At 60.2% G+C, this 57,489-nt stretch carries 52 protein-coding genes (1 of these 52 only partly in view); 17 read left to right on the top strand and 35 right to left on the bottom strand.

Annotated elements, in window-relative coordinates:
• The 15 genes from sctE to M5G20_RS00190 form a co-directional block, all read right to left on the bottom strand.
• A protein-coding gene (sctE, locus tag M5G20_RS00260) for a type III secretion system translocon subunit SctE (RefSeq protein WP_273917396.1) crosses the window boundary here: on the bottom strand, positions 1-688 show its 5' end (the start). 1,082 nt of this gene lie to the left of the window's left edge; only the first 688 of its 1,770 coding nucleotides appear in the window; the start codon lies at positions 686-688; its stop codon lies beyond the left edge, outside the window.
• A complete protein-coding gene (sicA, locus tag M5G20_RS00255; protein WP_273917395.1) occupies positions 681-1,172 on the bottom strand; it encodes a type III secretion system translocator chaperone SicA in 492 nt (163 codons plus the stop codon). Before sicA ends, sctE begins: the two co-directional genes overlap by 8 nt.
• 120 nt (positions 1,173-1,292) lie before the next feature.
• Complete coding sequence (locus M5G20_RS00250) at positions 1,293-2,327, bottom strand: EscU/YscU/HrcU family type III secretion system export apparatus switch protein (RefSeq protein ID WP_150733224.1); 1,035 nt, start codon at positions 2,325-2,327, stop codon at positions 1,293-1,295.
• Positions 2,302-3,108, bottom strand: coding sequence for a type III secretion system export apparatus subunit SctT (sctT, locus tag M5G20_RS00245; protein ID WP_273917394.1), 807 nt, complete (start codon positions 3,106-3,108; stop codon positions 2,302-2,304). The genes M5G20_RS00250 and sctT overlap by 26 nt, the downstream gene beginning before the upstream one ends.
• A gap of 4 nt (positions 3,109-3,112) precedes the next feature.
• Entirely contained in the window at positions 3,113-3,367 is a 255-nt protein-coding gene (locus tag M5G20_RS00240) for an EscS/YscS/HrcS family type III secretion system export apparatus protein (protein WP_020795892.1), read from the bottom strand.
• Between the two features lie 9 nt (positions 3,368-3,376).
• On the bottom strand, positions 3,377-4,036 hold the full coding sequence (locus M5G20_RS00235) for an EscR/YscR/HrcR family type III secretion system export apparatus protein (RefSeq protein ID WP_273917393.1): 660 nt from the start codon (positions 4,034-4,036) through the stop codon (positions 3,377-3,379).
• On the bottom strand, positions 4,033-4,965 hold the full coding sequence (locus M5G20_RS00230; RefSeq protein WP_273917392.1) for a FliM/FliN family flagellar motor switch protein: 933 nt from the start codon (positions 4,963-4,965) through the stop codon (positions 4,033-4,035). Before M5G20_RS00230 ends, M5G20_RS00235 begins: the two co-directional genes overlap by 4 nt.
• Complete coding sequence (locus M5G20_RS00225; protein ID WP_273917391.1) at positions 4,962-5,894, bottom strand: SpaN/EivJ family type III secretion system needle length determinant; 933 nt, start codon at positions 5,892-5,894, stop codon at positions 4,962-4,964. Before M5G20_RS00225 ends, M5G20_RS00230 begins: the two co-directional genes overlap by 4 nt.
• Positions 5,891-6,346 carry a type III secretion protein gene (locus M5G20_RS00220; protein WP_273917390.1) on the bottom strand — a complete coding sequence of 152 codons (456 nt, stop codon included), beginning with the start codon at positions 6,344-6,346 and terminating at the stop codon, positions 5,891-5,893. Before M5G20_RS00220 ends, M5G20_RS00225 begins: the two co-directional genes overlap by 4 nt.
• Positions 6,330-7,616 carry a type III secretion system ATPase SctN gene (gene sctN, locus M5G20_RS00215; protein WP_273917389.1) on the bottom strand — a complete coding sequence of 429 codons (1,287 nt, stop codon included), beginning with the start codon at positions 7,614-7,616 and terminating at the stop codon, positions 6,330-6,332. The genes M5G20_RS00220 and sctN overlap by 17 nt, the downstream gene beginning before the upstream one ends.
• Positions 7,613-8,020, bottom strand: a complete 408-nt coding sequence (locus M5G20_RS00210; protein WP_273917388.1) for an Invasion protein B family — start codon at positions 8,018-8,020, stop codon at positions 7,613-7,615. Before M5G20_RS00210 ends, sctN begins: the two co-directional genes overlap by 4 nt.
• A 13-nt stretch (positions 8,021-8,033) precedes the next feature.
• Complete coding sequence (locus tag M5G20_RS00205) at positions 8,034-10,085, bottom strand: EscV/YscV/HrcV family type III secretion system export apparatus protein (protein ID WP_273917387.1); 2,052 nt, start codon at positions 10,083-10,085, stop codon at positions 8,034-8,036.
• Positions 10,086-10,108: 23 nt separating this feature from the next.
• Positions 10,109-11,215, bottom strand: coding sequence for a type III secretion system gatekeeper subunit SctW (sctW, locus tag M5G20_RS00200; protein ID WP_273917386.1), 1,107 nt, complete (start codon positions 11,213-11,215; stop codon positions 10,109-10,111).
• Entirely contained in the window at positions 11,212-12,864 is a 1,653-nt protein-coding gene (sctC, locus tag M5G20_RS00195) for a type III secretion system outer membrane ring subunit SctC (RefSeq protein WP_273917385.1), read from the bottom strand. The genes sctW and sctC overlap by 4 nt, the downstream gene beginning before the upstream one ends.
• Before the next feature lie 4 nt (positions 12,865-12,868).
• A complete protein-coding gene (locus M5G20_RS00190) occupies positions 12,869-13,603 on the bottom strand; it encodes a helix-turn-helix domain-containing protein (protein WP_273917384.1) in 735 nt (244 codons plus the stop codon).
• A 223-nt stretch (positions 13,604-13,826) separates the two neighbouring features.
• Here M5G20_RS00190 and M5G20_RS00185 point away from each other — a divergent pair, with 223 nt between their 5' ends.
• The 5 genes from M5G20_RS00185 to cobA all read left to right on the top strand — a co-directional run bounded on the left by M5G20_RS00185 (position 13,827) and on the right by cobA (position 19,589).
• Positions 13,827-15,038, top strand: a complete 1,212-nt coding sequence (locus tag M5G20_RS00185; RefSeq protein ID WP_273917383.1) for a CmpA/NrtA family ABC transporter substrate-binding protein — start codon at positions 13,827-13,829, stop codon at positions 15,036-15,038.
• A gap of 15 nt (positions 15,039-15,053) precedes the next feature.
• Positions 15,054-15,629, top strand: coding sequence for an ANTAR domain-containing response regulator (locus M5G20_RS00180; protein WP_273917382.1), 576 nt, complete (start codon positions 15,054-15,056; stop codon positions 15,627-15,629).
• Positions 15,630-15,905: 276 nt separating this feature from the next.
• Positions 15,906-17,117, top strand: coding sequence for a nitrate/nitrite transporter (locus M5G20_RS00175; RefSeq protein WP_273917381.1), 1,212 nt, complete (start codon positions 15,906-15,908; stop codon positions 17,115-17,117).
• Between the two features lie 8 nt (positions 17,118-17,125).
• Positions 17,126-18,811, top strand: a complete 1,686-nt coding sequence (locus M5G20_RS00170; RefSeq protein ID WP_273917380.1) for a bifunctional protein-serine/threonine kinase/phosphatase — start codon at positions 17,126-17,128, stop codon at positions 18,809-18,811.
• Between the two features lie 10 nt (positions 18,812-18,821).
• Positions 18,822-19,589, top strand: coding sequence for a uroporphyrinogen-III C-methyltransferase (gene cobA, locus M5G20_RS00165; protein ID WP_273917379.1), 768 nt, complete (start codon positions 18,822-18,824; stop codon positions 19,587-19,589).
• Positions 19,590-19,705: 116 nt separating this feature from the next.
• Here the strand turns inward: cobA and M5G20_RS00160 are convergent, their stop codons facing one another.
• The 8 genes from M5G20_RS00160 to ppsA all read right to left on the bottom strand — a co-directional run bounded on the left by M5G20_RS00160 (position 19,706) and on the right by ppsA (position 27,867).
• Positions 19,706-20,737, bottom strand: coding sequence for an OmpA family protein (locus M5G20_RS00160; protein WP_273917378.1), 1,032 nt, complete (start codon positions 20,735-20,737; stop codon positions 19,706-19,708).
• Positions 20,738-20,844: 107 nt separating this feature from the next.
• Positions 20,845-21,435 (bottom strand): RNA polymerase sigma factor SigX, encoded by a 591-nt coding sequence (gene sigX, locus M5G20_RS00155; RefSeq protein WP_017337463.1) that lies wholly within the window; start codon positions 21,433-21,435, stop codon positions 20,845-20,847.
• 90 nt (positions 21,436-21,525) lie between these two features.
• The gene (locus M5G20_RS00150) at positions 21,526-22,350 is read right to left on the bottom strand and encodes a mechanosensitive ion channel family protein (RefSeq protein WP_034147984.1); all 825 of its coding nucleotides are present in this window, start codon (positions 22,348-22,350) and stop codon (positions 21,526-21,528) included.
• A gap of 2 nt (positions 22,351-22,352) precedes the next feature.
• Entirely contained in the window at positions 22,353-22,601 is a 249-nt protein-coding gene (locus M5G20_RS00145) for a hypothetical protein (RefSeq protein ID WP_020801096.1), read from the bottom strand.
• A 63-nt stretch (positions 22,602-22,664) separates the two neighbouring features.
• Positions 22,665-23,660 carry a zinc transporter ZntB gene (locus M5G20_RS00140; protein ID WP_150733206.1) on the bottom strand — a complete coding sequence of 332 codons (996 nt, stop codon included), beginning with the start codon at positions 23,658-23,660 and terminating at the stop codon, positions 22,665-22,667.
• Between the two features lie 27 nt (positions 23,661-23,687).
• Positions 23,688-24,179, bottom strand: a complete 492-nt coding sequence (gene rraA, locus M5G20_RS00135; protein WP_273917377.1) for a ribonuclease E activity regulator RraA — start codon at positions 24,177-24,179, stop codon at positions 23,688-23,690.
• A gap of 137 nt (positions 24,180-24,316) precedes the next feature.
• Complete coding sequence (locus tag M5G20_RS00130) at positions 24,317-25,306, bottom strand: alpha/beta fold hydrolase (protein ID WP_273917376.1); 990 nt, start codon at positions 25,304-25,306, stop codon at positions 24,317-24,319.
• Between the two features lie 185 nt (positions 25,307-25,491).
• Entirely contained in the window at positions 25,492-27,867 is a 2,376-nt protein-coding gene (gene ppsA, locus M5G20_RS00125) for a phosphoenolpyruvate synthase (protein WP_273917375.1), read from the bottom strand.
• A gap of 174 nt (positions 27,868-28,041) precedes the next feature.
• Here ppsA and ppsR point away from each other — a divergent pair, with 174 nt between their 5' ends.
• A complete protein-coding gene (ppsR, locus tag M5G20_RS00120; protein WP_075949118.1) occupies positions 28,042-28,860 on the top strand; it encodes a posphoenolpyruvate synthetase regulatory kinase/phosphorylase PpsR in 819 nt (272 codons plus the stop codon).
• Between the two features lie 62 nt (positions 28,861-28,922).
• Here ppsR and prpD read toward each other — a convergent pair whose 3' ends face one another.
• The 6 genes from prpD to M5G20_RS00090 form a co-directional block, all read right to left on the bottom strand.
• Positions 28,923-30,407: a 2-methylcitrate dehydratase gene (prpD, locus tag M5G20_RS00115; protein ID WP_273917374.1), complete on the bottom strand. Its 1,485-nt coding sequence runs from the start codon at positions 30,405-30,407 to the stop codon at positions 28,923-28,925.
• 198 nt (positions 30,408-30,605) lie between these two features.
• The gene (prpF, locus tag M5G20_RS00110) at positions 30,606-31,796 is read right to left on the bottom strand and encodes a 2-methylaconitate cis-trans isomerase PrpF (protein WP_273917373.1); all 1,191 of its coding nucleotides are present in this window, start codon (positions 31,794-31,796) and stop codon (positions 30,606-30,608) included.
• A 67-nt stretch (positions 31,797-31,863) separates the two neighbouring features.
• A complete protein-coding gene (acnD, locus tag M5G20_RS00105) occupies positions 31,864-34,458 on the bottom strand; it encodes a Fe/S-dependent 2-methylisocitrate dehydratase AcnD (protein ID WP_273917372.1) in 2,595 nt (864 codons plus the stop codon).
• Positions 34,459-34,661: 203 nt separating this feature from the next.
• Positions 34,662-35,789, bottom strand: a complete 1,128-nt coding sequence (prpC, locus tag M5G20_RS00100; protein WP_273917371.1) for a bifunctional 2-methylcitrate synthase/citrate synthase — start codon at positions 35,787-35,789, stop codon at positions 34,662-34,664.
• Between the two features lie 40 nt (positions 35,790-35,829).
• Positions 35,830-36,720: a methylisocitrate lyase gene (prpB, locus tag M5G20_RS00095; RefSeq protein ID WP_150733200.1), complete on the bottom strand. Its 891-nt coding sequence runs from the start codon at positions 36,718-36,720 to the stop codon at positions 35,830-35,832.
• Positions 36,717-37,436, bottom strand: a complete 720-nt coding sequence (locus M5G20_RS00090; RefSeq protein ID WP_075949112.1) for a GntR family transcriptional regulator — start codon at positions 37,434-37,436, stop codon at positions 36,717-36,719. The genes prpB and M5G20_RS00090 overlap by 4 nt, the downstream gene beginning before the upstream one ends.
• A 391-nt stretch (positions 37,437-37,827) precedes the next feature.
• Here M5G20_RS00090 and rloA point away from each other — a divergent pair, with 391 nt between their 5' ends.
• From rloA to pabB, 4 genes are all read left to right on the top strand, one after another.
• A complete protein-coding gene (gene rloA, locus M5G20_RS00085) occupies positions 37,828-38,364 on the top strand; it encodes a retropepsin-like aspartic peptidase RloA (RefSeq protein ID WP_273917370.1) in 537 nt (178 codons plus the stop codon).
• 5 nt (positions 38,365-38,369) lie between these two features.
• On the top strand, positions 38,370-39,905 hold the full coding sequence (rloB, locus tag M5G20_RS00080) for an osmotic stress tolerance membrane protein RloB (protein WP_273917369.1): 1,536 nt from the start codon (positions 38,370-38,372) through the stop codon (positions 39,903-39,905).
• Positions 39,905-40,891 (top strand): alpha-L-glutamate ligase-like protein, encoded by a 987-nt coding sequence (locus M5G20_RS00075; protein WP_273917368.1) that lies wholly within the window; start codon positions 39,905-39,907, stop codon positions 40,889-40,891. The genes rloB and M5G20_RS00075 overlap by 1 nt, the downstream gene beginning before the upstream one ends.
• A 200-nt stretch (positions 40,892-41,091) precedes the next feature.
• Complete coding sequence (gene pabB / locus M5G20_RS00070) at positions 41,092-42,429, top strand: aminodeoxychorismate synthase component I (protein WP_273917367.1); 1,338 nt, start codon at positions 41,092-41,094, stop codon at positions 42,427-42,429.
• A gap of 37 nt (positions 42,430-42,466) precedes the next feature.
• Here the strand turns inward: pabB and thrH are convergent, their stop codons facing one another.
• Positions 42,467-43,084 carry a bifunctional phosphoserine phosphatase/homoserine phosphotransferase ThrH gene (thrH, locus tag M5G20_RS00065; protein ID WP_150733196.1) on the bottom strand — a complete coding sequence of 206 codons (618 nt, stop codon included), beginning with the start codon at positions 43,082-43,084 and terminating at the stop codon, positions 42,467-42,469.
• 171 nt (positions 43,085-43,255) lie between these two features.
• On the opposite strand from thrH, the gene M5G20_RS00060 reads away from it, so the two are divergent.
• The 3 genes from M5G20_RS00060 (at position 43,256) to M5G20_RS00050 (ending at position 46,835) form a co-directional block, all read left to right on the top strand.
• Positions 43,256-43,996: a phosphoadenylyl-sulfate reductase gene (locus tag M5G20_RS00060; protein WP_273917366.1), complete on the top strand. Its 741-nt coding sequence runs from the start codon at positions 43,256-43,258 to the stop codon at positions 43,994-43,996.
• A gap of 509 nt (positions 43,997-44,505) precedes the next feature.
• Positions 44,506-46,047: an NCS1 family nucleobase:cation symporter-1 gene (locus M5G20_RS00055; protein ID WP_273917365.1), complete on the top strand. Its 1,542-nt coding sequence runs from the start codon at positions 44,506-44,508 to the stop codon at positions 46,045-46,047.
• A gap of 59 nt (positions 46,048-46,106) precedes the next feature.
• Positions 46,107-46,835 carry an aspartate/glutamate racemase family protein gene (locus tag M5G20_RS00050; protein ID WP_075949104.1) on the top strand — a complete coding sequence of 243 codons (729 nt, stop codon included), beginning with the start codon at positions 46,107-46,109 and terminating at the stop codon, positions 46,833-46,835.
• A gap of 130 nt (positions 46,836-46,965) precedes the next feature.
• Here the strand turns inward: M5G20_RS00050 and M5G20_RS00045 are convergent, their stop codons facing one another.
• The gene (locus M5G20_RS00045; protein ID WP_273917364.1) at positions 46,966-47,892 is read right to left on the bottom strand and encodes a LysR family transcriptional regulator; all 927 of its coding nucleotides are present in this window, start codon (positions 47,890-47,892) and stop codon (positions 46,966-46,968) included.
• A 126-nt stretch (positions 47,893-48,018) separates the two neighbouring features.
• Between M5G20_RS00045 and M5G20_RS00040 the strand changes: the two genes are divergently transcribed.
• On the top strand, positions 48,019-48,765 hold the full coding sequence (locus M5G20_RS00040; RefSeq protein WP_212625246.1) for a 3-oxoacyl-ACP reductase family protein: 747 nt from the start codon (positions 48,019-48,021) through the stop codon (positions 48,763-48,765).
• Positions 48,766-48,816: 51 nt separating this feature from the next.
• On the opposite strand, the gene M5G20_RS00035 is transcribed toward M5G20_RS00040, so the two are convergent.
• On the bottom strand, positions 48,817-49,992 hold the full coding sequence (locus tag M5G20_RS00035) for an MFS transporter (RefSeq protein WP_273917363.1): 1,176 nt from the start codon (positions 49,990-49,992) through the stop codon (positions 48,817-48,819).
• A gap of 210 nt (positions 49,993-50,202) precedes the next feature.
• On the opposite strand from M5G20_RS00035, the gene M5G20_RS00030 reads away from it, so the two are divergent.
• Positions 50,203-52,026: a glycoside hydrolase family 15 protein gene (locus tag M5G20_RS00030; protein ID WP_273917362.1), complete on the top strand. Its 1,824-nt coding sequence runs from the start codon at positions 50,203-50,205 to the stop codon at positions 52,024-52,026.
• Between the two features lie 137 nt (positions 52,027-52,163).
• Here M5G20_RS00030 and M5G20_RS00025 read toward each other — a convergent pair whose 3' ends face one another.
• Entirely contained in the window at positions 52,164-53,135 is a 972-nt protein-coding gene (locus tag M5G20_RS00025) for a GlxA family transcriptional regulator (RefSeq protein WP_273917361.1), read from the bottom strand.
• Positions 53,136-53,225: 90 nt separating this feature from the next.
• On the opposite strand from M5G20_RS00025, the gene inhA reads away from it, so the two are divergent.
• Positions 53,226-53,912, top strand: a complete 687-nt coding sequence (gene inhA / locus M5G20_RS00020) for an isonitrile hydratase (protein ID WP_273917360.1) — start codon at positions 53,226-53,228, stop codon at positions 53,910-53,912.
• A 357-nt stretch (positions 53,913-54,269) separates the two neighbouring features.
• On the opposite strand, the gene M5G20_RS00015 is transcribed toward inhA, so the two are convergent.
• Positions 54,270-54,758, bottom strand: coding sequence for an SRPBCC family protein (locus M5G20_RS00015; RefSeq protein ID WP_273917359.1), 489 nt, complete (start codon positions 54,756-54,758; stop codon positions 54,270-54,272).
• Positions 54,759-54,919: 161 nt separating this feature from the next.
• Between M5G20_RS00015 and M5G20_RS00010 the strand changes: the two genes are divergently transcribed.
• Complete coding sequence (locus tag M5G20_RS00010; RefSeq protein ID WP_273917358.1) at positions 54,920-55,327, top strand: lysozyme inhibitor LprI family protein; 408 nt, start codon at positions 54,920-54,922, stop codon at positions 55,325-55,327.
• Positions 55,328-55,403: 76 nt separating this feature from the next.
• On the opposite strand, the gene mrdA is transcribed toward M5G20_RS00010, so the two are convergent.
• The gene (mrdA, locus tag M5G20_RS00005; protein WP_273917356.1) at positions 55,404-57,296 is read right to left on the bottom strand and encodes a penicillin-binding protein 2; all 1,893 of its coding nucleotides are present in this window, start codon (positions 57,294-57,296) and stop codon (positions 55,404-55,406) included.
• Positions 57,297-57,489 lie beyond the last annotated feature (193 nt).

Below are 57,489 nucleotides of genomic sequence, written 5' to 3'. Positions count from 1 at the left end.
CCGCGGCCAGCGTTCTGGCGCAGGCGTTGGCGATCTCGATCAGTTTCAGGTGAGCCTCGGTGGCCTTTTGCAGCGTTTGGGTATGGCCGGCCAATTCACCTTTGAGCTTGTCGCGCAGTGCCAGTTCGCGAGCGTACTCCGGTGACTCAGGGTCCAGTTCCGCCAACCGTGCCTCGCTCTCATCCAGTAGACCCTGGACCTGGCGAACCCGCTCCTGCAACTGATCAAGATGCGCCTGGCTGCTCCCGACCTGACCTTCGGCAGCTTCCAGCGCTTCAACGGCAGCCGCATATTCCGCCGCCAGTTTTTCATGCCCCTGCTGCCTGGCACCGGCCATGCTTTGCAGCATCGCCAGGCGATTTTTCAGTTTGTTGGCGTCGACCTCACCGAGCAGCTCACAGATCATCGCCATCAGCAGCGTGAACAAATCACCGCTGGTTTCCTGTTTGTTGCCGTCGGCGCGCGGTGGTGGCGCATGCAGCGCGGGTCGGCCCGCACTGGCGACGCTTGGGCCAGGCTGGCCTTCGTAGCTCACCGACCTCAGGTCGGCCAACGCCTTTCGGCCGGCCTCCTGATAATCCGGCCTCGCGGTGGCCTGACTGGCCGCCTTGCCATATTTTTCAAAGGCCTCGGTTCGAGCTATCGGGCTCGTAACGGCCGGGGTAGAAGTACTTCTGATTTCACTCATGCTCAGTCTCCGAACATTCCTTTTCAATTTGACTCAAGGTGTCGAGATACACCTGGGCCTGTTCACGCAAATCGTCTTCCTTGGCTTGTTCAAGCACGTACTCGAAACACAACCGGGCCTTGCCGATCTTGCCCAGCGCCAGGTGGCACTGTCCGGTGTACAGCATCGGCCGGTAGTCGTTCTTGCCCTGGGCGAAGGCGATCGCATACAGGTCGATCGCTTTCTGGTGGTCGTCCTTGAGTTGGTGCACAGCGGCCAAACCCATCCAGTAATGGCTGTTGTTCAAGTCGTAGATGCACAGGAAGTGGAAGAACTTTTGTGCATCGTCCAGCCGCCCCTGTTCGTAGAACTGGAACGCGAAGGCATAGAGACTGTTCATGTGCTCGTCACTGATGCCTTGCACGTCTTTCAATGCCGCGCCACCGAGCACTGCTTCCACGACGTCGAGGGCCACTTGTTCATCGGGTTGTTTGTCGCGACTCATCAGCCACACTCCTGAAAAACGTCAGCGTTGCTGACGACTGCATTGAGCCAAAGCACCGGTGAGTACGCTGCCAAATTGCGCTCATGCCGGCGTTCGGTAGAAAAAGGGAAAGGTGGGAAATCAGGCGTTCTCGACTTGCTCGAGCCAGATCAACAGACGCAGGACTTCTTCGACTTCCTGGACCTGGAGGAAGCTGTAGCGCTGGTGAGTCTTGAAGATCCGCCGGGCCAGGGCGATGTCGTTGATCACCGGCACACCGACCTCCTTGGCATAGGCTCGAACGGCCAGGGCACGCTGATTGGTTTCCATCAGGGAGATAAACGGCAGCACGGTGATTTCCGGACGGAAATACACCCCGATGGCGATATGGGTCGGGTTGGCGATGATCATCCGTGAGCTGCGTACATCGGACTTGATCTGCTCCGACAGCAGCTCCCGATGCAAGTCACGACGGCGTCCCTTGATTTCCGGGTTGCCGTCCTGCTCCTTGTGTTCACGCTTGACCGCGTCCTTGTCCATCATCTGATCTTTCATGAACAGCCAGTATTCGCAGAGCGCATCCAGCACGACGATCAGCAGCACGCAGCCGAGGAATGCCAGCACCAACACCAGCAGCAAATGCCCCCAGATAGCGAACAGGTCCGGGGCCTGGGCGAACAACTGGGCAAACACCAGTTGACGCTGGGTGATCCAGACAATCCACAGCGCCAGGGCAAAACTGCCCAGGTACAGCAGCGCTTTCACGGTGTCCTTGACGGTGCGCATGCTGAACAGTTTTTTAAAGCCATTGATCGGATTCAACGCGCCGAGATTGAGCTTCAAGGCTTCGCTGGCCAGGGCGAAACCGCTTTGCAACAGCGCAGGCAATGCGCTGGTCAACACGCACACCAGCAGCAACGGCAACAAGGCCTTGAGCCCAACCAGCACCAGCATCGCCGAATACGCTTGCAGGTCCATGTCAAAGTCATTGGCGATGATCCGCCGATAGACTTCCATGACCTCAAACAGTGAACTGTTGAACACCATGTAGGTGATGGCGCAGAGGGTCAGGCAGGTGATCACCAGGTCCTTGGCCTTGAACGTCTGGCCTTTGCGGGAGGCATCGCGCAGCCGCTTGGCGGTGGGTTTCTCAGTTTTCGAGGCGCTGGACGACATCGACGGCCTCCCCTTCACGGCCCAGATAATGTTCCAGCCCTTGGGATTTGGCGCCCAGGCGCAGGACTTCGTCCGGCAGGTGCACGCCGAAATACAGCATCAACACCACCAGTGCCACCAGGCTCTTGACCGTCAGCGACACCGAGAACGCGTTCATTTGCGGCGCATACCGCGAGTGCAAACCGAGCAGCGCTTCGCTGACCAACAACGTGGCCACCACCGGGGCGCTGATCACCAGGGTCTTGCTGACCAGTGCATCCAGCAGGCTCAAAATCGCCGTCAGGTGCATTTCGCAACCGTTGACCGGCGTGCAAATGCGGTAGCTGTGGCCGACGGTTTCGAGCATCAGCAACATGCCACCACCTTCGAGATAAACCACGGCGGCAAACAACTGGAGAAAATTCGCCAGCTCCGAGGTATCGACGCCGTTGGCCGGGTCCACGGTGCTGCTGAGCATGGCCCCGCGCTGGTTGTCGATCAGGTTGCCCATGGCGTGCAACACCCAGAATGGCCAGCACAGCAAGCATCCCAGCACCACGCCGATGCCGGCCTCGCGCAACACCAGACCGAAAAACGCCAAACCGTCGAGCGCCGGCAACGGCACGCCCACATAGGCCCAGAACCCTGTCGCCACCAGCACGATGACCGCCTGGCGTGGCGCCCCCGTGAGCACACCACTGTTGAGAAACGGCAACATGAAAAAAATCGGCGCCAGGCGCGCCACTCCCAGGATGGCGGCGGCGAACCAGGCATACAGGTCGAAAAACAACGTGACCGACATCGCGCTAGCCCAGCGCCAGGCGGATGACTTCGCGGCTGAAATCGAGCAGGGTTTCCCCATACCAACCCGACAGCAGGAACAGGCACGCGGCGACGGCCAGCAGCTTGAAACCGAACGGCAGGGTCTGCTCCTGCAACTGCGTCACGGTCTGGATCAAGCCGACCACCAGGCCAACCACCGTGGCGACAATGATCGGCCAGGCCACCATCAACAGAATCAGGTACAGGGTTTTGTTGCCGGCATAGACCAGATCGTTCATCGGCCGCTCCTACGCCAGCAAGGTCAGGTATTGCTTGACCAGTCCGGTCGACAGCAACGCCCAGCCGTCCAGTGCCACAAACAACACCAGTTTGATCGGCACCGAAATGATCACCGGGCTCATCATCATCATGCCCAGCGCCAGCAGAATGCTGGAGATCACCAGATCAACGATGACGAACGGCAAGTACAGATAGAAGCCGATCTTGAAGGCGCTTTTGATTTCACTCAGCGCGTAGGCCGGCAACAGGGAAAACAGCGACGGCGTGAGTGCTTCATCGGCGGGCAGCCCGGCGTCGGTTTCACTCTGAACCGCTTGGGCACGCTCGAAAAACAGCGCCAGCTCCGGGTCGGTGTATTTGCGCAGGTATTCCTTGTAGCCCCCCAACCCGTTCTCGGCGAAATTCACCACCGACCCGATATCGGTAAAGGCCACCTGCTCTTCCTTGTAATAGCCATAGCCTTGTTTCATCACCGGCGTCATCACGAAAATCGCCAGCATCAAGGCAATCGCATTGAGGGCCATGTTCGACGGCACCTGCTGCAAGCCCAGGGCGTTACGCACGATGACAAAGACTATGGAAAATTTGATGTAGCAGGTGCCGGCCGCCACCAGAAACGGTAACAGCGAAGCGAAGGCCAGCAGGGCAATCAGTGAAACATCGTTCATCGCGACTGTTCCGAAAACGTGTCCCGATAGACCTCGATCAACTCGACACCCAATTGCCCGTCCAGCTGCACCAGCTCGCCCCGGGCGACGCGCTTGCCATTGGCGCGAACCTCGATGTGTCGCGCGGCATCGTCGGCCAGTGGAATCAGTTGCCCATCGACTGTCTGCGACAGCGTGGCGAGGTCGATGTCATGGGTCGCGAGAATGAACTCCAAACGCACGGATAAAGCGTCCAGCCCGACCTGCGCAGCGGCTTCGATCACGGCCTGCGAATGAGCATCGGTATCAGTCGATTGCATGAGTAGTCCTTGTTCAGTAAAGGTAAAAGCGCCGATGCATCGCTGCGCCACGAAGCCGTGTTGAGCGCGCTGGGTGATGCGCAGGACATCGCCTTCGTTCAGTCGGATCCGGCTCGCAGGGTCGAGGTGACTGACACCCAGTTTCAGCGTCAGGCACAGCGGCAAATCACTCAGCCAGGCGCTGGAGTTCCCGGGTTCGCCGACGGCACGAGCCACTGGCAACCGCGTGACCCAAACCCGCCCCTGAGGCGTTTCCAGCCACGGCACACTGTGGGTCGGCAACACCAGTGGATCGACCAGCGCGACATCGCTCAGCGTTTGGTAGTGCAACTCGTCCAGCGCCAGCAGTAACGGCCGTGGCACTGCCCGGAACAGCCCGGCAATGCTCGTCAACGGGGTCTCGACCGTCAGCAGCGCCTGCAACTGCGGGAGCGAGTGGTGTAACCATTCGCGGGCCAGGATCAGACCGTTCCACCCCCCTCCTTCGCACCCCGCGCTAAATCGCAAATAGCCGGGCATGCGTTGCAGACACTCGCAACCAGCGTCATGGCCGGCACCTCGCCAGCGCTCGACCGACCGCGCGCGGGCATGAGCCGCCGGATCGACCTGGCGCAACTTCAGTGCGCTCATGCCGGAAGCTCTGACTGCTCGCTCTGCTCGTCTTCCGGCGACTGCTGTGAGCCCTGCCGCTGTTGCTCGCCGCCACTGTCAGTCAGTCGCCAGACCGGTTCACGCAGCTGATCAAATGGCACTTTTAGCTGATCAAAGACCAGGCCATTGCTGGGGCTCAGTTGCAGGCTGCGGGTGGGTTCGTCCGGCACTCGACTGATCGTGACTTGCCCGCTGGCGGTGCCTTTGTTGAACGGCACTTGCAGCAGGCCACGGTCCGTGCCCGGCAAGGTTTCGAGCGTCATATCGGCAGGCGGAACGGGTCGCAGTGTCGGGGCGGCCGGGGCAGTCGGTGGTGAACCCGTTACCGCGTGACGGGTGGTGGCGGGCGGCAGTTGCAGTGCTTGCGGCAAAGGCGGCTCAGCGCTAACCGGATGGGTGGCCCGTTCGGCAGGCGGCGATTCCTTGGTACTCGACGTACGTTCGGACAACGGCAGTGCCGCCACACTCGTCACGCGTTCGATTGACGGGCCTGGTGGCTGAGTTGGTCGACGCGGGTTCGCATCGGTGTCCCCGACCTTCCCCGGCACAGGCATTTCCACCCTGTCGACGGAAGGCTCAATAGCCGCCTTCAGCTGAGGGGGCAGTGGCTGGATCGGTCGGTCAGCTTGCGAGTAAATCGTCGCCAGCGGAACAGACGGTGGTGCTTTGTCGTGCACTGCATCCGCCGTCTCATGGACGCCGTTCAATAATTGCGATGCCTGCGCGCCGTCCATTTTCATTGTCGTTCGTTGACGCTGAATCAGCGCCGCCAGAAGATCCAGCACACCTTGCGGCAGATCCTCCTCCTGCACCGGTACCAGCGTGTCCCGCAGTTCATCCGTCGAACCGTCGGTAACCGGATCCAGGACTTGAACCGGCATAGGTGAAATGACTGATACATCGCTCATCGCCGCACTCCGCTCATCTCTTCTATCTCTCTTTCTTCCCGGCGCACCTGCTCCAGCCTTTGCACGCGCAACAGTTGCTGGACAGACCGTTGGTATTTGTCGTGTTTGCACTGCAGGGAACGCAATTGCTCGCGCTGTGCTTGCAACTGTTGCTCGACCTGCCGGCACTGCTGATCCACGCGGTCACGCTCGACACGCAACAGATCGAGCTGGCGACGGATCACGGCCTGCCTGCGCAACAGCGCCAACAGTTGTCCGTGATCCAGCACGCAGTCGTTCGCCCGATGACTGGCCAACAAACGTTGCAGCGACGCCTCTTGCCCGTCGAAACCGGCCCGTTCCCGCAGCAGCGGTTGCAGTTGCTGCTGGGTACGCAGCAACGCTTGTTCGCCGCGTTGCCGACGGAACTGACTGAACGCCAACAGGCGCCGCCGATCAGCCAAGGAGTTCATGCAAACTCCGCAGGGTTTCGTCCGGTTCGCAGCATTCGTGCGTCGGCTGACGCAGCCATTGGGTGAGGGCTTCGCGGCGCTGCAGGGCGTGGTCGTTGGCGGCGTCTGCGCCCTGGGTGTACTCGCCCATGTCGAGGAAAATCTGCAACTGCTCAAGGCGCGCCAGGGTTTCGCGGGTCGACGCCGCCAGTTGCTGCAACTGTGGCGTGGTGACCTGAGTTGCCACGCGACTGACGCTGTGCAGCACATCGATTGCCGGGTAATGACCTTTGGCTGCCAGGGCGCGGCTGAGGTAAATGTGGCCATCAAGAATGGAGCGGATCTCTTCGGCAATCGGGTCCGGCTCATCGTCGCTTTCCAGCAAAACGGTGTACCAGGCCGTGATGCTGCCGGAGCCGGTCACACCCGGTCGCTCCAGCAAGCGCGGCAAGGCATCGAACACCGAGGCCGGATAGCCGCGCCGCGCCGGTGCTTCACCGGCCGCCAGGGCCAGGTCGCGCCGAGCCCGGGCATAACGCGTCAACGAGTCCAGCAACAACACCACGCGCTGGCCCTGGTCGCGGAAGTACTCGGCGATGGCCGTGGCCTGAAGGGCCGAGTTGCAACGATCGACCGAGGAAAAATCCGACGTAGCAAACACCACCACACACCGGGAGCGTTTTTCGGACTGGCGCAAATGCTCGATGAACTCGGTCACCTCACGCCCGCGTTCGCCGATCAGGCCGATGACAAAAACGTCAGCCTCGGTGTGGTTGATCAGCATGTTGATCAAGGTGGTTTTACCGGAGCCCGCGGCTGCAAAAATGCCGATGCGCTGACCGACACCGCAGGTCAGCAAACCGTCGATGACGCGAATGCCGGTACGCAATGGTGCCGCCACCGGGCGCCGCTGCTGGTAGGACGGCGGGTCAGCATCCACGGGATAGTCTTGCCGGGCAACCGCCGTTGACGGTGCCAGGCGCTCGACGATGTTGCCCTGGGGATCGACCACGCTACCGAGCAACGCGTCACTGCAGGTCAGTTGCAGCGTCGCGCCCGTCGGCACGATCATTGATTGCCTGGACAAGCCTTTGGCGTCACCGAGCAAACTGAGCAACACCGAGCCAGGCTTGAAGCCAATGACCTGCGCCCTCGCCGCGAGCCCGGGCAAGCGCCAATGGCGACGGACTTCGCAGACCTCGCCAATCACAACATCGCCCAGCGCCGCTTCGATCAAGGGCCCGTTCAAGCGCAGGGGATGAGCCGCATGCCGTTCCAGCCGGAGGGTCATCGGCGCAAGAGCTCGCACAGCGTTTCGGTGGCCTGCACGAAACCATCGAGGGCCTGGGCGAAGTGCGGGGCATCGCTCAAGGCGTGAGCATTGGCCATCAATCGCAGTTCAAGGCGCTCCTGCACCACGCAAAGATGCAATTGCCCGGTGCGGGAAAACGCATTGCCTTCGAGCAAAAACTGCATCAGCTCGAAGGCGCAATGGTTCATCACATTCGGGCTCGCCTCTGCGACCGCCGCCCAGACCCAGACATCGCCTTCGACCACCGCCACGCTGATATCGGGCAGGTTTTTCATTTGCATCTCTATGGTGCTGTGACTGTCGAAGTGCCCTATCTGATTGTCTTCGCAGCCACTGTGACGCAGCGCCTCGCGCAATAGATCAGCGATGTCCATCGGAATCATGTACAGGTTTTCCTTACAGCGTTTTGAGAACATTGACGGAAACGGTCTCGGAGATTTCGCCGAACGACATCACGTCCAGCTCCCGGAAGCGTCCCTCGATGAGTTTCTTGATGTAGCGCCGCACATCGATCGAACACAGCAGCACCATGTCTTTTTGCGCAATGTGCAGGTTGTCCAGGCCGACACTCAGCCGGTCCATCAGCTCTTCCGACTCGGCCGGGTCCAGGTTGATGAAGCTGCCGCCCGAGGTTTGCCGAATCCCGCGCCGCACCACCTCTTCGAACTCCGGTGACAACAGCAGCACACGCAGGTCATTGCCTTGGGCAAATTTGTTGCTGATGTAGCGGGCCATCGTGCCGCGAACGTGTTCAACCAGCGCCAGCACGTCCTTTTCCCGCGATGCCCAATGGGCCAGAGATTCGAGAATGAGCTTCATGTTGCGCACGGAAATGCGCTCGCCAATCAGCCGCTGCAGCACTTCGGCGATCTTCTGCACGGTGACGTGGCGATAGACCTCCTTGAGCAGGTCGGGGTAGCGCGCTTCCATTTCGTCGAGCAGTTGCTTGGTTTCCTGCACGCCGAAAAACTCCTGGATATTGCGCGCCAGCAGCGTGACCAGGCAGCGGTAGCATTCTTCGTCAGCGGGACGCAGGTGATAGCCCAACTGTTGCACCCGCTCGCGGTCAGTGGCGTTGACCCAGACACCGCCCAGACGATTGCTGTCATTGCCGCGCACCAAGGCAAAACCCAAGGCTTCCAGCTCCGGCGAATAGTCGAGCAATCGCCAGTGATCGAAATGGATATCGAACTGCTCGGCACGGACTTCATTGATCAGCACAGCGACTTGAGAGGCCGGCAATGCGTCGCTGGCACGAAGCTGCGGTTCAGGAATGCGCAAGCCGTAGTCGACGAAAAACTGGCTGCGAAAGCGCGCCGCCCAGCGCGCCCTGGTCAATTCTTCCAGGCGCGATGTCGGCACCAGCAACATCAGGGCAACGGTTTCGGTGGCGACGTTGTCGACTTCATCGAGCAATCCCGACTCGGGTTGCAGCGCGTCCTGGCCAGCAGGTGCAGCGCGACTTTCACCCTGTCCGGCGGCTCTGGAGGATTTTCGATGGCGCATGAACACCACCAGCCCCAGCACGCTGGCAATCGACAAAAACGTTAACAGCGGAAAGCCGGGCAGCAGACCGACGCCCACCGCCAGCAGTGCGGTCACCCCCAGAACGAATGGGTTACCGAGCATTTGCGCAAGCATGTTGCGCCCCAGGTTGCTGTCATCGCCGTTGACGCGGGTGACGATGAAACCGGCACCGATGGCAATCAGCAACGCCGGAATCTGCGCCACCAGGCCGTCGCCGATGGTCAGCAAGGTGTAGGTCGACAGCGCGGTGGACATGTCCATGCCCATTTGCCCGACACCAATGGCCATGCCGCCGATGAAGTTGACGAAAATAATGATGATGCCGGCAATCGCATCGCCCTTGATGAACTTCATCGCCCCGTCGAAGGAGCCGTACAACTGGCTCTCGCGCTCCAGTACGCTACGTTTTTCCCGGGCTTCTTCGGCGGTGATGGCGCCCGCTTTCAGGTCACCGTCGATGCTCATCTGTTTACCCGGCATGCCGTCCAGGGAGAAGCGTGCTGCCACTTCGGCAACCCGCTCCGAACCTTTGGTGATCACGATGAACTGGACAATGGTAACGATGGAAAAAATCACGAAACCCACCACCAGGCTTTCGCCGATCACGAACTCACCGAACGAAGCGATGATCTCGCCCGCATCGGCCTGGCTGAGGATCAGGCGGCTGGTGCTGATCGACAGCGCCAGGCGAAACAACGTGGTCAACAGCAGCAGGGCCGGGAATGTCGAATAGTTGAGGATGCGCTCGATGTAAAAAGAGCCCATGAACACCAGCAACGAAATGATGATGTTCAAGCCAATCAGAAAATCCACCAGCACCGTCGGCAAGGGAATGATCAGCATGGCGATGATCATCACCATCAATGACAGAATCAGCAGCTCCGGGCGAGCGCTGACATTGCGTAAAAATACATTGAGCATGGCAGGTCAGTTCCGGGAAAACGTCATGGGCAACCGCAGAGACGTCGTCGTTCAATACATTCATGGGCGTAGGCAATGTCAGCCAGGCGCGTGAACTGTTCGGCCAGACGCTGCGGCGCCGCTTCATCGACAAACAGCGGCAACGGCAATTGCAGACTGAGACGGCGCAGCGTTTGCAGCACGGTCCCGCGCTCACGGTGAGGGCTCAGCAACAGGCGTTCACCCAGTGCGCCGAGCAACAACTGATCGAGTTCGTCGGGGTAGGTCAGCAGCCCCATGAGCAATACCAGCCAGTCGGATTCCTCGGGGTTGTGCCGGCAGATGAGTTCATCGCCGAGCAGGCTGCCGATGAACAGGCCATCGGCTGATCGCAGGCGCTTGAGGTCGGCCAGCCTGGCCAGCAGGTCACCAAACTCCGCGCGCGAGCAACTCGGGTCCTGGGCACTGATGTCAGTGAGCAAGGCGTCTTCGATAAACAGCAGCACGCTCATGCGTTTTGGTGCACCGTACAAGGCAATCCAGTCCTGGTAGCAACTGACCGGGCCGTCGTCGGACTCGAGAAAATCCCGATAGGTTTCGCGCAGCAAACCCGCACGCACAGCCATGCTCGCACCAAACATCCGGGCTTTGAGGGCGGTGTTGATGCCGGCATTCATTCGCTTGGGCGAGGCCTCGGCGAGCGCCGCCTGCAATGCCCGTTCGAGCCGCCGACGCGACCCGGCATCCAGCCGTTTGCGGCGCAACAATTCCCGCAGGACCAACACCAGATCGCTGTCATCCGGGAACAACCCGCGCAATTGCTGCAACAGCCAGGTGACAGGTTTGTCCGCCAGCCGTGCCAGGCTGAGTATCCGCTGCACCTTGGGCTGCGTGTCGTCATCGAGCACGCGTTCGAAGTTGTCGGTCAGGGCGTCCGACTTGAGCTCGAAATGCCGCCGGCTACGAAACTGCGCCAACGCCGCCGACATTTCGTCGCTGATCTGGACCAACCGCTGCGCAGCCGCCGCCGTTCCGCTGTCGTCCAGATCAAGGTCCGCATCTGCCTGCGGTGCTGGTTGTTCAGCGGCTTTCTCGGCATTCAGCCGTGCCTGGGCCGCCCGCCCACCCGTGGAAACCGGTGGCAGGATCATCTTTGTGCAGCCCGCAAGTACGATCGACGCACACGCTCATGCTGCTGCGGGGTGAGTGGTTGCGGGGCCGGCTCCGTGACGGGTTCAAGGGCGTCGAGAATTTCCTTGGGTTGAATCAGGAAGACGCGCACCGTGTTGGCCGAGCGGTTCTGGCGATAGCTGAACAAGCGTCCGATCCATGGAATCGAACCCAGTACCGGTATCCGCCCGATTTGCTCGCTGTGGTCATCGCGGGTGAAACCGCCCACCAACAGACTCTTGCCCTGGGGCACCCGCGCCACTGTGTTGATCCGCGTGCGCCCGACCGTGGGCAGTGCGTTCGGGCGCTCACCCTGGCCGGGGTTTTCCACTTCATTGCCGTCTTCGATATTGAGCGACATTTCCACCTCGTCGGCCTTGGCGAAACGCGGCAGGACACTGACCAGCGTGCCGTAGGTCACGTGCTGCAAATCGACACTGCGCTCCCCCACCAGTGGCGCATAGAACGTGCGGTTGTTGTCGAAGATCGCCGGCACGTTTTCCTGGGTCAGGATCACCGGTCGCGAAACCACGTTGGCGCGGTTGGTCCGTTCCAGCGCCATGACCTGGGTCACGAACGAAGCGCCATCGAGGGTGGTCGCCGAGCCCGCATTGAGCGAGGCGGAAAAAGCCCCGCCCGAATTCACGGTGCCCTGCCAATTGATGCCCAGTTGATTGAGTTCGTCCTTGTGCAGATCGATGATCCACAACGACAGCTCCACGTGGCGTTTGGGCCTGTCGAGCGCACTCACCAGGTTCTCGATGAAACGCACTTGCTCCGGCAAACCCTTGACCAATAGGCTGTTGGTGTCGGGATAAGCCACCACCCGAATATTTCCGGCGGCCACATCCCGCGCAATAACGCGCGGCGCGACCGGGTCTTGATCCGAAGGCGCACTCGCCAGGCCTTCCAGGGGAAACGCCGGCATCAGGCCTTGCGGTCGTGGCGCAACGGCCTGGGCCACCGACGGTTCGACCTCGCGTTTTTCGCCGCGCAGCAATTGTTCAATCACGGTGGCCAGGCCGGGGATGGTCACCTTGTCATCGCGCAGCTCGTATTTGCGATCGCTGACAAAGGTGTTGCGCACCTGGATAACGCCGATCTGCTGCTTGCCCAGCAACAGTTCCGAGCGCTGGTTACCCATCATCCCGGCCGCTTGCACCACCAGGTCGACGTACATCGGCGGGCCCGACACATGGAACGTGCGCAGACCGTCGTGGCGCAACGGGTAACGCTTGTCGTGCAGTCCGGAACGTTCGAGAAATGCCTGGAGCCTGGCAACGGTGAGCGTCTGCAGCGACATCATTGAGCTTTTGAATTCCGAGGCGTCGTACAGGTAAATCGCCTGGCCATCGGTGTACCAGATCAGGCCCATCTGCAAGCTGATCCGCTCAAAGGTCCGCAGTGGCGTGAGCAAATCGAACGTTCCGGAAACCCGCTTGGCCGCGGCGGCCTTGCTGACGATCACCGGTTTGCCCAGCGGCCCCGACAGCTCACTGAAAAACGTACGCGCGCTCTGTTCACGGGCCTCGAACTGATAGATTGCGGACTGCGCGGCAACCGGTGCGAGCAGCAATGCAGCGCTCAGGCAAACGGGTAAAAGGGGTAATGAGAACAATCGGCAGTTCATCGGCTCACTTGCCTGGAAGGTAGGTAATATCGGCCAGACTGCTGGGCGTGAAGCCCACCAGCTCGCGGATTTCCTTGGAGAAATGCGAAGAGGAGGCGAAACCGAACTCCAGCGCGACATCCGTCAGGGAGCCGTCCTGCTGGCTCATGTTCAGCAGTGCCTGGGCCGTTCGCCAGCCACGCAAGGCGGGTTTGGCCGCAGTCCCCAGCGCCTGTCGACACAAGCGACGGAAATGCGAAACGGAGACGCCATACCGCTGCGCCAGCGTGGTCAGCTTTTCACTGCGGGTGCCCTGCTCCAGCAGGAAGCGCACAAGCCCATAGCTCTCGCAGTTGCGCAGCACGCCGGCAAACGCCTGATAGGCCGGGCCACCCGCCATCGCCTGCTCGATGTACCAGCGCTCAAGTGCTTTGTGCGACTGCGCGGCTGGATCAGCCATCGGCAGTGCCGCCCACGGTGCATGGCCGGATGGTTGGTCAACCAGCGCTTCACCCAGATCGATGAACACTTGCAACTTCACCAGCGGCGCTTCTTGAATCGGACGGGTTTGCACGCTGCCACTCACTTCGATGGCAGCGCTGATCGCGATCAACCCTTCCCACCCGGCGGGCAGTTGGCAGGCCTTCGCACACTGAGGCGAGACCAGATACGCGGGGGATTGCCCGACACGCAGATGCAGCACCCGCTCGCTGAGACGGGCATCAGGGGAACCTGTGACGCGAAGTGATTCGATGGGCACGCCAACCTCCTTTGCAGCCTGACGTCAGGGGTCGGCAGGATGAAAGACATGGCGCGTTGAATCCTGATGTAAAGCTGATGAACCCGGGATGGCATATGCCTTGCACCCGTTCAGGCATCAGCACACAGACCAACGACGGAATGTGTGCAAGGACAATGGCGTCGTCACGCGGCCTTGCGGGTTCAAGGGCTGGGGCGGCGTTTTTTTTGAAGGTGCGAAATTGATGAACGAACCATCAGCCGGCCCTCTGGCCTGGGTTAACGGCAGCGATGCCCCGGAAAAGACCGAAATCAATCTCGGCTTCATGGCCCTGAGCGACTGCGCCTCGGTGGTTGTCGCCGCCACCCAGGGCTTCGCCCAACCCTACGGCCTGACGCTGAACCTCAAGCGCCAGTCGTCCTGGGCCAACCTGCGGGACAAACTGGTGAGCGGTGAACTCGATGCCGCCCACAGCCTGTACGGCTTGATCTACGCCGTGCACCTGGGCATCGGCGGCGTGGCGGCGACCGACATGGCCGTACTCATGGGCCTGAACCAGAACGGCCAGAGCATCAACCTCTCCCATGGTTTGCAGAGCCTTGGCGTGACCGGTCCTGAGGCACTTCACCGGCACGTGCACCAAACTCGCCCAAAACTGACGTTCGCTCAAACCTTTCCCACCGGCACCCACGCCATGTGGCTGTATTACTGGCTCGCCAGTCAGGGCATTCATCCGTTGCTGGAGGTCGACAGCGTGGTGGTACCGCCGCCACAAATGGTCGCGCACCTGCAGGCGGGGCGCATTGACGGTTTCTGCGTCGGCGAGCCGTGGTCCGCCAGCGCGGTGCAACAGGGCCTCGGTTTTACCCTGGCCACCACCCAGACCATCTGGCCCGACCATCCGGAAAAAGTCCTCGGCTGCACTCGCGCCTTCGTCGAGCAATACCCCAACACCGCCCGGGCACTGGTGATGGCGATCCTTGAAGCCAGCCGTTTTATCGAAGACAGCGTCGAGAACCGTCGCAGCACCGCGCAATTGCTCAGCGCGCCGCAGTACCTCGACGCCCCGCTCGAATGCATCGAACCCCGTCTGCTGGGCGACTACGACGATGGCCTGGACAATCGCTGGCAAGACCCGCACGCCCTGCGCTTGCACGGTGAAGGTGAAGTAAACCTGCCGTACCTGTCCGACGGCATGTGGTTCATGACCCAGTTCCGTCGCTGGGGCTTGTTGCGCGATGACCCGGATTACCTCGCCGTGGCCCGCCAGGTTCAGCAACTGGATGTGTACCGAGACGCGGCGAGTGCCGTCGGTGTCGCATCACTGGGCAAAGAAATGCGCAGCAGCCAGTTGATCGACGGCAAGGTCTGGGACGGTTCAGACCCCGCCGGCTATGCCCGCAGCTTCAAACTGCACGCCATGAGCGACAGCTCGCCCCGACTCGCCAGCCGCTGACAGGAGACTGCGAACATGTTGCGTATCCTGCTGATCAACGACACTGCCAAGAAAGTCGGACGCCTGAAAGCGGCCCTTAGCGAAGCCGGTTTCGAGGTCATCGACGAATCAGGCCTGACCATCGACCTGCCCGGGCGCGTCGAAACGGTGCGTCCGGACGTGATTCTGATCGATACCGAGTCACCGAGCCGCGACGTCATGGAGCAAGTGGTGCTGGTCAGCCGCGACCAGCCACGGCCCATCGTGATGTTTACCGACGAGCACGACCCCGGCGTGATGCGCCAGGCGATCAAGTCCGGGGTCAGTGCCTACATCGTCGAGGGCATCCACGCCCAACGCTTGCAGCCGATTCTGGATGTCGCCATGGCGCGCTTCGAAAGCGATCAAGCCCTGCGTGCGCAGCTGCACGCCCGCGACCAGCAACTGGCCGAGCGCAAGCGCATAGAGCTGGCCAAGGGGCTGCTGATGAAAATGAAGGACTGCAACGAAGAAGAGGCCTACACCCTGATGCGCCGCCAGGCCATGAGCCGCCAGCAGAAGCTGATTCAGGTGGCGGAGCAGATTATCGCCATGAGTGAACTGTTGGGTTGAGGCATTGCGTTGCCTGTTAGGGCCTCATCGCGGGCAAGCCCGCTCCCACAGGTTTATCGGTACCCACAAAACCTGTGGGAGCTTGCTCGCGATGAGGCCGCGACACGGTCTCAATTGTTGGCACAGATATCGCTTAGCAAAACCTACAGGTAACCAACGGCGGTTGCCCAATCTACGACAAAGACGTCGCTCACCTCGTTTGCCCCCGGGCAAATCAGGTGGCGGCGTTTTTTTGTTTTGGCTCCCGTTCGAGACTCCTATCAGCTGAGGTGCGCGATGAATTCAAGCTTCTGGAAATCCGGCCATACCCCGACCCTGTTCGCGGCGTTCCTCTATTTCGACCTGAGTTTCATGGTCTGGTACCTGCTCGGCCCCCTGGCAGTCCAGATTGCCGGTGACTTGCAGCTGACCACCCAACAGCGCGGCATGGTCGTGGCCACGCCGATTCTGGCCGGCGCGATACTGCGCTTTGCCATGGGCATGCTGGCTGATCGCCTGTCGCCAAAAACCGCTGGCCTGATCGGCCAGGTCATTGTGATCTGCGCACTGTTCGCTGCCTGGAAACTCGGCATCCACACCTACGAACAGGCATTGCTGCTGGGACTGTTCCTCGGCATGGCCGGCGCGTCCTTCGCCGTGGCCCTGCCGCTGGCGTCACAGTGGTATCCGCCGCAGCACCAGGGCAAGGCGATGGGCATCGCCGGGGCCGGTAACTCAGGCACCGTCCTTGCCGCGCTGATTGCGCCGGTGCTGGCGGCCGCGTTCGGCTGGAGCAACGTGTTCGGCTTCGCCCTGATCCCGTTGATCCTGACCCTGATCGTGTTCGCCTGGCTGGCCAGGAATGCCCCTGAACGGCCGAAAGCCAAGTCGATGGCCGATTACTTCAAGGCCTTGGGCGACCGCGACAGCTGGTGGTTCATGTTCTTCTACAGCGTGACCTTCGGTGGCTTCATCGGCCTGGCCAGCGCCCTGCCCGGCTATTTCAACGACCAATATGGCTTGAACCCGGTAACTGCCGGTTACTACACCGCAGCCTGCGTGTTTGGTGGCAGCCTGATGCGACCACTGGGCGGGGCTTTGGCAGATCGCTTCGGTGGCATCCGCACCTTGCTGGCGATGTACACCGTGGCAGCGATCTGCATTGCAGCCGTGGGCTTCAACTTGCCAAGTTCCTACGCGGCGCTGGCGCTTTTCGTCTGCACCATGCTCGGTTTGGGTGCAGGCAACGGCGCGGTTTTCCAATTGGTCCCACAGCGTTTTCGCCGCGAAATCGGCGTCATGACCGGTTTGATCGGCATGGCCGGCGGAATCGGTGGATTTGCCCTGGCAGCAGGCATGGGAGCGATCAAGCAAAGCACCGGCAGTTACCAGCTGGCGTTGTGGTTGTTCGCCAGCCTGGCAGTGCTCGCATGGTTCGGCCTGCACGGCGTGAAACGTCGCTGGAGAACCACCTGGGGTTCGGCAGCCGTGACTGCTGCGCGGGTTTGAGGTCTTAAATGAGCCTGCAACTGAGCTTCGCCGAAGCCAGCGCCACCGGCCCTCGCGAAGAGAATCAGGACGCCCTGCGCCTGGTGACGCCAGCCCCGGCGCTGGCGGCCAGCAAGGGTTACCTGTTCGCCATCGCCGACGGCGTCAGCCAGTGCGCCGATGGTGGCCTGGCAGCCCGTTCGACATTGCAGGCGCTCGCACTGGATTACTACGCCACCCCGGAAACCTGGGGCGTGGCACAAGCCCTTGATCGCCTGCTGCTGGCGCAGAACCGCTGGTTGCAGGCCAACGGTGGCGGGCAACCGCTACTGACCACGGTGAGCGCTCTGGTGCTGCGTGGCAGGCGTTTTACGTTGGCTCACGTCGGCGATTGCCGGGTGTATCGCTGGCACGCCGATCAATTGCAGCGCGTCAGCGAAGATCACGTCTGGGATCAACCGGGCATGCAACATGTGCTCAAGCGAGCGCTGGGACTGGATCAACACCTGGTGCTGGATTTCCTCGACGGTGAACTGCGCCTTGATGAAAGCTTCGTGCTGCTCAGCGACGGCATCTGGGCGGTTCTCGGTGACACCGCGATCGCAGCGATCCTGCGCGATCAACCGGATCTCGATAGCGCCGCGCAGACGCTGGTGCATGCCGCGCACCTGGCCGGCAGCCAGGACAACGCCAGCGCGCTGCTGGTGCGGGTCGATGGCCTCGGTGAAACCAGTATTGGCGATGCCTTGATTCACCTGCAGCAATGGCCTTTGCCGCCGGCCCTGAAACCCGGACAGGATTTCGAGGGCTGGCAGGTGGAAGGGATACGCGGCCAGAGCCAGCAGTCGCTGCTCTATCGAGTGCGCGACAGTCAGCAACAACCGTGGCTGCTGAAAACCCTGCCCGGCCACCTGCACGACGATCATCAGGCCGGGCAAGCCTTGCTGTCGGAAGAATGGTTTCTCAAGCGTGTGGCCGGTCGGCATTTCCCTGAAGTCCATGCCGCCAGCCAGCGTCAGCATTTGTACTACGTGATGCGCGAATATTCCGGGACGACCCTGGCGCAGTTGCACGCGCAAACCGGCCCGCTGCCACTGGCCCAGTGGCAGGACCTGGCCGAACGCCTGCTCAAAGCGGTCGGCCTGCTGCATCGACGGCAGATCCTCCACCGCGATATCAAACCGGAGAACCTGCTGCTGGGAGAAGATGGCGAGCTGCGTTTGCTGGACTTCGGCCTCGCCTATTGCCCCGGTTTGTCTGAAGACCAACCCTCTGCCCTCCCCGGCACGCCCAGCTTCATTGCACCGGAAGCGTTTCGCGGCGAAGTGCCGACACCGCAGCAGGATCTCTATGCGGTCGGCGTGACCCTGTTTTACCTGCTGACCGGGCATTTTCCCTACGGCGAAATCGAAGCGTTTCAACGACCACGGTTCGGCAGGCCCGTCAGCGCCAGTCGCTATCGTCCCGACCTGCCGGATTGGTTGACGCAAAGTCTGGAACGCGCGGTTGCCGCCGATCCCGGCCAACGTTTTGAAACGGCGGAAGAATGGTTACTACTGATCGAACAAGGCGAACGACACAGCTTGAATGTACGCCCGCGCCCACTGCTTGAACGTGAGCCGCTGAAGGTGTGGCGAACGTTGGCACTGGTGTCAGTGCTGGCGAATCTGGCGCTGTTATTTGCGGTATTTCATGGCTGTTGCCATTTCATTTGAGGAACACAGGATGAGCGCAAAAGTCTGGCTGGTGGGTGCGGGACCGGGTGATCCGGAACTGCTGACACTCAAGGCCGTAAGGGCTTTGAGAGAGGCGGATGTGGTGATGATCGATGATCTGGTGAATACCGCGGTCCTCGAACATTGCCAGCAGGCGCGTGTCATTCCTGTCGGTAAACGCGGTGGCTGCCGCTCCACGCCGCAAGCGTTCATCCATCGTCTGATGCTGCGTTACGCGCGCCAGGGCAAATGCGTGGTGCGACTCAAGGGCGGTGACCCGTGCATTTTCGGGCGCGGCGGTGAAGAGGCGCAGTGGCTGCGTGAGCGCGGGGTTGAAGTCGAGCTGGTCAATGGCATCACGGCCGGGCTCGCCGGAGCCACGCAATGCGATATCCCGTTGACGCTGCGCGGAGTCGCGCGTGGGGTAACACTGGTGACCGCACATACTCAGGACGGCAGCAGCCTGAACTGGCAGGCCCTGGCCCAAGGCGGTACGACTTTGGTGATTTACATGGGAGTGGCCAGGCTCAGCGAAATTCGCGAGCAGCTGTTGGCCGGAGGGATCGCGCTGGATACGCCAGTGGCGATGATTGAAAACGCGTCACTGCCACAGCAACGGGAATGCCGTAGTGATCTGATGGCAATGGAAGCGGATGCTTACGCCTTCGGCCTGAAGAGCCCGGCAATATTGGTCATCGGAGCAGTGGCGGCTAGCGAGAAGATCAAACGAACAGAGTCATCGGCAGCGCCTGCAGGTATCTACGCCCAGCTTGTATAGCCGCTGGCGCAGGCGGCGATCTTTTCGCTGCAGACCTGCATCTCACGCTACAACAGCAAATCGCAGACAAAGAAAAGCCCGGCCTAAGCCGGGCTTTTCTCAGAGCGGCGAGCTAATTACTTAGCTTCAGCTTCAACCTGCGCTTCTACGCGACGGTTTACAGCGCGGCCAGCGTCAGTTGCGTTGTCAGCAACTGGGCGGGATTCGCCGTAGCCGACGGACTGAACGCGGGACGATTCAACACCGTACTGGTTGGTCAGAACTTGCTTAACGGCGTTTGCACGACGCTCGGACAGTTTCTGGTTGTAAGCGTCAGGACCGACGGAGTCAGTGTGACCTTCAACAGTAGTGGTGGTGGATGGGTACTGCTTCATGAAGTCAGCCAGGTTCTTGATGTCGCCGTAGCTGTTAGGCTTGACTACCGACTTGTCGAAGTCGAACTTCACGTCCAGCTCAACACGAACAACTTCAGCAACTGCCGGGCAGCCATCAGCGTCAACAGTTACGTTGGCTGGGGTGTCCGGGCACTTGTCAACGTTGTCGCAAACGCCATCGTTGTCGCTGTCGGAGCAGACTTCAGCTGGTGCTGGAACTGGAGCAACAGGCTTGGAGCCGCCACCGAAGTTCACACCGATACCGACGCTAGGAGCCCACTCGGTGTTGCCCTGGTCGATGTTGTACTGAGCTTCAACGCCGGCACGGGCGTAGAAGTTGTCGGTGAAGTACAGCTTGGCGCCGCCACCAACGTTGGCGAAAGTCGAACGGTCACGACCGTTCGAACCGTTCTGGTCGATGCTCTGGTCGGAGAAACCGGCCGAGACGTAAGGACGCAGCATGTCGCCTGGGTTGTTGAAGTGGTACAGAGCGTCCAGAGCGGTGTTGGCGCCCTTGATGTTCTGGCCGGAATCGGAACGTACGTTGTGCACTTCGTCGTAAGCCAGACGCAGTTCAACGTCGTCGGTCAGGAAGTAACCAACAGAACCACCGAACAGATTGCCGTCGTTTTTGAAGTTACGAGTGCTGTCGTAGTACTCTTTCTTTGCAAAGCCTTCGATTTCAACTGCGCCTTGGCCCTGTGCCAGAGCGCCGAACGAAGTGGCGGCAATAAGAGAACCAATGGCCAAGCCCAAGGTGTTTTTCAGTTTCATCCGTTAAATCCCCATCTGGTGATTGTGAAGCAGTCCCGCAAACCGGGGGACAACTCGGCGACAAGTCTATCAGAACTTGCCTACACGTAAGAGATATTTGCGCCGAACTAAGTTTCAGCAATGCCTGCAAATTTCTCACGCAATTTATCTAGAGCGCGTTTGTACCGCATTTTTGTAGCACTCAAACCCATATGCATGATATCCGCGATCTCCTGAAACTCCAGCTCTGCGACAAATCGTAGCACCAGAATTTCACGGTCAATCGGGTTCACATACACCAGCCAGCGATCAAGTCCGCCCTTTTCCTCGGGTTTCGGCGCCTTTTCCTCAGACGCTTCCTCGAGGGGGTCAAGACTCAATGCGTCCATCAAGCGACGCTTTCGCCGTTCCTTTCGATACTGCGTAATACACTCGTTGTACGTGATGCTATATAGCCATGTCTTGAACTTCGATTTTCCTTCAAAGTTCTTCAGGCCGTACAGCACCTTTAACATGACTTCCTGACAGACATCGTCTGCGTCGCGATCGTTCCCGAGATATCGTGCACAGACGTTAAATAATGTTCGTTGGTAACGTCGCATCAATTCTTCATAGGCGCGCGTTACGTGAAACAGCTCGGTATGCGAGCGCGCGACCAACTCCTCATCAGAGAGCTCGCGGGGGTCGTAGCGCGTGGATAGCGATTGGGCTTTATTCAAAACAAGTCGGGCCGACAGTCAGGTCAATGTCCGCCGCAGCCAGCATCAGGCGGCATTTTGCGGCGGCATACATTAGCAGGGTTTGCCGGGTTAGCGGCTACTCACATGCTGCTCAAGTAGGATCCGATTGGAGAGAGAGACTAGCTCACCCTCATCGGTCAGCAATGTGGTTTTAACCGTGCCGATCTCTTCGATCTGCCCTTCGACCTCTCCAACTCGCACTTGTTGCCCAACCTGATACAACTCACGCACATAGATTCCCGCAAGAATCTGACCGGCAATTTCCCGGCTTCCCAACCCCATGGCCAGCGCAACTGCCAGACCAACGGTAATCAAAACGATCACGATCACGTGGTTGAGCAGGTCAGTCTTGACCTCCAACTGACTGATCGCCACCGAGATGCTGATGATGATCACCAGGCCTTGGGCAATTCGCCCCAGCCCCGAAGCGTAGTCCAGGCCCACGCCTTCTGCCGCTCCGCGCACCAGCCCATTGGCCAGTTGCGCCAGCAAAACACCCACCAGCAGCACCAGCGCGGCGCCAAATACCTTCGGCAAATACAGCGCTAGCATGTCCAGCGTAGCTGAAACTCTCTCAAGTCCAAGGGATTCTGCGGCTGAAACCAGAAAAATCAGCAGAACAAACCAATAGACGATCTTGCCGATCAATGTCGAGATCGGTACTTGCAGGCCGGCGCGGGACAGCAGCTTGGTCAGGCCGGTGCCGCCCATCAGGCGATCAAGGCCCAGTTTGGCGAGCAATTTGGAAAGCAGCGTATCCAGCAGCTTGGCCACGACAAAACCCAACAGCAGCACAACCAGTGCGCCGAACAGGTTCGGAATGAAGTTGGCAATCTTGGTCCATAACGCAGTCATTGCAGTGACGAGGCTCTGTGTCCAGAGATCAAGTTCCATATTCAATCAGCCTTATCAGCAGTGCGAGCGGTAGGTTTACGAAGACGGGACACCGGCGCCACGTGGGCCGATCCATTATTCAGGGCGATCATCAGGGCAGGCAACCAACGGCCCAGCAGGCTGAACAAATCACCGGCGCCGACCTGACGATTGGCGGTTTTCAGTACGCGCCCCAGGCATGCATCGTCGTCCCGGGTGGACGGTGATGCCTTGAGCATGTCACGCAAAGACTGTTCAAACGGATCGTGCATACGCACCTCTCGTGATGTCTGTGAAAGACGCGGTGAAATTTGGTCGGGTCACATGGCGCTCCCTCAGACCCAGCGCAAACGTCGGTATAACCACCACTGCCCCAATGCCACCGAAACCACCAACAGGCAAGCGATCAGGAAACCATACGGGCTCGCAGAGAATGGAATGCCACCGACGTTGATCCCCAAAAGCCCGGTCAAAAAACTCATCGGCAGAAAGATTCCGGTGATGACACCGAAGCGATACATCGTGCGATTCATGCGCACGCTCAAGCGCCGGTCTTCAGCCTCCAGCACAAGCCCCACGCGCTCTCGGGTCAATTCAAGCTCTTCGAGATAGCGGGTCAGGCTGTTGTTCAATTCGTTCCAGTAATCACCATCGTCCTCGACGAACCAGGGCACTTTGATCCGTGTCAGCTGACCGAAAATATCCCTCTGCGGAGCGAGAAACCGCTTCAACGCAGCGGCCCGGCGACGGATCTGCAAGATCGATCCATGTTCGGGCGTATACCGTTCGTCGGCATCAAGCTTTTCTTCTTCCTCATCGACCACTTCCGAGAGGCAACTGACCAGATCCTGCACTTTGTTGGTGAGGTACTGCGCCATGTAAAGAATCAGCTCGGAGGCGGTTTTCGGCCCCTTGCCCTCCTCCAGTTGCACCAGTAGCTCTTCAGTGGCGCGCAGCGGCCGCAAGCGCAAGGAAATGACCCGCTGGGCAGAACCGAAGATCCGCACCGAGACCATGTCTTCAGGCTCGGCACCCGGATTGAGGTTGACTCCACGCAAAAATAGCAGCAGTTCGCTGTCGGGAAGCTGTAAAAGCCGCGGACGGGTATTTTCTTCTAGCAGCAGATCACAGCTGAACTCACTCAAACCGCTGTATTTACGCAACCAGGTCTGGGTTTGCGGATGACTGCGATCCCAGTGCAGCCACAGGCTTTCATGGGCCTGCAGCTGCAGTTCATCGAGTTCAGTCCGGGCTATCGAACGCGCGCCGCCTTTACCGTCCAGCACCAGGGCATGTACCAGCCCCCATTGCGCGTTTTCTTCCTCGAACATCCGCATTCCTTCAGTCAATCGGGGATTTTATTCAGGCATTTTCAGCGGGCTCGGCGAGATGATCACGCCGTTGTTGTCCGCATAGAGGTAGTGGCCAGGGTGGAAGGTCACCCCGGCGAAGGTCACGGCAACGTTGAGGTCGCCGAGCCCGCGCTTGTCGGTCTTCATCGGGTGGCTGGCCAGGGCCTGGACCCCCAGATCGGTCTGGGCGATGACGTCGACGTCACGGATGCAACCGTAGATCACCAGCCCTTCCCAGCCGTTTTTCGCGGCTTTCTCGGCGATCATGTCACCCAGCAGCGCACGACGCAGGGAGCCACCGCCATCGACCACCAGCACCTTGCCGTTGCCTTTGAGTTCGGCTTGTTCCTTGACCAGCGAGTTGTCTTCGAAGCATTTGATGGTCACGATTTCGCCACCGAAGGAATCACGGCCGCCAAAATTGCTGAACATCGGTTCCAGCACCTGGACCAGCTCCGAGTAGGCGTCGCACAGGTCAGGCGTGAGGTAATGGTTCATCGAGAAACTCCTGTAATAAGGGAGACAGCACGAACATCACTGATGAATCAGTCATCGAAAATGACCAGAACAGCTCAATGCGTCATATCTTAGCCGCAAGCCGATCAGAGCGAAATGCCCTTGATAGAGCGCCCAGCTTAGATCGCCTTGGCCAGTTCCGCTTGTTCAGCGAGCAACGGCGCGTGCGGATCCGCCAGCCAGCGCGCCACCAGTGGCCAGACCTCAAGCTGTGCGGCTTTGCTGACGAGCATTTCGACGTGGCCGAAATTGTCGCCGAAACCCTGCTCGCGGCCCAGATTGATGAACTGCTTGTGCTCGGAACCCATTTGCTCAAACAACTTGCGGCACGCCCAGGCAGGATCTTGATGATCACCCGCCGCGCTTACGGCGAGCACCGGCATTTTCACCTCGGCGAGCCCCGCCCACCAGTCCTTGTCAGCATCGCCGAAGCGGCCGAACAAGCCATACCAGCGCATGCTTTCCAGGGCCAGGCCAATCGGCTCGTCCTCCGGGCCGCGCTTGAGCCGTGAACCCGAGAGCTGGGCAAAACGCTTGAGAATGAAGCGCCCGCCCCACTCCACCGGTGGAATCTTCAGCGGCCAATAGGTGCGGCTGACCTGGGTGCCAAAGAACGCTGCAGACGCTACCACCGGCTCGCCGATGTACTCGCCGCCCAGCGCCGCCGCCAGGGTGATTCCACCCAGCGAATGGCCGATCCAGTGCGGGACCTGGCCGCTCTGCTCACGCACGAACGCACCAATGGCCGGCAGATCGTAGCGCGCATAGTCGGCGACGCGGTTCTTGCGATAGTTCTGGTTGCGCCGCGACAGGCCGTGACCGCGCATTTCCGCGATCCATACGTCGAACCCCAGGCGCGCCAGATACGCCCCAAGGCCAAGGCCCTTGGGAGAAAACCAGAAGCGTCGATTGGAAAAGCTGCCATGCAGCAGGATCACTGGCACGCCACGCATGGCAGGCTCATCGGCCATGCCCAGGCGGGTGACCGCCAGCTCGACACTCGGGTCCGGACTGTTGGCCGGTTTCAAACGATAAACGTCTTCGCTCAGATCGCCGCGCCGCTCGGCGCTGATCAGGGCGACAGGAAATAGGTTGCTGCTGCTTTGCATAATCTCTTGCACAAAAAAGGGCGGCATCCAGATGGAGCCCGCCCTACTTCAATCTCAAGGCCCGCCCCATGTGGGAACGAGCCTGCTCGCGAAAGCGGTGTATCAGCGAACATCCATGGCGGATGTTGCTCCGTCTTCGCGAGCAGGCTCGCTCCCACAGGGTCAGGCCGTCGTTCACATGCTGATCAAGCCTGCGCCTGACCTTCGGCGAGGAAGAACCAGGTTTCCAGTACGGAGTCCGGGTTCAACGAAACGCTTTCAATGCCCTGCTCCATCAGCCATTTGGCCAGGTCCGGGTGGTCCGAAGGCCCCTGACCGCAGATACCGATGTACTTGCCGGCCTTGTTGCACGCGGCAATGGCGTTGGCCAACAGCTTCTTGACCGCCGGGTTACGCTCGTCGAACAGGTGCGCAATGATCCCGGAGTCACGGTCCAGGCCCAGGGTCAACTGGGTCAGGTCGTTGGAACCGATGGAGAAACCGTCGAAGAATTCGAGGAACTCTTCAGCCAGAATGGCGTTGGACGGCAGTTCGCACATCATGATGACGCGCAGGCCGTTCTCGCCACGGGCCAGGCCGTTTTCGGCCAGCAGGTCTACAACCTGGCTCGCTTCGCCCAAAGTACGGACGAACGGCACCATGATTTCGACGTTGGTCAGGCCCATCTCATTGCGTACGCGTTTGAGGGCGCGGCATTCGAGCTCGAAGCAGTCACGGAACGATTCGCTGATGTAACGCGAAGCGCCACGGAAGCCCAGCATCGGGTTCTCTTCTTCCGGCTCGTACAGCTTGCCGCCGATCAGGTTGGCGTATTCGTTGGACTTGAAGTCCGACAGACGCACGATGACCTTTTTCGGCCAGAACGCTGCAGCCAGTGTGCTGATGCCTTCAACCAGTTTCTCGACGTAGAAGCCGACCGGATCGTCGTAACCGGCGATGCGCTTGTCGACGCTTTCCTTGATGTCCAGCGGCAGACCGTCATAGTTCAGCAGTGCTTTGGGGTGCACGCCGATCATGCGGTTGATGATGAACTCCAGACGGGCCAGGCCGACACCGGCGTTCGGCAGCTGCGCGAAGTCGAAGGCGCGGTCCGGGTTGCCGACGTTCATCATGATCTTGAACGGCAGATCCGGCATGGCGTCCACGGAGTTCTTCTTGATGTCGAAGCCCAGTTCGCCTTCGAAGATGAAACCGGTGTCGCCTTCGGCGCAGGAAACGGTTACGCCCTGGCCGTCTTTCAGCAGCTGGGTGGCATTACCGCAGCCCACAACGGCCGGGATGCCCAGTTCACGTGCGATGATCGCCGCGTGGCAGGTACGACCGCCACGGTTGGTGACGATGGCGCTGGCGCGCTTCATGACCGGTTCCCAGTCCGGGTCGGTCATGTCGGAGACGAGTACGTCGCCTGGCTGGACCTTGTCCATCTCGGACACGTCCTTGATGATGCGGACCTTGCCGGCGCCGATGCGCTGGCCGATAGCGCGGCCTTCAACCAGCACGGTGCCGGTTTCTTTCAACAGGTAACGTTCCATGACGTTGGCCTGGGTACGGCTCTTCACGGTTTCCGGACGGGCCTGCACGATGTACAGCTTGCCGTCGTCACCGTCCTTGGCCCATTCGATGTCCATCGGGCACTGGTAGTGCTTCTCGATGATCATCGCCTGCTTGGCCAGCTCGCTGACTTCGGCGTCGCTCAGACAGAAACGCGCGCGGTCAGCCTTGTCCACATCGACGGTCTTGACCGAACGACCGGCCTTGGCCTCGTCGCCGTAGATCATCTTGATGGCCTTGCTGCCCAGGTTGCGGCGCAGGATGGCCGGGCGACCAGCATCCAGCGTGCCTTTGTGGACGTAGAACTCATCCGGGTTCACCGCGCCTTGTACGACGGTCTCACCCAGGCCGTAGGCGCCAGTGATGAACACCACGTCACGGAAGCCCGACTCGGTGTCGAGGGTGAACATCACGCCGGCGGTGCCGGTTTCGGAACGGACCATGCGCTGCACGCCAGCCGACAGGGCGACCAGCTTGTGGTCGAAGCCCTGGTGCACGCGGTAGGAAATCGCACGGTCGTTGAACAGCGAAGCGAACACCTCTTTGGCGGCGCGAATGACGTTTTCGACACCACGGATGTTCAGGAAGGTTTCCTGCTGGCCGGCGAAGGAAGCGTCCGGCAGGTCTTCGGCGGTAGCGGAAGAGCGCACGGCCACGGCCATGTCAGGGTTGCCGGCCGACAGCGTGGCGAACGCGGTGCGGATTTCGGCATTCAGTTTTTCCGGGAACTCGGCTTCCATGATCCATTGACGGATCTGGGCACCGGTCTTGGCCAGGGCATTCACGTCGTCGACGTCCAGGGCATCGAGGGCGTCGTGAATCTGCTGGTTCAGGCCGCTCAGTTCGAGGAAATCACGATATGCCTGAGCGGTCGTGGCGAAGCCACCGGGCACCGATACGCCGGCACCTGCAAGGTTGCTGATCATCTCGCCCAGGGATGCGTTCTTGCCCCCCACGTGCTCAACGTCGTGTTTGCCGAGCTTGTCGAGGGAAACTACGTACTCTACCAAGGTGATCTCTCCACTAACTGTGTTGGAAAAGCTCAGAAACCGGCTGCTTGAATGGGCATTTGCCGGCTATATGGCCTGGACCTGGAAAATAAGTGAGAATGCAGGCCAATGGCGGCCGACAAATCGCGCCTATCATATCCAAGATTCGTTACTAGCTTAAGGCCCAAGGTGCAAATGAAACGATCTGCTTTCTTTATCTCCGATGGCACCGGCATTACCGCCGAAACCCTGGGTCAAAGCCTCCTGGCGCAGTTCGAAAACATTACCTTCAGCAAAGTCACGCGGCCGTACATCGACAACGTGGACAAAGCGCGGGCCATGGTACAACAAATCAACAAAGCCGCCGAAACCGACGGCTTTCGTCCGATTATCTTCGACACCATCGTCAATCAGGACATTCGTGAGATTCTTGCTACCTCGAATGGTTTCATGATCGACATTTTCTCGACGTTCCTGGCCCCCCTGGAACAGGAACTGACCGAGCATTCTTCCTATACCGTGGGCAAATCCCACTCCATCGGCACCAGTTCCAATTACATGGAGCGTATCGAGGCCGTCAACTTCGCCCTCGACAACGACGACGGCGCCCGCACGCACTATTACGACAAGGCCGACCTGATACTAGTGGGCGTGTCGCGATGTGGTAAGACACCGACGTGCCTGTACATGGCCATGCAATTCGGCATCCGCGCGGCCAACTACCCGCTGACCGAAGACGACATGGAGCGCCTGCAACTGCCAAACGCCCTGCGCGCCCACCAACACAAGCTGTTCGGCCTGACCATCGACCCCGACCGCCTCACCGCGATCCGCAACGAGCGCAAACCCAACAGCCGCTATTCGAGCTACGCCCAGTGCGAGTTCGAAGTGCGCGAGGTGGAAAACCTGTTCCGCCGTGAAAACATTCCACACATCAACTCCACGCATTTCTCGGTGGAAGAAATCTCCGCGAAGATTCTCGTGGAGAAAGGTGTGGAGCGGCGTTTCAAGTAACGCTGTAGCGCCTGATCTATTGCCATCGCGGGCTTGCCCGCGATGAACGATAACGCGATCTCCTAGATAACAAACAAATCCACAAACCGATTAACAGGCGTCACTTCAAGCGCTGCCTGATCCTTGCACAACGCAAGAATTTCCTCGCTACGCTGCCCGGTGAATCGTGTCAGCAAGTTCGCCCTGAACTTGTCCTCCAATAACGGAATGCCCTCGGCACGCCGCCGACGATGACCGATCGGATACTCCACCACCACGTTCTCGGTGCTGGTCCCATCCTTGAAAAACACCTGGATGGCATTGGCGATCGAGCGCTTGTCGGCCTCAAGATATTCCCGGGTGAAACGCGGGTCTTCGACAATCACCATCTTGTCGCGCAGCACATCGATGATCGGATGCGCCTTGTGGAATTCGTCCTCGTAATACTCGGCCACCAGATTGCCGAAGGCCAACGGCACAGCAGTCATGTACTGGATGCAGTGATCGCGATCAGCGGCATTGGCTAACGGGCCGACCTTGGAAATGATGCGAATCGCCGACTCATGGGTGGTGATCACGATCCTGTCGATTTCGTGCAGGCGATTGCGCACCTGCGGATGCAAGGTAACGGCCGCTTCACAAGCCGTTTGCGCATGGAACTCGGCAGGGAAACTGATTTTGAACAAGACGTTTTCCATCACATAACTGCCGTAGCTGCGGGAAAAACTGAACGCCCGCTTGTCTTCGGGTTTTAGCGCCAGATCATTGTTGGTGTGGCTGAACAACACGTCGTAAAAACCCCACTGTCTGGCACTCAGAACACCCGGAATACCCATCTCCCCGCGCATCGCCATGTCCGCCAGGCGCACGCCACGACTGGACGCATCCCCCGCTGCCCAGGACTTACGCGATCCGGCATTCGGTGCATGCCGGTACGTGCGCAGAGCCTGACCATCCGCAAAAGCGTGAGATAGCGCCGACAACAACTGCTCGCGATTGGCGCCCATCAGTTTCGCCGTGACGGCCGTCGAGGCGACTTTCACCAGAATGACGTGATCGAGGCCGACGCGGTTGAACGAGTTTTCCAGGGCGATCACGCCTTGAATTTCGTGGGCCATGATCATCGCTTCAAGAACTATACGAACAGTCAGCGGTGCTTCGCCATTGGCCAGGCGCTTTTGTGATAAATGGTCGGCCACCGCGAGAATACCGCCGAGGTTATCCGACGGATGCCCCCACTCGGCGGCGAGCCAGGTGTCGTTGTAATCGAGCCAGCGCACGATGCAACCGATGTCCCACGCCGCCTTCACCGGATCGAGCCGATAGCTGGTACCGGGCACGCGGGCACCGAACGGCACGACGGTGCCTTCGACCACGGGCCCCAAATGCTTGGTGCACTCGGGAAAACGCAAGGCCAACAGGCCGCAACCCAAGGTATCGATCAGACAGTTGCGCGCGGTCTCCAGCGCCTCTTTGGATTCGATCTTGTAGTTGAGGACGTAATCGGCAATGTCCTGCAGGACCTTGTCGTAGTCAGGGCGGTTGTTCAGGTCGACGTTGGCGCTCATGTTCGATTCACCTGTAGGAGCTGGCTTGCCAGCGATAGCGGTGTCACACAAAACAATGATGTTGAATTTGACGGCCTCTTCGCTGGCAAGCCAGCTCCTACAAGGAGGCGGTGTCTTCTGTAGGAGCCGGCTTGCCGGCGATAGCGATTTCAAAGACGCCATCGCCGGCAAGCCGGCTCCCACAAGGTTACGTGTTAGTTAGAATGAATCACCCGGCACTCGCACAAACCCTTCCATCAATACACGCGCACTGCGGCTCATGATGGCCTTGTTCACGGTCCATTCGCCGTTGACCTGGCTGGCTTCGGCGCCAACACGCAAGGTGCCCGACGGATGACCAAAGCGCACTGCGTTGCGCTCTACACCACCCGCAGCCAGGTTGACCAAAGTGCCGGAAATCGCTGCCGCGGTACCGATGGCGACAGCCGCCGTGCCCATCATCGCGTGGTGCAGCTTGCCCATGGACAACGCACGCACCAGCAGATCGACATCGCCCGCCGCAACCGCTTTGCCGCTGGACGATACGTAGTCCGCCGGCTTGGCCACGAACGCCACTTTCGGCGTGTGCTGACGCTTGGCCGCTTCGTCGACATTCGAAATCAGGCCCATGCGCAATGCGCCGTAAGCGCGGATGGTTTCGAACATCAGCAAGGCTTTCGGATCACCGTTGATCGCGCCTTGCAGTTCGGTCCCCTTGTAGCCGATGTCTTCGGCATTGACGAAAATCGTCGGGATGCCGGCGTTGATCATGGTGGCTTTGAAAGTGCCTACACCGGGTACTTCGAGGTCGTCCACCAGGTTGCCGGTGGGGAACATCGAACCGCCGCCGCCCTCTTCGTCCGCCGCCGGATCGAGGAACTCGATTTGCACTTCTGCCGCCGGAAAGGTCACGCCGTCGAGTTCGAAATCGCCGGTTTCCTGCACCTCACCATTGGTAATCGGTACGTGGGCGATGATGGTCTTGCCGATGTTGGCCTGCCACACGCGCACCACGGCAATGCCGTTGTGCGGGATGCGGCTGGCGTCCACCAGGCCATTGCTGACCGCGAACGAACCGACCGCCGCCGACAAGTTGCCGCAGTTGCCGCTCCAGTCCACGAATGGCTTGTCGATAGCGACCTGACCGAACAGGTAATCAACGTCGTGATCGGCCTTGATACTTTTCGACAGGATCACGGTTTTGCTGGTACTGGAGGTCGCGCCGCCCATGCCGTCGATTTGTTTGTCGTACGGGTCGGGGCTGCCGATTACACGCAGCAGCAACGCATCGCGGACCGGGCCTGGCACCTGGGCGGCTTCTGGCAAGTCGGTCAGGCTGAAGAACACGCCTTTGCTGGTGCCGCCGCGCATGTAAGTCGCTGGAATTTTGATTTGCGGTGCATGAGCCATGGTGTTGCTTACTCCTTAGCTAGAAAACAGACACGGGACTCAAGGTCCCGTGTCAGCGCAGCAAGTGTTAAACGGCTACCGCCGATTCTTCGAGGAAGTCCTGGGCGAAGCGTTGCAACACGCCGCCGGCCTCGTAGATCGACACTTCTTCGGCGGTGTCGAGACGGCAGGTCACCGGCACATCGACGCGCTCGCCGTTCTTGCGATGGATCACCAGCGTCAGCTCGGCGCGTGGCGTGCGTTCACCAATCACGTCGTAGGTTTCGCTGCCGTCGATCGCCAGGGTGTGGCGGTTGGTGCCGGGTTTGAACTCCAGCGGCAACACGCCCATGCCCACCAGGTTGGTGCGGTGGATGCGCTCGAAACCTTCGGCGGCAATCGCTTCGACACCGGCCAGGCGCACGCCTTTGGCCGCCCAGTCGCGGGACGAGCCCTGACCGTAGTCGGCACCGGCAATGATGATCAGCGGCTGCTTGCGATCCATGTAGGTTTCAATGGCTTCCCACATGCGCATCACCTGGCCTTCCGGCTCGACGCGGGCCAGTGAACCCTGCTTGACCTTACCGTTTTCCAGAACCATTTCGTTGAACAGTTTCGGGTTGGCGAAGGTGGCGCGCTGCGCAGTCAGGTGGTCACCACGGTGAGTCGCGTAGGAGTTGAAGTCCTCTTCCGGCAAGCCCATTTTCGCCAGGTATTCGCCAGCGGCGCTGTCGAGCATGATGGCGTTGGATGGCGACAGGTGATCGGTGGTGATGTTGTCCGGCAGTACTGCCAGCGGGCGCATGCCCTTGAGCGGACGCGCGCCGGCCAGTGCGCCTTCCCAGTACGGCGGACGGCGGATGTAGGTGCTCATTTCGCGCCAGTCGTACAGCGGCGCGACTTTCGGGCCGGTGTCTTCGTGGATGGCGAACATCGGGATGTAGACCTGACGGAACTGCTCAGGCTTCACCGAAGCTTTCACCACGGCGTCGATTTCTTCGTCGCTCGGCCAGATGTCTTTCAGGCGGATTTCATTGCCATCCACCACGCCCAGCACATCTTTTTCGATGTCGAAACGGATGGTGCCAGCGATGGCGTAAGCGACCACCAATGGCGGCGACGCGAGGAACGCTTGCTTGGCGTACGGGTGAATCCGGCCGTCGAAGTTACGGTTGCCGGACAACACGGCAGTGGCGTACAGATCGCGGTCGATGATCTCTTGCTGGATCACCGGGTCCAGCGCGCCGGACATGCCGTTGCAAGTGGTGCAAGCGAAGGCCACGACACCGAAACCGAGCTGCTCCAGCTCATCGGTCAGGCCGGCTTCATCGAGGTACAGGGCAACGGTTTTCGAACCCGGTGCCAGGGACGACTTGACCCATGGCTTGCGGGTCAGACCCAGCTTGTTTGCGTTGCGCGCCAGCAGGCCGGCAGCGATCACGTTGCGCGGGTTACTGGTGTTGGTGCAGCTGGTGATGGCAGCGATGATCACCGCGCCGTCGGGCATTTGGCCTGGTACATCGTCCCACTGACCGGAGATGCCTTTGGCCGCCAGATCCGACACCGCCACACGAGCGTGCGGGTTGCTCGGGCCGGCCATGTTGCGCACCACCGAAGACAGATCGAACGTCAGGCCGCGCTCGTATTGCGCGCCTTTGAGGCTGTCAGCCCAGAGGCCGGTGGTCTTGGCGTAGTTCTCGACCAACTGCACCTGCTCGTCTTCACGGCCGGTGAGTTTGAGGTAGTCGATGGTTTGCTGGTCGATGTAGAACATCGCTGCGGTGGCGCCGTATTCCGGCGCCATGTTGGAGATAGTCGCGCGGTCACCCAGGGTCAGCGCCGCTGCGCCTTCACCAAAGAACTCCAGCCATGCGCCAACCACTTTTTGCTTGCGCAGGAACTCGGTCAGCGCCAGCACCATGTCGGTGGCGGTGATGCCCGGTTGCAGCTTGCCGGTCAGTTCGACGCCGACGCTTTCCGGCAGACGCATCCACGATGCGCGGCCGAGCATCACGCTCTCGGCTTCCAGGCCACCGACACCAATGGCAATCACGCCCAGCGCATCGACGTGCGGGGTGTGGCTGTCGGTGCCGACGCAAGTATCAGGAAACGCCACGCCGTCGCGCACCTGGATCACCGGAGACATTTTCTCCAGGTTGATCTGGTGCATGATGCCGTTGCCCGGCGGGATCACGTCGACGTTCTTGAACGCCTTCTTGGTCCAGTTGATGAAGTGGAAACGGTCTTCGTTGCGACGGTCTTCGATGGCGCGGTTCTTCTCGAACGCTTGCGGATCGAAGCCACCGCGCTCGACGGCCAGGGAGTGGTCGACGATCAACTGCGTCGGCACCACCGGGTTGACTTGCGCCGGGTCGCCGCCTTGCAGGGCGATGGCGTCACGCAGGCCGGCGAGGTCGACCAGTGCAGTCTGGCCAAGAATGTCGTGGCACACCACACGGGCCGGGAACCACGGGAAGTCGAGGTCGCGCTTGCGCTCGATGAATTGCTTCAGGGATTCGGTGAGCGTGGCCGGGTCGCAGCGACGCACAAGGTTTTCCGCCAGCACGCGTGAGGTGTAAGGCAGGGTGTCGTAGGCGCCAGGCTGAATGGCCTCGACCGCTGCGCGGACATCGAAGTAATCCAGGTGGCTGCCGGGCAGCGGTTTACGGAATTGAGTGTTCATCGTCAGGACTCGGTCACGGTAGTTACAAAAGGCGGGGCCTGGCACCAGACTTGAAGTTCACACCATCCACTGTGGGAGCGGGCTTGCCCGCGATGACGGAGTCACATCCAACAGGTATGTCGACTGACCCGCCGCTATCGCGGGCAAGCCCGCTCCCACAGGTTTTTCGGTGAACCTCAATATCAGTGCCTGGCCTCCACCATTCAGCGTTGTTCGATTGGCACGAACTTGCGCTGTTCGACGCCGGTGTATTCGGCGCTCGGGCGGATGATGCGGTTGTTGGCGCGTTGTTCGTAGACGTGGGCCGCCCAGCCGGTCAGGCGCGAGCAGACGAAGATCGGCGTGAACAACTTGGTCGGGATGCCCATGAAGTGGTACGCCGAGGCATGGTAGAAGTCGGCGTTCGGGAACAGTTTTTTCTGTTCCCACATGGTGGCGTCGATGGCTTCGGACACCGGGAACAACACGGTGTCGCCCACTTCGTCGGCCAGCTTTTTCGACCAGCCCTTGATCACCTCGTTGCGCGGATCGTTGTCCTTATAGATCGCGTGGCCGAAGCCCATGATCTTGTCCTTGCGCGCCAGCATGCCGAGGGTGCCCTCGACCGCCTCTTCAGGCGAAGAGAAGCGCTCGATCATTTCCATCGCCGCTTCGTTGGCGCCACCGTGCAGCGGGCCGCGCAGCGAGCCGATGGCCGCGGTGATGCACGAATACAGATCGGACAGGGTCGAGGCACACACGCGCGCGGTGAAGGTCGATGCGTTGAACTCGTGCTCTGCGTAGAGGATCAGCGAAACGTTCATCACCTTGACGTGCAACTCGCTTGGCTTCTTGCCGTGCAGCAGGTGCAGGAAATGGCCGCCGATGGACGCTTCATCGCTCACGCACTCGATGCGCTTGCCTTCGTGGCTGAAGCGATACCAGTAAGTCATGATCGCCGGGAACGCGGCCAGCAGACGGTCGGTTTTGTCGTGCTGCTCGGAGAAGTTGTTCTCCGGCTCAAGGTTGCCCAGGAACGAGCAGCCGGTGCGCATCACGTCCATCGGGTGGGCGTCGGCGGGGATGCGCTCCAGCACTTCTTTCAGCGCTTGCGGCAGGTCGCGCAGCTTGCTCAGCTTGGTGATGTAGGCGTTCAGTTGCGCCTTGCTCGGCAGTTCACCGTACAGCAGCAGGTAAGCGACTTCTTCGAACTGTGCGTCAGCCGCCAGTTCACGAACGTCATAACCACGATAGGTCAGACCGGCACCCGACTGGCCCACGGTGGACAGTGCGGTTTGCCCGGCAACCTGGCCACGGAGCCCGGCGCCACTGAGTACTTTTGCTTCGGCCATTGCTGTCTCCAATCTTGAATTTATTAGGGAGTTATTCGACTTACTTCTTCGCCGCAAACAACGCATCGAGCTTCTGCTCGAAGGTGTGGTAGTCGATGCGATCGTAAAGCTCCATGCGAGTCTGCATGGTGTCGATGACGTTCTGTTGCGTGCCGTCGCGGCGGATCGCGGTGTAGACATTTTCCGCTGCCTTGTTCATGGCACGGAAGGCCGACAGCGGGTACAGCACCAGCGACACGTCGGCTGCGGCGAGTTGCTCGGTGGTGTACAGCGGCGTCGCGCCGAATTCGGTGATGTTGGCCAGGATCGGTGCTTTCACGCGGTTGGCGAACAGCTTGTACATGTCCAGTTCGGTGATGGCTTCCGGGAACACCATGTCGGCACCGGCCTCGATGCACGCGGCAGCGCGATCCAGGGCAGACTCCAGACCTTCCACCGCCAGGGCGTCGGTACGGGCCATGATCACGAAGCTGTCATCGGTGCGGGCATCGACGGCTGCTTTGATACGGTCGACCATTTCCTGCTGGGTCACGATCTCTTTATTAGGGCGGTGACCGCAGCGCTTGGCGCCGACCTGGTCTTCGATGTGAATCGCCGCCGCGCCGAACTTGATCATCGACTTGACGGTGCGCGCAACGTTGAACGCCGAGGAACCGAAACCGGTGTCCACGTCCACCAGCAGCGGCAAATCGCAAACATCAGTAATGCGGCGTACGTCCGTCAGCACGTCATCCAGGCCAGTGATGCCCAGGTCCGGCACGCCGAGGGAGCCGGCAGCCACCCCGCCACCCGAGAGGTAGATCGCCTTGAAACCGGCGCGCTTGGCCAGCAACGCGTGGTTGGCGTTGATTGCGCCGACCACTTGCAATGGATGCTCGCTGGCGACCGCATCGCGGAAACGCTGGCCTGGAGTGCTCTTGTTGGAACTCATGACTCACCTCGTTTGGCTGTCGGGTTAACGCCGTCCTGGTAATGACGGGCGATGTTGCGTTTGGAGGCGCCGATGTGGCGGCGCATCAACAACTCGGCCAGCTCACCGTCACGGTCGGCGATGGCATCGAGAATTCGGTGGTGTTCGGCAAAGGCCTGGTGCGGGCGATTGGGCGTGGTGGAAAACTGAATGCGGTACATGCGCACCAGTTGATACAACTCGCCGCACAGCATTTGGGTCAGCGTGCGGTTGCCGCTGCCCTGAATGATCCGGTAGTGAAAGTCGAAATCGCCTTCCTGTTGGTAATAGCCCCGGCCAGCCTGAAACGCCTCGTCGCGCTCGTGGGTTTCGAGCACCCGACGCAGTTCGTCGATTTCTTCTACGCTCATGCGTTCAGCGGCCAGGCGACAGGCCATGCCTTCCAGGGATTCACGGATTTCGTAAAGCTCGATCAACTCGGCATGATTGAGCGACACCACCCGCGCCCCGACGTGCGGCACGCGCACCAGCAGGCGCTGGCCTTCCAGGCGGTGGATGGCCTCGCGCAGCGGGCCGCGGCTGATGCCATAGGTACGGGCCAGCTCTGGTTCGGAGATTTTACTGCCCGGCGCGATATCGCCTTTGACGATGGCCGCCTGAATACGGCGGAAGACGTTCTCGGAAAGCGTCTCCGAATCGTCTTGGGTAGAAACCGGGGGATCGAGTTGATCCAGCATATTGTCGACACCTTGAAAGCCAATGCCGCAAAAACTAGCGAATACACCGGACATAGTCAAAGGATAATTGGATATTGTCGACAATCGTCTAATAACCACATTCCTGGTAGAAGCCGGCTTGCTGGCGATGGCGCAGGGTCAGCAATGGATTTGGCGACTGGACAGGCGCTATCGCCAGCAAGCCGGCTTCCACGAAGACAGCGCGACCTGCAGCGTGCCTCATAGCAGCCGGCCAGCGCTGGCGCCAACAAGCCACCGTGCTAGAATGCCGCCCGCATTTGTTTGTCACATCTGCACTGTCTGTCATAAAACACTGATAGGCATACGAAGGAGCTTGCGCAGCAATGCCAGGGTCTTGAACTGAAGTATGGCCCGCTGCGCACCAGGATTTATGAGACTCAAGCCTTTTCCCACCTTCCTTTATCTTCTTTGCCTGCCGGGATTTGCAGCAGCGGGGGAAAAGACCGTGTACGGTCTCAATGAGTACGCTTTCCTGGGTGGCATCGACCTGGAAGTGGCGGCCAAACTCGACACCGGGGCGAAGACAGCGTCCCTGAGTGCCCGCGACATCAAGCGCTTCAAGCGCAATGGCGAGTCCTGGGTGCGTTTCTACCTGGCCATCGACGCCGCCCACTCACACCCGATTGAACGACCGCTGGCCCGTGTCAGCAAGATCAAGCGCCGGGCCGGCGACTACGATCCGGAAGAAGGCAAAAAGTACACCGCCCGTCCGGTGATCGAGCTCGATATCTGCATGGGCTCGGCTTTACGCACCATCGAAGTGAACCTTACCGACCGAAGTGCCTTCCAATATCCGCTCTTGATTGGCTCCGAAGCACTCAAACGCTTCGATGCGCTGGTCGATCCCAGTCTTAAATACGCTGCCGGCAAACCCGCCTGCGCTACCGACGCTCATATCGCAGAGTAATTCCAATGCGCTCTCTTAACCTTCATCTGAAAATGCTGATCGCCATCCTGGTGGTGCTGGGCATATCAGTTACGGCCTATCAGATCTTCGTGCTGGGCATTCCCGTAACCGAAGACGCCACCGACGACCTGTGGAACATCGACGCCAAGGTCGAGTTCGTCGCCAGCGCCAAAGACCCGGTCAAGATCCAGATGTTCGTGCCGCCACTGAGCCGCGACTACGTCAGTCTTAACGAGAGCTTCATCTCCAATAACTACGGCGTGGCCGTGAACCGCGTCGACGGCAACCGCAAGGTCACCTGGTCGGCGCGTCGGGCCAAGGGCAACCAGACGCTGTATTACCGCCTGGTGCTGACCAAGCGCTACACCGCTGAAAAAACCAAAATCAAAGGCCCGACCTTCCGCGACAGCATTGCCGTCGAAGGCCCCGAGAAAATCGCCGCCGAAGCTCTGCTCGCGCCGATCCGCCAGCATTCGGCCGACGTCGAGACCTTCATCAGCGAAGCCATCAAGCGGGTCAACAACAGCAACGACGACAACGCCAAGATGCTGCTGGCCGGCGACCCGACCCCGGCGCACAAGGCGAAGATCGTCGAACTGCTGCTCTCCATCGCCCACGTCCCGGTGGAAAAGGTCCACACCGTGCGCCTCGTGGCCGACCAGCCGCAGACACCGGAACTCTGGTTGCGCAGCTTCAACGGAACCGACTGGCTGTACTTCAACCCGGAATCCGGCGAACAGGGCCTGCCGACCGACCGCCTGCTGTGGTGGACCGGCGACGAAAACCTGATCACCGTCGATGGCGGCAAGAAAGCCACTGTCACCTTCAGCATGAACAACAGCGAAATGAACGCCATTCGCCTGGCCAAGCTGACGGATGAAAACACCGACGCCAACTTCCTCGAATACTCGCTGTACGGCCTGCCACTGCAAACCCAGCAGACCTTCATGATCATGGTGATGATCCCGATCGGCGTGCTGGTGATCCTGATCCTGCGCAACCTGATCGGTATCCAGACGCTGGGCACGTTCACGCCGGTGCTGATTGCCCTGGCCTTCCGCGAAACCCAGCTCGGCTTCGGCATCGTACTGTTTACCATCATCACGGCACTGGGGCTGTCGCTGCGCTCCTACCTTGAACACCTCAAGCTGCAAATGCTGCCGAGATTGTCGGTGGTGCTGACGTTTGTGGTGGTGTTGATCGCTGCCATCAGCCTGTTCAGCCACAAACTCGGTCTGGAACGCGGGCTGTCGGTTGCACTGTTCCCGATGGTGATTCTGACCATGACCATCGAACGCCTGTCGATCACCTGGGAAGAGCGTGGCGGTGGCCATGCCATGAAAGTGGCGATCGGCACGCTGTTCGCCGCCTCCCTGGCGCACCTGATCATGAGCGTGCCGGAACTGGTGTACTTCGTGTTCACCTTCCCGGCGATCCTGTTGATCCTGGTGGGCTTCATGCTGGCGATGGGGCGCTATCGCGGTTATCGCCTGACCGAACTGGTGCGCTTCAAGGCCTTCCTGAAAAAGGCTGACGCTTGATGTTCGGTTTCTGGAAAACCTGGAAGGCCCTGGAAGCCCGGGGCATCATGGGCATCAATCGGCGCAACGCGGACTACGTGCTCAAGTACAACAAGCGCAGCCTGTACCCGATCGTCGATGACAAGATCCTCACCAAGGAGCGCGCCATCGCCGCCGGCATTCATGTGCCGGAACTGTATGGCGTGATTTCCACAGAGAAAGAAATCGAAAAGCTCGACGAGATCATCGGCGGGCGCAACGACTTCGTGATCAAACCGGCACAGGGCGCCGGGGGCGACGGCATCATTGTCGTGGCCGACCGCTTCGAGGGCCGCTATCGCACGGTGTCCGGTAAAATCATCGCCCACGAAGAGATCGAGCACCATATTTCCAGCATCCTCACCGGGCTGTATTCGCTCGGCGGACACCGTGATCGGGCGCTGATCGAATACCGCGTGATCCCGGACCAGATTTTCAAGAGCATCAGCTACGAAGGCGTGCCGGACATCCGCATCATCGTGCTGATGGGCTACCCGGTGATGGCCATGCTGCGCCTGCCGACCCGTCAGTCTGGCGGCAAGGCCAACCTGCACCAGGGCGCGATCGGCGTCGGCGTCGACCTCGCCACCGGCCTGACCCTGCGTGGCACCTGGCTGAACAACATCATCACCAAGCACCCGGACACCACCAACGCGGTGGACGGCGTGCAACTGCCCTACTGGGACGGTTTCATGAAACTCGCCGCCGGTTGTTATGAGCTGTGCGGGCTGGGTTACATCGGTGTCGACATGGTGCTCGACCAGGAAAAAGGCCCGCTGATTCTGGAGCTCAATGCCCGTCCCGGCTTGAACATTCAGATTGCCAACGATTGCGGGCTGACGCTGCGCACCCATGCCGTCGAGGCGCGCCTGGAAGAATTGAAGGCCCGCGGCGTGACCGAAACCGTGGAAGAACGCGTGGCGTTCGTACAGGAAATGTTTGGGCATATTCCGCCGGTCGAGGGTTGATCCGAGACCGGGTCGTCGCCATCGCCAGCAAGCCGGCTCCTGCAGGATGCGCTCCATTTTGTAGGCGCTGGCTTGCTAGCGATGGCGTTCTCATTGCCACCGAAGCCCCCAACCTGCCAATCCCCGACATCCCCTCTAGGAGCAAACTCCCGAGGGGACTACAATCGCCACCCCGCCTCGATGGCTGATCCAACCCGCCCATGCTGACCTGCTCCGTACACCCGCTGCCCTATCGCGCCAACCCCGCCGAGTACTTCGCGGCCATTCGTCATGCCCCTGGCGCCGTGCTGCTCGACAGCGGCCGCCCCAATGCCGACCGCGGGCGCTACGACTTGCTCAGCGCGTGGCCGCTGGAACAACTCACGGTTGCGCCCGACGAAAATGGCGGCGATTTCCTGCAACGCCTTCGCGATAATCTGACGCGGCTCGGTAAAGCGACTGTTCCTCATGAGCTGCCGTTCGCCGGCGGTCTGATCGGTTACCTCAGCTATGACTTCGGCCGACATCTGGAGATTCTGCCAAGCCAGGCGCTGGACGACCTGCAGTTGCCGGATGCGCGTTTTGGTGTGTACGACTGGGCGCTGATCAGCGATCACCAGCAGATGACCAGCCAGTTGGTGTTTCACCCGACATTGGCCGACAGCGAACGTCAGCGCCTGATCCAGCTGTTCAGCCAACCGACGACCGGGGCGGTCATACCGTTCAAACTGCAAGCACCGATGAATGCCGACCTGAGTGCCGATCAGTATCGCCAGGCAATCGAGCGGATTCAGCAATACATCCAGGCCGGTGACTGCTACCAGGTCAACTTCGCGCAGCGCTTCCGCGCACCGTGCGAGGGTGACCCGTGGACCGCTTATTGCGCGTTGCGTCTGGCGTGCCCGACACCGTTTTCCGGGTTCCAGAGCCTGCCTGACGGGGGCGCCGTGCTCAGTCTGTCGCCGGAGCGTTTCGTCAAAGTCAGCGACGGCCATGTCGAAACCCGCCCGATCAAAGGCACCCGCCCGCGCGGCCTGACGCCAGCCGAAGACTCTGCCAACGCTGCCGAACTGCTGGCCAGCCCCAAGGACCGCGCGGAAAACCTGATGATCGTCGACCTGCTGCGCAACGACCTGGGCCGCACCTGCCGTACCGGTTCGGTAGCGGTGCCGGAGTTGTTCAGCCTCGAAAGCTACCCGAACGTGCATCACCTGGTGAGCAGCGTGACCGGCGAGCTGGCGGATGATCGGGATGCACTGGACCTGATCGCCGGCAGTTTTCCGGGTGGCTCGATCACCGGTGCACCGAAAATCCGCTCGATGCAAATCATCGATGAGCTGGAACCGACCCGACGCGGACTGTATTGCGGTTCGTTGCTGTATCTGGACGTGCGCGGCGAAATGGACAGCTCCATCGCGATTCGCAGCTTGTTGGTCAAGGATGGGCAAGTGTGTTGCTGGGGCGGTGGCGGGATCGTCGCGGATTCGGAGTGGCAGGCCGAGTATCAGGAATCGATCACCAAGGTGAAAGTGCTGCTCGATACCCTGCAGAACCTTTAGCCTTTTGTGGCGAGGGAGCTCCCTCGCCACAGGTCATTTACAAACTCAAAGCCCGATTCGAAGCCTTGATGAATTCCTGCTTCAGCGCTTCAAACGTATGCACCGCCGGGAATTGCGGGAATTCGCGGATCACGTTATCCGGTGCATGGAACAGAATCCCCGCATCCGCCTCGCCCAGCATCGTCGTGTCGTTGTAGGAATCCCCCGCCGCAATCACCCGGTAGTAAAGGCTCTTGAACGACAGGACCGACTGACGCTTGGGATCTTTCTGGCGCAACTGGTAGCTCGTCACACGCCCGGTGTCGTCGGTAATCAGACGATGGCAAAGCAAGGTCGGGAAGCCCAGTTGACGCATCAGCGGCTGGGAGAATTCGTAGAACGTGTCCGACAGAATCACCACCTGGAAGCGTTCACGCAGCCAGTCGACGAACTCAATCGCGCCGTCCAGCGGCTTGAGGGTGGCGATCACTTCCTGAATGTCCGAAAGCTTCAGGCCGTGCTCGTCGAGAATCCGCAGGCGCTGCTTCATCAGCACGTCATAGTCGGGAATATCCCGAGTGGTGGCCCTGAGGGATTCGATCCCGGTTTTTTCGGCGAAGGCGATCCAGATTTCCGGAACCAGCACACCTTCAAGATCCAGACAGGCAATTTCCACAAGACACTCCCATTTGTATTGTTTATTGGTCGAGCGAGCTAAAAGACTGCCGAACTCTAGCGATTCCTCCCCCACCGCGCAACGCACAGGACGCCCCGAGCAACGCCGCTTTTTGTTACCATCGGCCCATATAGAGCGCCCAGCGCCATAGACCTGTAGGAAGCCGCCCTGATGAGCCCAACGTTCGACGTCGTGGAACTCGCCACGACCTATGCCAATAAATCCGCCCAGGACATCCTGAAACTCGCCTTTGCCGAGTTTGGTGATGATCTGTGGATATCTTTCAGCGGCGCCGAGGATGTGGTGCTGGTGGACATGGCCTGGAAGCTGAACAAGAACGTCAAAGTGTTCAGCCTCGACACCGGCCGTCTGCATCCCGAGACCTATCGCTTTATCGATCAGGTGCGCGAGCACTACAAGATTGACATCGAACTGGTGTCGCCGGACTACACCAAACTCGAACCGTTCGTGAAGGAAAAAGGCCTGTTCAGTTTTTACAAGGATGGTCATGGCGAGTGCTGCGGTATCCGCAAGATCGAGCCGCTGCGTCGCAAACTCTCCGGCGTGAAAGCCTGGGCCACCGGCCAGCGCCGCGACCAGAGCCCGGGCACCCGCAGCGCCGTTGCGGTGATGGAGATCGACACCGCGTTCTCCACCCCGGAACGCACTCTGTACAAGTTCAACCCGCTGGCGCAAATGACCAGCGAAGAGATCTGGGGTTACATCCGCATGCTCGAACTGCCGTACAACAGCCTGCACGAGCGCGGCTTCATCAGCATCGGCTGCGAACCCTGCACCCGTCCGGTGCTGCCGAACCAGCATGAGCGCGAAGGCCGCTGGTGGTGGGAAGAAGCGACCCAGAAAGAATGCGGGTTGCATGCGGGCAATATCATCAGCAAGTCCAACACCTGATCCCCAGCCCGGCGATATCCCCCTGTAGGAGCCGGCTTGCTGGCTCCTACAAAGTCAGTCATCAAAAAAATGTGTACACACGAATGTCACCATCGGTGCCATTTATGTGTGCACTTTTTCGTTTCCACGCCCCTAAAAGTTACATTCCTTCTCCGCCCTTGCGCCGCTACGTCCTCGAGCCTTCCCCCGCGAAAATAAAAACCTGCTCCAACGGTCAGTTTATATTTCCGATTTTTCAGCAGCTTGGCGCAAAGCCATAACAAAACGAAATGAGCAGCGCCATTCATAGAACGGCCGGCTGGCATGGATCTGGCTTAAGTGCATACATGTTTTGTATACAATATTATCAAGACATACACACACTCAAGATCCGCAAGCCTGAAGCGCCCTATCCCGTACAGGCTGCAGATGCCCCGTAACCAATGATATTCGCTACACCGCGACGAAGATTTGTCGAGCCAACGCTCATGCACAGTCATCGCGGCGTCGAGCATCAGGAGCCTGCCGGAATGCGTACAAGTCTTTCAAACAACAATATTGCGCTGGATCTTCCCTCCTCCCACGCCACCCAGACCGCTGTTGATCAAACGCTTGAATCTCCCGTGGTACTCAGCCCACGTCTGCACAACAAAGACCTCGCGCCGACCAAGGCCGAAGGGCGACGCTGGGGTCGCTACAGCATCTTCGCGCTGTGGACCAATGACGTGCACAACATCGCCAACTACTCCTTCGCCATCGGTCTTTATGCGTTGGGCCTTGGTGGCTGGCAGATTCTTCTGTCCCTGGGGATTGGCGCGGCGCTGGTGTACTTTTTCATGAACCTGTCGGGCTACATGGGCCAGAAGACCGGTGTGCCGTTTCCGGTCATCAGCCGGATCAGTTTCGGCATTCACGGAGCGCAGATTCCTGCATTGATCCGGGCTGTTATCGCCATCGCCTGGTTCGGCATTCAGACGTACCTGGCCTCGGTGGTCTTTCGCGTCTTGTTGACGGCCATCCATCCCGGCTTCGCCGAATACGACCACGACTCGATTCTCGGCCTGTCGACCCTGGGCTGGGTGTGCTTCGTAGCGATCTGGCTCGTGCAGCTGGCGATCCTCGCCTACGGCATGGAAATGGTGCGCCGCTATGAAGCGTTTGCCGGGCCGGTGATTCTGCTGACCGTCGCCGCCCTCGCCGCCTGGATGTACTTTCAGGCCGACGCGACCATTGCCTGGTCAATCCACGAACCGCTCACCGGTGGCGAGATGTGGCGCAACATCTTTGCCGGTGGCGCGCTATGGCTGGCGATCTATGGCACGCTGATCCTGAATTTCTGTGACTTCGCCCGTTCGTCGCCGTGCCGCAAAACCATCAAGGTCGGAAATTTCTGGGGTCTGCCGGTGAACATTCTGGTATTCGCCGCCATCACCGTCCTGCTGTGCGGCGCGCAATTCCAGATCAACGGCCACATTATTGAAAGTCCTACAGAGATCATCGCCTCGATCCCCAACACGTTCTTCCTGGTCCTCGGTTGCCTGGCGTTCCTGATCGTCACCGTGGCCGTGAACATCATGGCCAACTTCGTCGCCCCGGCTTTCGTGCTCAGCAACCTGGCGCCGAAGTACCTGACGTTCCGTCGCGCCGGCCTCATCAGCGCGACCATCGCCGTGCTGATCCTGCCGTGGAACCTCTACAACAGTCCGCTGGTGATCGTGTACTTCCTCTCGGGCCTCGGCGCCCTGCTCGGCCCGCTGTATGGCGTGATCATGGTCGACTACTGGCTGCTACGAAAAGGTCAGATCAACGTGCCGCAGTTGTACAGCGAAGACCCGAACGGCGCTTATTACTACAGCCGAGGGGTCAATTTGCGCGCCGTGGCGGCGTTCATTCCCGCAGCCTTGATCGCCATCGTCCTGGCGCTGGTGCCGGGTTTCCACTTGGTGTCGCCGTTCTCCTGGCTGATTGGCGCCGCGATTGCAGGGCTGCTCTATCTGATCATCGCCAAACGCCAACCGCATTATGCCGACGTCAGCGGCGAAACGATTGCGGTCGACAACGCCAGCCATTAACTCCATCGCGGCCCGGCAGTAGCGTCGGGCCGCGGAACCACCCGTTATAAGGACTTCCCATGCGAATTCTCGTGGTCAACGTCAACACCACCGAATCCATCACCCAGGCCATCGCCCGTTCGGCCCAGTCCGTGGCCGCGCCCGGCACCGAAATCGTTGGCCTGACGCCCTACTTCGGTGCCGACTCCATCGAAGGCAATTTCGAAAGCTACCTGGCCGCCATCGCGGTCATGGACCGGGTGATGTCCTACGACCAGCCCTTCGATGCGGTGATTCAGGCCGGTTACGGCGAACACGGCCGCGAAGGCTTGCAGGAGCTGCTCAACGTGCCGGTGGTGGACATCACCGATGCAGCGGCCAGCACCGCAATGTTCCTCGGCCATGCTTATTCGGTGGTCACTACCCTCGACCGCACCGTGCCGCTGATCGAGGATCGCCTGAAACTCTCGGGCCTCTGGGATCGCTGCGCGTCGGTGCGCGCCAGCGGGTTGGCGGTACTGGAATTGGAACACGAGCCGCAACGCGCACTCGAGGCCATCGTGCATCAAGCCGAGTTGGCGGTGACCCAGGACAAAGCGGAAGTCATCTGCCTCGGTTGCGGCGGCATGGCCGGGCTTGATGAGCAGATTCGCCAGCGTACCGGCGTGCCGGTGATCGATGGCGTGACTGCGGCAGTGACCATTGCCGAGTCGCTGGTGCGATTGGGCCTGTCGACGTCGAAGGTGCGCACGTATGCGACACCACGGCCGAAGAACATCATTGGCTGGCCGCAGAAGTTCATGCGGTAGACCGCGTTATCGCTCATCGCGGGCAAGCCCGGCTCCCACAGGATCTGCGTCGTTTACATTATTGAGGCCGGCACAGAACCTGTGGGAGCGGGCTTGCCCGCGATGGCCACGCCTCGGTCTACAGCCATGCTCAAACCGCACTGAACCTCTGCGCCAACCCTCGCTGCGCAAACTGCTCAAAAATGAAATCGACAAACGCCCGGGTCTTGCCCGGCAACAATTTGTGCTCGGCGTAGTAGATCGAAATATTGCCGTCATCGATGTACCAGTCCGGCAACACCCGCTGTAACGTGCCCGCTTCCAGATAATTGACCGCAAACGGCATGCTCACCAACGCAATGCCCAGGCCCTGGGCGGCTGTGGCGCAAGCGGCATCCGAATCACTCATGGTCATTCGCGCCTTGAGCATCAACGGTCGGCAGTGTTGAGGGCTACGGCCGGTCAACTGCCAGGAACGCACGCGTCCGGTTTGCGGCGACCGGATCAGGATACCGTCGTGATGCTGAAGATCGTCCGGCTCCGTGATCGCTTCATGTCGCTTCAGATAGTCTGCCGAGGCCAGCAACACCCGATGCGCCGGTGCCAGCTTGCGTGCGACCACGCCTTGGGGCAGCTCAAATCCGCCACCAATCGCCGCATCGAAACCCTGACCGATCAGGTCGACCTGGCGATTGTCGAAATGCCAGTCCGGATTGATCGCCGGATAGCGCCGCAGAAACTCGCCGAGCAGCGGCACGACATACAGTCGCCCGAACACCGTGCCCATGCTGACCTTCAAAGTCCCCGCCGGCTGCCCTTCGGCGTTAGCCAGATGGGCCACCGCGTTCTGGATGGTCGTCAGGCTGGCACTGACCTGCCCCAAAAACAGCTGACCGGCCTCGGTCAGCGTCAGGCTGCGGGTGCTGCGCTGAAACAACCGCACACCCAACCGCGCCTCCAGCTTGGCGACGCTTTTACCCACCGCCGCCGGCGTAAGGCTCAAGCGCCGCGCGGCTTCGGCAAAGCTGCCGACTTCAGCACTGCGGACAAAGCATTCGATACTGCTAAAGGTTTCCATGGCGCATCACTATAAACTTCTGGTTTACACAGACTATAGCAATTACCGTCTACTCAGGTTGCAATCCTCAATCGATACTAGGCTCCATCAACCGGGACATCTCGCCTCGGGACTTTGGAGAAAGAAATGACTACTCAGAACCTCAACGGCAAAGTGGCTTTGATTCAAGGCGGTTCCCGCGGCATTGGTGCGGCCATCGTCAAACGCCTGGCCGCGCAAGGCGCGACAGTAGCCTTCACCTACGTCAGCTCCACAGCCAAGGCCGAAGAACTGCAAAACGGCATCATCGCCGACGGCGGCAAAGCCCTCGCCATCAAGGCCGACAGCGCCGACGCCGAAGCCATCCACAACGCCGTGAACGCGACGGTAGAAACCTTTGGTCGCCTGGATATCCTGGTCAACAACGCCGGCGTGCTGGCGGTGGCGCCGCTGGAAGATTTCACACTCGAAGATTTCGACCGGACCCTGGCCATCAACGTGCGCAGCGTGTTCATTGCCACCCAGGCCGCCGCCAGGCACATGACCGAAGGTGGCCGCATCATCAACATCGGCAGCACCAACGCCGACCGCATGCCCTTCGCCGGTGGAGGCCCGTATGCAATGAGCAAGTCGGCACTGGTCGGCCTGACCAAAGGCCTGGCCCGAGACCTCGGCCCGAAAGGCATCACCATCAACAACGTGCAACCGGGCCCGGTCGACACCGACATGAACCCGGCCGAAGGTGACTTCGCCGATAGCCTGATCCCGCTGATGGCGGTTGGTCGTTACGGCAAGGTTGAAGAGATCGCCAGTTTCGTCGCCTATCTTGTGGGCCCGGAAGCGGGTTACATCACCGGCGCGAGCCTGACCATCGACGGCGGTTTTGGCGCCTGATGGTTTAAATGCGATGCTGGCCCGGGAGCGGACCTCTCCGCTCCCACAGGGTCAATCCTTCAAGTGTCGATAACTCTGTAGCGCAGAACCGAGCACTACCGCACCCGCGCCAATCGCCAGCCAAAACCCGCTTCTCGCTCCGAATGCATCCACCAGCCAGCCCGACCCCGCCGCACCGATCGCCACACCGATACTCAATCCGGTGACCAGCCAGGTCAGGCCTTCGGTGAGTTTGGCCGGTGGCACGATCTGTTCCACCAGCGCCATGGCGACAATCAACGTCGGCGCAAAAAACAGTCCGGCAACGAACACCGCCAGTGACAACCCGAGAATGTTCACCGCCAGCAACAGCGGCAACGTCGTCACTGCCGTGGCGATCCCGCCGTAGAGAAACAGGCGCGGCAACGGCACTTTCGAGCGCAAGGCACCGAACGCCAGACCGGCCATGCAGGAACCGATGGCGTACACCGACAGCACAATACTCGCCGCCGCCGGTTGACCCTGTTGTTGCGCGAAGGCCACGCTGACCACGTCCACCACGCCGACGATGGTACCCATCGCGACCATCAACAACATCAGCAGCTGAATGTCGACGGAGCGAATGATCGACGCCGCATGATGTTCCTCATGGGGATGCACCGGTGGCTCGGTGCTGCGTTGCGACACAAACGCCGTGACGCCGATCGCCAGCATCAACAAAGCTGCCAAGGGGCCTGCCTCGGGAAACGCCACCACGCACAAGCCCACCGACAACGGCGGCCCGACAATAAAGCAGACTTCGTCCAGCACCGACTCCAGCGCATAGGCGGTTTGCAGTTGCGGCCGACCGCGATACAACTCGGTCCAGCGCGCCCGCACCATCGCCGACATGCTCGGCATGCACCCGGCGATGGCGGCGAACACAAACAACGTCCAGTTTGGCGCCTGCAAACGCGTGCACAACAACACCAGCAACAACGCCCCGCCACCGATCAGTGCCGACACCGGCAAAATCCGCCGCTGCCCAAAACGGTCCACCAGCCGCGACACTTGCGGCGCACAAAACGCCGTGGCCAACGCAAACGTCGCCGCCACCGCACCGGCCAAACCGTAGCCGCCCTGCAGCTGCGAAAGCATGGTGATCAGGCCGATGCCCGTCATGGAAATCGGCATGCGCGCAATCATCCCGGCCAGCACGAAGGCCCGGGCGCCGGGGGCGTTGAACAGTTCGCGATAGGGGTTGGCCATGGTGCAGGTCTCGTCAGGGGCCTGCACGTTGCCATAAGGCTGAATGGGGGGAAAGGCTGGAATTGTTGGTTGAATGTGAAGGTCCTGTCGCGGGCAGGCTCGCGCCCATATTTGCCCGCGAAGAGGCCAGAACAGTCACCGCACAAATGAACTCCAGCCCATCCAGACCAGTCAGCTACTTAGGTCCCTGTTTCCAGGAGTTTCGCGACAATGGCTGATCAACCCGAACGCCAAAGCCCCATCGACGCCCACGGCATCATCGGCGACATGCGCAGTGCTGCGCTGGTCAATGACAAGGGCAGCGTGGATTTTTTCTGCTGGCCGGAATTCGACAGCCCGTCGATTTTCTGTTCGCTGCTGGACAGTCCCGAGGCCGGGATTTTTCAGTTGTCGCCGGATTTACCCGACGCCCGTCGCGAACAGATTTACCTGCCGGACACCAATGTTCTGCAAACCCGCTGGCTCAGCGATCGCGCCGTGGTCGAAGTCACCGACCTGCTGCCCATTGGTGACAGCGAGGATGATCTGCCGGTGTTGATGCGCCAGGTCCGGGTGGTCAGCGGCAAGGCAACCTTTCACCTGCGTTGCGCCGTCCGACACGACTATGCCCGCGCCAGAACCCGCGCCCGCCTTGATAAAAAAACCGTGATTTTCGAAGCAGACAATCAGCCGTCCCTGCGCCTGTTTGCGGATCAGGCGTTACGCATAGACGCCGATGCCGCCGTCGCCGAGTTCACCCTCGAACAGGACCAGAACGCCCAATTCCTGCTTGGCGCCGTCGACGATCCGCGCTTCAAGGAAGGCGCCGCGTCGATGTGCCTGGAGCGCACGCTGAAGTTCTGGCGTGACTGGATCGGCCAGTCCAACTACCGCGGCCGCTGGCGGGAAATGGTCAACCGTTCGGCCCTGGCGATGAAGCTGCTGACCTCGCGTAAACATGGCGCCATCCTCGCCGCCGCAACCTTCGGCCTGCCGGAAACCGTCGGTGGTGAACGCAACTGGGATTACCGCTACACCTGGATCCGTGACGCCTCGTTCACCGTATACGCCTTCATGCGCCTGGGCTTCGTCGAGGAGGCCAACGCCTACATGCGCTGGTTGCGCGGACGGGTCAGCGACTGCCGCGGCCAGCCGATGAAACTCAATATCCTGTATGGCATCGATGGCCGTCAGGAGCTGCCGGAAATCGAACTCACGCACCTGTCCGGGCATGGCGGCGCAAAACCGGTGCGCATCGGTAACCTGGCTTACACGCAGGTACAACTCGACATTTTCGGCGAGCTGATGGATGCGGTGTATCTGGTGAATAAGTACGGCGAAGCCATCTCCCATGAAGGCTGGAAACACACCACGAAAGTGATCGATCAGGTCTGCGAAACCTGGAATCAGGAGGACGTTGGCATCTGGGAAATGCGCGGCGAGCAACATCACTTCCTGCACTCGCGCCTGATGTGTTGGGTGGCGCTGGATCGGGCAATCCGACTCGCCTCGAAACGCTCGCTGCCCGCCCCGTTCGCCCGTTGGGACCAGACGCGTCAGGCCATTTACGCCGACATCTGGGACAACTTCTGGAACGAAGACCTTGGCCATTTCGTCCAGCACATTGGCGGCACCGGCCTCGACGGCTCAATGTTGCTGATGCCGCTGGTGCGTTTCGTCAGTGCCAAGGACCCGCGCTGGCTGGCGACCCTGGACGCCATCGAAAAAAGCCTGGTGCGCGACGGCATGGTTTACCGCTACCGCAACGAGCACACCCACATCGACGGCCTGCCGGGCACCGAAGGCGCGTTCGCCGCGTGCTCCTTCTGGTACGTGGAATGCCTGGCCCGCGCCGGCCGGGTCGAGAAGGCCCATCTGGAGTTCGAGCAACTGCTGCGTTACGCCAACCCGTTGGGGCTGTACGCCGAAGAGTTCGACAGCCACGCCCGGCACATGGGCAATACCCCGCAAGCGCTGACACACCTGGCGTTGATCAGCGCGGCGTGTTTTCTTGATCGGAAATTGAGTGGCGAGAAGAGCTTGTGGCAGCCTTGAGTGTGGGTTCGGCGCAAGCCACTTCCCACACGTGTTACATAACGGCCGCCCACCGCAGCATTGACCTCTTCGAACCGGCCTCAACCGCGACGAACGGTGGGAAGCCTCCAAAAAGTGCCTGATCAAACGCTGGAAAGTCAGCCGCCTGCGAGGCTGACGCAAAACCGCTCACGATAAGCCTGCGGCGTCACGCCCATCGCCCGCAGAAAACTGCGGCGCAGTGTTTCCTCGCTACCGAATCCGCATTGCACGGCGACCCGCTTGATCGGCACGCCGGTATCGCTGAGCAGGCGTCGTGCGGTCTCGACGCGGATCAATTCGATGGCCCGGGCCGGCGTTTGGCCGGTTTCGGCGCGGTAGTGGCGCACGAAGCTGCGTTCGCTCATGCGCGCCTGCTGGGCCAAGGTCGGGATGCCGAGGTCTTTGGTGAGGTTTTCACTGATCCAGGCGTGAAGCTCGTCGAAGCGATCGCCTTCTTTTTGCAGGGACAGGGTCACGCTGAATTGCGACTGTCCACCGGGGCGTTTGAGAAACACCACCAGTTGCCGGGCGACTTCCAGGGCCATGTTACGACCCAGATCGGCTTCCACCATCGCCAACGCCAGATCGATACCGGCGGTCACTCCGGCTGAAGTCCAGACCGGGCCGTCGTTGATGAAAATCGGATTGGGCTCCACCCGCAGTTGCGGATGCTGCTGCGCCAACTGTTCGCATCGGGTCCAGTGGGTGACCACGCGACGGCCATCGAGCCAGCCGCTGGCTGCCAACAGGAATGCGCCGGTGCACACCGATGAAACACGTCGGCATCCTGCTGCATGCTCGCGTACCCAGTTCACCAGTGGCTGATCCTGCGCCGCCGCGTAAACACCCCAGCCACCGGCGATGATCAAGGTGTCACTGCCCTGCTCGGGCAACGGCTCGGCCAACAATGCCAGGCCCGCTGATGACATCACTGCCCCGCCGCCGCTGGCAATCACCGACGGCGCATACGGTGCAGGTGCACCTTGCTGGCGGGCGATGTCATTGGCGGACGCGAACACCTGCAACGGCCCGGTGACGTCGAGCAGTTGCACATTGGCGAACGCGAGCACGTGAATGGTTTTGGGCATATTGGCGTAATTCGTGGGGTGATTGGCGTATTAGCCAAATCCTAAGCGCCTACAGTGAAGGCGTCCACCCACTTCAGGAGAAAAAACATCATGACCTTGCAGATCGGTTTTCTGTTGTTTCCACAGGTGCAACAACTCGACCTCACCGGCCCTTACGACGTGTTGACCTCGTTGCCGGATGTGAAGGTGCATCTGATCTGGAAGGACTTGATGCCCATCACCGCCAGCACCGGCCTGATGCTGAAACCGACCGTCACTTTCGACGACTGCCCGGCGCTGGACGTGATTTGTATTCCCGGTGGCAGCGGCGTCGGGCCGCTCATGGAAGACGAGCAAACGCTGGCGTTCATCAAGGCTCAGGCTGCAAACGCGCGTTACGTGACGTCGGTCTGCACCGGCGCGCTGGTGCTCGGTGCAGCGGGCCTGCTCAAAGGCAAACGCGCGACCACTCACTGGGCCTACCACGAATTGCTGGCGCCGCTGGGAGCGATTGCGGTGAACGATCGGGTGGTGCGCGACGGCAATCTGCTGACGGGGGGCGGCATCACCGCCGGCATCGATTTTGCCCTGACCCTGGCCGCTGAGCTGTTCGATCAAGCCACCGCTGAACGGGTGCAGTTGCAGCTGGAATACGCCCCGGCTCCGCCGTTTCAGGCAGGCAGCCCGGAAACTGCGCCGGCCAGCGTACTGGAAGAGGCCCGCAAACGTGCCGCCGGTTCGTTGCAATTGCGCGCAGACATTACCGAACGCGCGGCCGCGAAACTCGACCGCCTATAAAAAATGGCTGCGAGATGAACATCTCGCAGCCAGACTTTTCTTGCGCCCATAAAAAACCCGCCGAAGCGGGTTCTTCCAAGACCATTACGACTCCCTGTCGTGAGCAATCCATGCAAATGGCCGATCATCCATGATCCTGAGCACTCCTTGTGCTTCAGTGGATGGGGCTAGAATACGCATCGGATCCAATCTGCAATAGACGACATAGTTGTTACAGCGTGTAAGACATTCGCCATAGCCCCCCTTCCGAAAACCCTTAGACGCCTCAGGTATCCAGCCTCGAAGCCACGAGTTTCATGACCTGCAGGCGTCCGGCCCCGGCGTCCAGCGTTTCAGCCAAGGCTCAAACGCATAGCCTCAGTCACCCTCACGCTCGCGGGCCTTGGCGTTTTCAACAAGAAACTGTTCGAGTCTGCTCAACTGCTCTTCCCAGCCACGGCTGTCCATGTAATACGCCTCTTTCTGGCGGACGTCGGGAATGTGCGCGAAGCCCGACTCGGAAACCTTGAGCAGCGTGCCGTCCTCAAAGTCTTGCAGTTCGAATTTCACCAGCGTGGTGGGCTCCTGGGAGTAGTCGATCTTCGGATTCACCGCGTAAGGGTGCCAGCGAAAAGAGAACAACTGCTGCGGCTCGACCCGCTCGACCAGCACATTCCACAGCACGTGCTCGTATCCGGGATACGTCACCTGCCCCTGCGTCCACTCGCCGGCAATGAAGCGTCTGCCTTCAAGCGCAACGCCGAACCATTGTCCGAACGCCTCTGCATCGACCAATGCCCGCCAAACATGGGAGCGCGGCGATTTAAGCGTGATTTTGCGCTCAAAACTATTGGGTACTGGTTTCATTTGTCACCTCCTGTACTGGACAACAGTAGGCCTGTAAGACCACAAGTCCAACCCGAAAGTTGTATGAAAGCGGTTTAAGCTGTCGTAATGGTACCCCCTGGCAGCGTCGCTTGCTTCGCTACACTGCCCCTCAACGCCCCCTTGCCACAGCGAGTTTCTCCATGCACCTACGCTTTCTCCTGGCGCTGACGCCATTGATGCTCACCTCCCAGACCTACGCCGCCGTGAACTGCGACAACACCACCGACCAGGCGACGATGAACCAGTGTGCATCGCAGCAGCATGCAGCGGCCGACAAGGAGTTGAATGCGCTTTACCAACAGATTACCAATCGCCTCAAGGGCGACCCCGACCGCAAGAAGCTGCTGTTGGGCGCGCAGCGTTCGTGGATTGCGTTTCGCGATGCCGAGTGCAAGTTTTCGGCCTCGGGCGTGGAAGGCGGCAGTGTCTATCCGCTGATCTACAGCAATTGCGTGACGGAGTTGACCCAGGCGCGGGTTGAGACGTTCAAGACATACCTGAAGTGTCAGGAGGGGGATTTGGGATGTCCGGTGCCCTCAGCCCCTTAAGTGCGATCTTTTCACAGGCACTCTGAATATCAGCGTGCCCACACCTCAGGCCTGACAAAAACGCCCGCGCAATGAATCAGACGTGAGGGTCGCCGGGGGATTTGCTGGGCGCTGCGTATTGCGGCTTCAGATGACCGTCCTGATCGAGTAGCCAGGCATCCATGATCTGCCGCACTACAGGTCCTGCGACCCGCCCACCGGCTTCACCGTTTTCGATCATGACCGAAATCACAATCTTGGGATGTTCGGCCGGGGCAAACCCGACGAACAAGGCATTGTCGCGGTTGCGCTCGCGGGTTTTCTCGCGGTTGTAACGCTCGCCCTGCTTGATCGCCACCACCTGCGCCGTGCCGCTCTTGCCGGCGATACGATATTGCGCGCCTGCCGCTGCGGCTCGGGCAATCCCCCGGGCATCATGCATCACCATTTGCATTCCGTGGTTGACCTGCTCCCAGTCGCGCGGGTCCTTGAGCAATATGTTTGGCATCGGGTGCTCATCCACTGGCGCGACACCGTCCACGGTCATGGCCAGGTGCGGGCGGTTCCACACCCCTTTGTTGGCGATCAGGGCCGTCGCCTGAGCCAATTGCAGTGGCGTGACCTGCATGTAGCCCTGGCCGATGCCGAGGATCACCGTCTCACCCGGGAACCACGGCTGATGGCGCGTCGCGCGCTTCCACGCCTGGGATGGCATCAGACCCGACGACTCTTCATACATATCCAGCGAGACTTTCTCACCCAGGCCGAACATCGCCATGTAGTCGTGCAGACGATCGATGCCCAGCTTGTGTGCCAGGTCATAGAAGTAGGTGTCGTTGGAGCGCATGATCGCCGCGTCCATATCCACCCAACCATCGCCGCTGTGGTTCCAGTTGCGGTACTTGTGATCGAAGTCCGGCAATTGGTAATAACCCGGGTCGAAGACTCGGGTCTGTGGCGTGACAACGCCGGCGTCGAGCCCGGCAATCGCCACTTCGGGCTTGATGGTCGAACCCGGCGCGTAGAGACCGCGCAGCACACGGTTGAACAGTGGCCGGTCGATGGAATCGCGCAGCGTCGAGTACTCCTTGGAGCTGATACCGGTGACGAACAGATTTGGGTCGAAACTTGGATTGCTGACCATGGCCAACACTTCGCCGGTCGACGGATCGAGCGCGACGACCGAACCACGGCGATCACCCAAGGCGTGTTCGGCGGCTTCCTGAAGCTTGATGTCGAGGCTCAGTACAATGTTTTCGCCCGGCACCGGATCAGTGTGCTTGAGCACGCGCAATACGCGGCCCTGGGCATTGGTTTCGACTTCCTCGTAACCGACATGGCCGTGTAGCTGCGACTCGTAGAATTTCTCGACCCCGGTCTTGCCGATGGATTGGGTGCCTCGGTACTCGGCCGTATCCAGCGCTTTAGATTCTTTTTCGTTAATGCGTCCGACGTAGCCGACCGAATGAGCGAAATGCTCACCCAGTGGGTAGTGCCGAACGAACTGCGGCTCGACATCCAGGCCCGGCAAACGGAATTCGTTGACCGCGAGCACCGCGATCTGCTTTTCGCTCAGCCCATAGAACAGCGTCACGGGTACGAACGGATGGCGTGCCTGCTTCATGGCCTTGTCGAACAGCGTGCGGTCTTCTGCGGGCAATTGCAGGAGGCTGGCCACCTCATCCAGCTCACGATTGACGTCGGTCGCGCGTTCGCGGGTGATGGTCAGGTTGTAGCTGGGCCGATTGTCTGCGAGCACCACGCCATTGCGGTCATAGATCAAGCCGCGGGTAGGTGTGATCGGCAGGACATGCACGCGATTGTTTTCAGAAATCGTGGAGTGATAGTCGAATTCGACGACTTGCAGAACGTACAGGCGCACCACCAGCGCGCAAGTAATCGCGACGACGAACAACGCGCAAGCCATGAGTCTCTTGTTGACCAGGCGGGTTTCTTTTTCGTGGTCTTTGATCGGAATCGGTTGGGGCATTTCTGTAGCAACTCTTTGAATAGGGAAGCGCCGATCCGTGAGCTTCAAAACAGTCCGTTAAAAAACGAGCTGCACCATACCAAAAACTACCCGGTCACTTTAGTGCGTTTTCCTCTAACGGCGATCTCTGGCCAAGCCCCGAGCAATTGCATAGAAATCGAGCAAGACAGATTTTCCTGCGGGCAAAACAAAA

Origin of the sequence: Pseudomonas sp. TNT2022 ID1044 (genome assembly GCF_028656895.1) — a bacterium.
GTDB classification, from domain to species: domain Bacteria; phylum Pseudomonadota; class Gammaproteobacteria; order Pseudomonadales; family Pseudomonadaceae; genus Aquipseudomonas; species Aquipseudomonas reinekei.
This window is presented reverse-complemented; position numbering and strand designations above follow the sequence as displayed.

Excerpts from the sequence above, each read along its gene's own strand:
- sicA (WP_273917395.1), bottom strand. The coding sequence starts at position 1,172 with ATGAGTCGCGACAAACAACCCGATGAACAAGTGGCCCTCGACGTCGTG.
- M5G20_RS00250 (WP_150733224.1), bottom strand. The coding sequence starts at position 2,327 with ATGTCGTCCAGCGCCTCGAAAACTGAGAAACCCACCGCCAAGCGGCTG.
- sctT (WP_273917394.1), bottom strand. The coding sequence starts at position 3,108 with ATGTCGGTCACGTTGTTTTTCGACCTGTATGCCTGGTTCGCCGCCGCC.
- M5G20_RS00240 (WP_020795892.1), bottom strand. The coding sequence starts at position 3,367 with ATGAACGATCTGGTCTATGCCGGCAACAAAACCCTGTACCTGATTCTG.
- M5G20_RS00235 (WP_273917393.1), bottom strand. The coding sequence starts at position 4,036 with ATGAACGATGTTTCACTGATTGCCCTGCTGGCCTTCGCTTCGCTGTTA.
- M5G20_RS00230 (WP_273917392.1), bottom strand. The coding sequence starts at position 4,965 with ATGAGCGCACTGAAGTTGCGCCAGGTCGATCCGGCGGCTCATGCCCGC.
- M5G20_RS00225 (WP_273917391.1), bottom strand. The coding sequence starts at position 5,894 with ATGAGCGATGTATCAGTCATTTCACCTATGCCGGTTCAAGTCCTGGAT.
- M5G20_RS00220 (WP_273917390.1), bottom strand. The coding sequence starts at position 6,346 with ATGAACTCCTTGGCTGATCGGCGGCGCCTGTTGGCGTTCAGTCAGTTC.
- sctN (WP_273917389.1), bottom strand. The coding sequence starts at position 7,616 with ATGACCCTCCGGCTGGAACGGCATGCGGCTCATCCCCTGCGCTTGAAC.
- M5G20_RS00210 (WP_273917388.1), bottom strand. The coding sequence starts at position 8,020 with ATGATTCCGATGGACATCGCTGATCTATTGCGCGAGGCGCTGCGTCAC.
- M5G20_RS00205 (WP_273917387.1), bottom strand. The coding sequence starts at position 10,085 with ATGCTCAATGTATTTTTACGCAATGTCAGCGCTCGCCCGGAGCTGCTG.
- sctW (WP_273917386.1), bottom strand. The coding sequence starts at position 11,215 with ATGATCCTGCCACCGGTTTCCACGGGTGGGCGGGCGGCCCAGGCACGG.
- sctC (WP_273917385.1), bottom strand. The coding sequence starts at position 12,864 with ATGAACTGCCGATTGTTCTCATTACCCCTTTTACCCGTTTGCCTGAGC.
- M5G20_RS00185 (WP_273917383.1), top strand. The coding sequence starts at position 13,827 with ATGAACGAACCATCAGCCGGCCCTCTGGCCTGGGTTAACGGCAGCGAT.
- M5G20_RS00180 (WP_273917382.1), top strand. The coding sequence starts at position 15,054 with ATGTTGCGTATCCTGCTGATCAACGACACTGCCAAGAAAGTCGGACGC.
- M5G20_RS00175 (WP_273917381.1), top strand. The coding sequence starts at position 15,906 with ATGAATTCAAGCTTCTGGAAATCCGGCCATACCCCGACCCTGTTCGCG.
- M5G20_RS00170 (WP_273917380.1), top strand. The coding sequence starts at position 17,126 with ATGAGCCTGCAACTGAGCTTCGCCGAAGCCAGCGCCACCGGCCCTCGC.
- cobA (WP_273917379.1), top strand. The coding sequence starts at position 18,822 with ATGAGCGCAAAAGTCTGGCTGGTGGGTGCGGGACCGGGTGATCCGGAA.
- M5G20_RS00160 (WP_273917378.1), bottom strand. The coding sequence starts at position 20,737 with ATGAAACTGAAAAACACCTTGGGCTTGGCCATTGGTTCTCTTATTGCC.
- M5G20_RS00150 (WP_034147984.1), bottom strand. The coding sequence starts at position 22,350 with ATGGAACTTGATCTCTGGACACAGAGCCTCGTCACTGCAATGACTGCG.
- M5G20_RS00145 (WP_020801096.1), bottom strand. The coding sequence starts at position 22,601 with ATGCACGATCCGTTTGAACAGTCTTTGCGTGACATGCTCAAGGCATCA.
- M5G20_RS00140 (WP_150733206.1), bottom strand. The coding sequence starts at position 23,660 with ATGTTCGAGGAAGAAAACGCGCAATGGGGGCTGGTACATGCCCTGGTG.
- rraA (WP_273917377.1), bottom strand. The coding sequence starts at position 24,179 with ATGAACCATTACCTCACGCCTGACCTGTGCGACGCCTACTCGGAGCTG.
- M5G20_RS00130 (WP_273917376.1), bottom strand. The coding sequence starts at position 25,306 with ATGCAAAGCAGCAGCAACCTATTTCCTGTCGCCCTGATCAGCGCCGAG.
- ppsR (WP_075949118.1), top strand. The coding sequence starts at position 28,042 with ATGAAACGATCTGCTTTCTTTATCTCCGATGGCACCGGCATTACCGCC.
- prpD (WP_273917374.1), bottom strand. The coding sequence starts at position 30,407 with ATGAGCGCCAACGTCGACCTGAACAACCGCCCTGACTACGACAAGGTC.
- prpF (WP_273917373.1), bottom strand. The coding sequence starts at position 31,796 with ATGGCTCATGCACCGCAAATCAAAATTCCAGCGACTTACATGCGCGGC.
- acnD (WP_273917372.1), bottom strand. The coding sequence starts at position 34,458 with ATGAACACTCAATTCCGTAAACCGCTGCCCGGCAGCCACCTGGATTAC.
- prpC (WP_273917371.1), bottom strand. The coding sequence starts at position 35,789 with ATGGCCGAAGCAAAAGTACTCAGTGGCGCCGGGCTCCGTGGCCAGGTT.
- prpB (WP_150733200.1), bottom strand. The coding sequence starts at position 36,720 with ATGAGTTCCAACAAGAGCACTCCAGGCCAGCGTTTCCGCGATGCGGTC.
- M5G20_RS00090 (WP_075949112.1), bottom strand. The coding sequence starts at position 37,436 with ATGCTGGATCAACTCGATCCCCCGGTTTCTACCCAAGACGATTCGGAG.
- rloA (WP_273917370.1), top strand. The coding sequence starts at position 37,828 with ATGAGACTCAAGCCTTTTCCCACCTTCCTTTATCTTCTTTGCCTGCCG.
- rloB (WP_273917369.1), top strand. The coding sequence starts at position 38,370 with ATGCGCTCTCTTAACCTTCATCTGAAAATGCTGATCGCCATCCTGGTG.
- M5G20_RS00075 (WP_273917368.1), top strand. The coding sequence starts at position 39,905 with ATGTTCGGTTTCTGGAAAACCTGGAAGGCCCTGGAAGCCCGGGGCATC.
- pabB (WP_273917367.1), top strand. The coding sequence starts at position 41,092 with ATGCTGACCTGCTCCGTACACCCGCTGCCCTATCGCGCCAACCCCGCC.
- M5G20_RS00060 (WP_273917366.1), top strand. The coding sequence starts at position 43,256 with ATGAGCCCAACGTTCGACGTCGTGGAACTCGCCACGACCTATGCCAAT.
- M5G20_RS00055 (WP_273917365.1), top strand. The coding sequence starts at position 44,506 with ATGCGTACAAGTCTTTCAAACAACAATATTGCGCTGGATCTTCCCTCC.
- M5G20_RS00050 (WP_075949104.1), top strand. The coding sequence starts at position 46,107 with ATGCGAATTCTCGTGGTCAACGTCAACACCACCGAATCCATCACCCAG.
- M5G20_RS00045 (WP_273917364.1), bottom strand. The coding sequence starts at position 47,892 with ATGGAAACCTTTAGCAGTATCGAATGCTTTGTCCGCAGTGCTGAAGTC.
- M5G20_RS00040 (WP_212625246.1), top strand. The coding sequence starts at position 48,019 with ATGACTACTCAGAACCTCAACGGCAAAGTGGCTTTGATTCAAGGCGGT.
- M5G20_RS00035 (WP_273917363.1), bottom strand. The coding sequence starts at position 49,992 with ATGGCCAACCCCTATCGCGAACTGTTCAACGCCCCCGGCGCCCGGGCC.
- M5G20_RS00030 (WP_273917362.1), top strand. The coding sequence starts at position 50,203 with ATGGCTGATCAACCCGAACGCCAAAGCCCCATCGACGCCCACGGCATC.
- M5G20_RS00025 (WP_273917361.1), bottom strand. The coding sequence starts at position 53,135 with ATGCCCAAAACCATTCACGTGCTCGCGTTCGCCAATGTGCAACTGCTC.
- inhA (WP_273917360.1), top strand. The coding sequence starts at position 53,226 with ATGACCTTGCAGATCGGTTTTCTGTTGTTTCCACAGGTGCAACAACTC.
- M5G20_RS00015 (WP_273917359.1), bottom strand. The coding sequence starts at position 54,758 with ATGAAACCAGTACCCAATAGTTTTGAGCGCAAAATCACGCTTAAATCG.
- M5G20_RS00010 (WP_273917358.1), top strand. The coding sequence starts at position 54,920 with ATGCACCTACGCTTTCTCCTGGCGCTGACGCCATTGATGCTCACCTCC.
- mrdA (WP_273917356.1), bottom strand. The coding sequence starts at position 57,296 with ATGCCCCAACCGATTCCGATCAAAGACCACGAAAAAGAAACCCGCCTG.